Raw genomic sequence first — 50,903 nt, forward strand, 5'->3', positions numbered from 1 at the left:
CGGTGTTCCACCCACGCAGCACCGATCCCGTCCGGCGGACCGAGTTACGAAGTCCGGGGCCGGGGAGGGGGGTCCACCGCCCGTATGGTCGGGCAGAGGTGCCAGCTCGGGGAAGTGGCGGCATCGGATGTGGCGCGACCCGGTCAGATCGCCGAACTGGGGTTGATCAGGAGAACGGCCGCAAGGCCCGGGCCACCGTACGGGCACGCGGGCCCGGGGAGACCCGAACAGGGCCGGACCGGGGGTGGCCGGCCGCGCCCGAACCGGCGGAAACGTCAGGCGGCGGGCCAGTCCTGGGAGGCCAGACGCGGCGAGACCGCCCCGGGTGGGGCGGCCTCAAGCCAGGAGAGGAAGCCGGTGACCGTGGACCGCGCCATGGCGATCTCGACCGGAGCGTGGTGACTGGTACAGCGCAGGATCACCCAGTCGGTCGGCATCGAAAGGCGCTCCTGCCCCTCCGGGAGCCGGCGCCGCTCCACCGCCAGCCCCTTGCGGGAGAGCACCCGCTTGGGGCGAAGCGCGAAGCTGAACATGCGGTACCACCGGAGTTCGTCGCCGACGAAGCGGCCGAAACCGGGCGACCAGCCGCGACCGTCGAGGATCGTGGAGACGCGGACGCTCAGCCGGATGATGCCGCCACTCCGGGTGACCAGGGCCCGCCGGATGAAGAGGATCAGAAGTCCGACGACGACGACCGCGAAGCCGATTCCGATCCCTTCCACGATCTCCATCGGCGGGTCGGTCAGCGGGCCGGGGTGGCCGGGGTGGCGCTCTCGGCCAGGACTGTCACGCCCTCACCGGTGACCGACAGGAAGCCGCCGGCGACGTCGTACGCGACCTGCTGGCCACCGGCCTGCTTGATGCGCACCTGGCTGGGCTCCGCGAGCTGGCCGAGCAGCGGCGCGTGCCCCGGCAGCACACCGAGTTCGCCCTCGGTCGTGCGGGCGACGACCATCTCGGCCTCGCCGGTCCAGACCTTCTCCTCGACGGCTACGAGCTCGACGTGAAGCTGCTGTGCCACGCTGTCTCCTTGCTGCGGCGGCGGATTTCCGAAAGTCTAGTCGCGCCCCCGGGGCCCGCCCAACGCGGGTGGTGAGAGCCGAACCACGACGGCCCCCGCACCCGCTCAGGCTACTAGCTCTTCTGCTTGAAGTCGGGGTGCTCCAGCAGGAACGCGTCCACCTGCTCGGTGCGCAGGGCCGCGAAGAAGTCGTCGGCCGGGGCGAGCAGTTCCTCACCCCGGTAGGCGCTGCCGCTCCCGATCGGCCCACCCGGGAGCTTGATCGTCTCGATCGCGTCGGCGCGGATGCCCTTCAGGGCGAGCCCGAAGTCGACCACGCTGTTGCCCCGACCGTTGAAGATCAGCGACTGCCCGGCCGCGCGCAGCACCCGGTCCAGCTTGACCGGGTTGGCCACCACGTCGGCGCTGAACGCCTGGCTCACCATGGCCTTGACGAACTGCTGCTGGTGCCGCTGCCGGCCGTAGTCCGCGTCCGGCACGCCGTTGCGCGGGTAGCGCTGCCGCACGTAGTCCAGCGCCTGCCAGCCGTTGAGGTGGGCGTCGCCCTTCTCGTACCGTGCCTGGGGCCCGAGGTAGCCCCCGCCGCCGGGCCTGAGCTGGCGCGGCGACCCGTCCGGCTGGAGGTGCTCGGACTTCACGTCCCGCTCGATGTGCATGTCGACGCCGCCCATGGCGTCGACGATCTTCTTGAACCCGCTGAAGTTGATGATCGCGCCGGCGTCGAAGCGCTTGATGCCGGTGAGCTGCTGCACGGTCTTCGCGAGCAACTCGAAGCCCTGCGCGGCGCTCGGGTCCTTGCCCGGCACGTTGCTGCCGTGCGACATGGCCGCGTTGATCCGGTCGGTGCCGCCGCCGTAGTCGGCCTTCGGGAACGCCGGGATGTCCACCCGCAGGTCACGGGGGAGCGAGAAGAGGTAGCCCCGGTCCATGCTGGCCGGCACGTGCAGGATCAGGATCGAGTCGGAGAGCGGCCGGGTCCTCGGATTGCGCGGGTCGATGCCCACCAGCAGGATGTTGAGCGGCCCCTTGATGTCGCTCTTCTTCTCGGTGGCGCCGGCGGCCTGGTCGCCGAAGAGGTCGCCCTTGCCGACCGCACCCTCGTAGCGGGCGACCAGCGTCTGGTAGCCCACCAGCACGGAACCGCTGAGCACCACCATGACGATGCCGAAGATGGTGCAGACCCGGGCCCACCGGGGCACGTCACGCCACCGGGAGCGCCGGCCGCGCTCCGTGCCGCCCTTACCCACGAGCATCTCCAATCGTCGCGCCCACGAAGAGGAGACGGGCGCAGGAGTCCGTTTCGTTGCAGAGATCAACGGCTGTGATGCGAAGTCGTGTCACGAACGGTACCGCGCGCCCCGACGAACCGCTGACCGGCGAATCGGGCATCCGGCGGGCAGCGACCACGAACTGGCGAAGGCCGCCCCGACGAACGTCGGGACGGCCTTCGTGGGTGTGAGCGGGCTCTCAGCCCTCCTGACCCATCAGCTCCTCGGCCTTGGCCTTGAGGTCGTCCAGGCCACCGCACATGAAGAACGCCTGCTCCGGGAAGTGGTCGAACTCCCCCTCGCTGATCCGGCGGAAGGCGTCGATGGTCTCCGCGATCGGGACCGTCGAGCCCGGCACGCCGGTGAACTGCTCGGCGGCGTACGTGTTCTGCGAGAGGAAACGCTCGATCCGGCGGGCGCGGCCGACGGTGAGCTTGTCCTCCTCGGAGAGCTCCTCGATGCCGAGGATGGCGATGATGTCCTGCAGGTCCTTGTAGCGCTGCAGGATCCGCTTCACCTCGGTGGCGACGGCGAAGTGCTCCTCGCCGACGAACTCCGGGGCGAGGATCCGGGACGAGGACGCCAGCGGGTCCACGGCCGGGTAGATGCCCTTGTCGGAGATCGACCGCTCCAGGTTGGTGGTCGCGTCGAGGTGGGCGAACGTGGTGGCCGGCGCCGGGTCGGTGTAGTCGTCGGCGGGCACGTAGATCGCCTGCATCGAGGTGATGGCCTGGCCCCGGACGGAGGTGATCCGCTCCTGGAGCTCGCCCATCTCGTCGGCCAGCGTCGGCTGGTAACCCACGGCGCTCGGCATGCGGCCGAGCAGCGTGGAGACCTCGGAACCGGCCTGGGTGAAGCGGAAGATGTTGTCGATGAAGAGCAGCACCTCCTGCTTCTTCACGTCGCGGAAGTACTCCGCCATGGTGAGCGCGGAGAGCGCGACCCGCAGCCGGGTGCCCGGCGGCTCGTCCATCTGGCCGTAGACCAGCGCGGTCTTGTCGATGACGCCCGACTCGGTCATCTCGGCGATGAGGTCGTTGCCCTCGCGGGTGCGCTCACCCACGCCGGCGAAGACCGAGGTGCCACCGAAGTTCCGGGCCACCCGGGTGATCATCTCCTGGATGAGCACCGTCTTGCCCACGCCAGCGCCGCCGAACAGGCCGATCTTGCCGCCCTTGACGTACGGGGCGAGCAGGTCGATGACCTTGATGCCGGTCTCCAGCATCTCGGTCTTCGGCTCCAGGTCCGCGAAGGCCGGGGCCTTGCGGTGGATGCCCCACCGGTCGTCGGCCTGGATGGTCTCGCCCTCGGTGAGGTTGAGGCACTCGCCGATCGCGTTGAACACGTGGCCCTTGACCGCGTCGCCCACCGGCACGCTGATCGGCGCGCCGGTGTCGCGGACGTCGGCGCCGCGGACCAGGCCGTCGGTCGGCTGCATCGAGATGGCGCGGATCAGGTTGTCACCCAGGTGCTGGGCGACCTCCAGGGTCAGCGTCTTCTCGCCGCCGGAGAGCGTCACGTCGACGTGCAGGGCGTTGAACAGCTCCGGCATGGCGTCGCGCGGAAACTCGGCGTCGACGACCGGGCCGATGACCCGGACCACGCGACCCGTGGCCGTCTTGGTCTCCACTGCGGATACAGTCATCACACTTCACTTCCCGACGCGGCCAGCGCGTTCGCGCCGCCGACGATCTCACTGATCTCCTGGGTGATGCCGGCCTGGCGGGCCGAGTTCATCTCACGCGTGTACTTCTCGATCATCTCTTCGGCGTTGTCGGTGGCGCTCTTCATCGCCCGCCGACGGGCGGCCGACTCGCTCGCCGCCGACTCCAGCAACGCCGCGAAGATCCGCGTGTTGATGTACTTCGGCAGCAGCGCGTCGAGCAGCGACTCCGGCTCCGGCTCGAACTCGTACGCCGGCAACACCCCGCCCGGGGCCTCCGACCGCGGCCGGTCCTGGACCTGCATCGGACCGATGATCCGCGACACCGGGTTCTGCGTCATCAGGGACTTGAACTCGGTGTAGACGATGTGCAGCTCGTCCACCCCGAGGATCCCGTCCGCACCGGCGTGGCCGTCCGTGTCGTCCGCGCCGGCGGTGAACGCCTTGATCAGCGTGTCACCGACCTCGCGGGCGTCGTCGAACGTCGGCTGCTCGGAGAAGCCGGTCCAGCTGCCGGCGATCTCCCGGTCGCGGAACCGGTAGTACGCCACGCCCTTGCGGCCGATGACGTAGAGCACCGGCTCCTTGCCGTCGGCGCGCAGCCGGGCGATCAGCGACTCGGCGGTCCGGATCGCGTTCGAGCTGTACCCACCGGCCAGACCCCGGTCGGCCGTGACCAGCAGGACGCCCGCCCGCCGCACCCGCTCGCGCGGGGTGAGCAGCGGGTGGTCGATCCGCGCGTTCGAGGCCAGCGCCGTCAGCACGCCGGTGATCGCCTCGGCGTACGGCAGCGACGCCGCCACCTTGGCCTGGGCCTTGGCGATGCGGCTCGTCGCGACGAGCTCCATCGCCTTGGTGATCTTCTTCATCCCCTTGGCGGACCGGATCCGCTGCCGGAGAACGCGTACCTGGGCGGCCATCGGATCAGCTCTCGGCCGGGCGGTCGGTGGTGCCGTCGCGGAAGCGGGTCACCGTCTCGCGGGTCTGCTCGCCCTCCAGCGGCTTGGCCGGCGCGTCGTTGACCCGGACCTCGTCCTCCTTGCCCAGGAAGACCTGCTTGAACTCGCTGATGGCCGAGTCCAGCGAGGAGATGAGGTCGTCGCCCCACTTGTTGTCCGCGATCGCGGCCAGCACGCCCTCGTGCTTGTGCCGGAGGTACTGGAGGAACTCCGACTCGAAGCGACGCACCTCACCGACCGGGACGTCGTCGAGCTTGCCCTCGGTGCCGGCCCAGACGGAGACGACCTGCTCGTGCACCGGGTACGGCGAGTAGTTCGGCTGCTTCAGCAGCTCGACCAGCCGGGCACCCCGGTTGAGCTGGTTCTGCGAGGCCCGGTCCAGGTCCGAGGCGAAGGCGGCGAACGCCTCCAGCTCGCGGAACTGGGCCAGGTTCAGCCGCAGCGAGCCGGCGACCTTCTTCATCGGCTTCACCTGCGCCGCGCCACCGACCCGGGAGACCGAGGTGCCGACGTTGATGGCCGGCCGGACGCCCTGGTTGAACAGGTCGGTCTCGAGGAAGATCTGGCCGTCGGTGATCGAGATGACGTTGGTCGGGATGAACGCCGAGATGTCGTTCGCCTTGGTCTCGATGATCGGCAGGCCGGTCATCGAGCCGCCGCCCAGCTCGTCGGAGAGCTTGGCGCAGCGCTCCAGCAGGCGGGAGTGCAGGTAGAAGACGTCACCCGGGTACGCCTCGCGGCCCGGCGGGCGACGCAGCAGCAGCGACACAGCCCGGTACGCCTCGGCCTGCTTGCTCAGGTCGTCGAAGACGATCAGGACGTGCTTGCCGCCGTACATCCAGTGCTGCCCGATGGACGAGCCGGTGTAGGGGGCGAGGTACTTGAAGCCGGCCGGGTCGGAGGCCGGGGAGGCGACGATGGTGGTGTATTCCATCGCGCCCGCCTCCTCCAGCGTCCCCTTGATGGAGGCGATGGTGGAGGCCTTCTGGCCGATCGCGACGTAGATGCAGCGGACCTGCTTCGTCGGGTCGCCGGAGCGCCAGTTCTCCCGCTGGTTCAGGATGGCGTCCAGCGCGACCGTGGTCTTGCCGGTCTTCCGGTCGCCGATGATCAGCTGGCGCTGGCCACGGCCGATCGGGGTCATCGCGTCGATGGCCTTGATGCCGGTCTGCAGCGGCTCGGAGACGGACTGCCGGGCCATCACGTTCGGGGCCTGGAGCTCCAGCTCGCGGTAGCCCTCGTTGGCGATGTCGCCGAGGGCGTCGATCGGGTCGCCGAGCGCGTTGACCACGCGACCGAGGAACGCGTCACCGACCGGTACGGAGAGCACCCGGCCGGTGCGCTTGACGCGCTGGCCCTCTTCGATCCCGCCGAAGTCGCCGAGGACGACGACACCGATCTCCCGGACGTCGAGGTTCAACGCCACGCCGAGCGTGCCGTCCTCGAACTCCAGGAGCTCGTTGGTCATGGTCGAGGGGAGACCCTCGACGTGGGCGATGCCGTCGCCGGCGTCGGCGACGGTGCCGACCTCCTCACGGGAGACGTCGGCCGTGTAGGAGGAGACGTAGCGCTCCAGGGCGCCGCGGATCTCCTCCGTCGAGATGGTCAGCTCGGCCATCCTCTGCTTCCTTAAGTATCTCAGGGCCCGGGATACCTAGTACCGGCCGGTCCGATGGCGGCGAATCAGGGCTGCTCAGACGCTGGTCAGCGCTTCGCGAGCGCGTTGCGGGTCTCGTTGAGGCGGCGCAGGACGGTGCCGTCGTAGAGGTCGGAGCCGACCCGTACGCGCACTCCCCCGAGCACGTCGGGGTCGACCGTCTGCTTGACGGACACCTCCCGACCGTACATCGCGGAGAGGCGGGCACCCAGGCGTCGCTCCTCCTCGTCGGTCAGCGGGGCCGCCACGGTCACGTACGCGACCTGCCGGTCCCGCCGGTCGGCGGCCAGCTCGACCAGCCGGGTGAGCGCACCGCCGAAGGAGCGTCCACCGAAGCCCGCGAGCGCGGCCTCGACCAGGCGGACGGTGACCGGCCGGGCCTTACCGGCGAGCAGCTGCTGGGCCAGCTCGGCCCGCCGCTGCACCGGCGCCATCGGGTCGGAGAGCGCGTTGGACAGCTCGGCGGAGCCGGAGACGACCTGCCCGAAACGGAACAGCTCGTCCTCCACCTCACCCAGCTCGCCGGCCGTGTCGGCGCTGGCCAGGAGCGCCTCCACGCCGAGGCGCTCGACGCCGTCGAGCAGCTCGGACGGGGCCGACCAGCGGCCTGCGACCAGCGAGGCGAGCAGGTCGAGCGCGTCCGCGCCGATCCGGTCGCGCAGCATGTCGCCGAGCAGGCCGGAGCGGTCCGCGCCGGTGCGCGCCGGGTCGGAGAGCGCCCGGCGCAGTCGCGGCTCGCGCCGCAGCAGGGCGGCGACGGAGAGGATGTCGTCGGCGGTGGAGGCCACCGCCGACGGCTCCGCGCCGCGGACGTACGCGTCGAGGCGGTCCACCCCGGCGGAGTACGACTCCCGGCTGGCGGCCTGCATCAGCGGGCCCCCGTGCTCTCGAGACCGCTCAGGAACCGGTCGACGGTGCCCTTGCGACGTGCCTCGTCGGCCAGCGACTCGCCGACGATCTTGCTGGCCAGGTCGACCGCGATGGTGCCGACCTCGGTACGCAGCTCGCGCACGATGGTGGCGCGCTCGGCGGCGAGCTGCTCCTTGCCGGCGGCGATGATCCGGTCGGACTCCTCGCGCGCCTTGGCGAGGATGTCCTGGCGGATGCCCTCGGCGTCGGCCCGGGCGTCGTCGCGGATCTTGGCGGCGTCGGTACGCGCCTCCGCGAGCTGGGCACGGTACTGCTCGAGCAGCTGGTTCGCCTCGGCCTGCGCGGCCTCGGCGCGCTTGATGCCACCCTCGATCGCGTCGACCCGGGCCTGGAACGTCTGCTCCATGCGCGGGAAGACGAACTTCATCAGGACGACGCAGAGCAGGATGAACGCGATCCCGCCGACCACGATCTCCTGCCAGGCGGGGATGATCGGGTTGTGCTCCGATCCTCCGCCCTCAGCGGCGAGGAAGTACATGGAAACCTCCCGGTCTCAGGGCCGAATTAGAGGTTGCCCTGCCAGATGAAGCCGAAGGCGATACCCAGCAGCGCGAGGGCCTCGATGACGGCGAAGCCGATCCAGACGTACGGGAGGGTCAGCCGGGACGACTCCGGCTGGCGGGCGGTCGACTGGATGTAGGCCGAGAAGACCAGGCCCACGCCGATGCCCGGGCCGATGGCCGCGAGACCGTAGCCGATGGCGGCGGTGCTGCCCTCTACCGCGGCGTAGATGTCCATTGGTTGGTTCCTCCTGGTTATCACGCGTGACTCTCACGCGGGACGACAACGGTTGGTGCGAAAGATCGGATCAGTGCTCGTCGGCGAGGGCGCCCTGCACGTAGCTGGCGGTCAGCACCGTGAAGACGTACGCCTGAAGGACGATCACCAGGAACTCGAGGAAGGTCAGCGCGATCGTCATCACCCAGGACAGCACCGAGACCGGCGCCAGCCAGACGTTGGCGCTGAGCATGGCGAACCCGCCGAGCGTGAAGACCAGCAGGAGCATGTGGCCGGCGAACATGTTCGCGAAGAGACGGACGGCCAGCGAGAACGGCCGGACCAGGAAGGTCGAGAAGAACTCGATCGGGATCAGCAGCGGCAGGATGTACCACGGCGCCGGCGGGATCAGGGAGTTCTTGACGTACTTCGCGAAGCCGTGGTGCCGGATGCCGATGTAGTTGAACAACACGTAGCTGATCACGGCGAGGAAGGCCGGGAAGGCGATGTGCGAGTTCGGCGAGATCTGGAAGAACGGCAGGATCGCGAAGAAGTTCGTCAGCAGGATGAAGCAGAAGAGCGTGGTGAAGTAGGGAGCGAACCGCACCCCCGTGTGCCCGATCATGTCCACCGCGATGTTGTTGCGCACGAAGCCGTAGATCGACTCGGCGTACCACTGGCGCTTGGTGGGCACCAGCTGCGGCTTCCGGTAGCTGACCAGGAAGAAGATGATCAAGATGCCGACGGCGATCCACACCATCGCCGTGATCTTGGTGAACCAGTACGAGTTCTCCGCACCCCAGGGCAGGATGCTGGGCAGGTAGAAGTCCCCCACGCTCGGTGGGAATTCCGCCTGGCCCTGAGCCAGGACGTTCGCCTGTCCGAACACCGCGTCCCTTCCTAAGTAGGCGTGCCCAGCCGGCGGACGACCAGGATGATGCCCCCGGCCATGCCGAGCACGACCCCGATGCCGGTGGCGATGCCGCCGGTATCGAGCCAACGGTCGACCAGCCAGCCGATGAAACCCCAGACGAGCATGCCCCCGATGAGGTATGAGAGCGCGGTCCAACCCTGACCGGCACCGGACGGAACGTCGCCCGAGCCGCCAGCGTTGGGGGGTTTCTGGTCACCGGCCATGACGGGGCGAACGATATCAGTCGAGCAGAAGAGGTTGTGCCTCACCCCCCGCACAACCTGGTTGTGTGGGACACGGGCGGGCGAAGTCGTCTGGAGGCACGGTACTCCTCCCCCGCCACTGAGAGAATGACCGATCCCGGACTCGCCGGCGCGGCGTGTCGAAAATCGGGACGCTCAGCCCGCCGACCGTCGCGCGTGGACCGTGGTCAGCCACCAGACGTGCACCCCGGTCCAGACCACCACGCCCGCGGCGATGCCGAGGCAGAACGGGACCAGCCCCGGCCAGCCGGTCGAGGCGACCAGCACCATCACCCCGCCGAGCGCGGTGATCTTGGCGACGTAGAGCCCCAGCCCGAACGGCAGCACGAGCTGCGGATCCCGGGCGTCGGCCCAGGCCAGCACCACCGTGGTGAGCGTGTAGCTGGCCGCCGTGACGGCCACCCCGGCCGCCGCGCCGAGCGCGCCGTCCGCGCCCCGGGTCACCCCGCCGAGCACCGCCGCCAGCGCGGCCAGCACCGCCACCGCGCCCAGCAGCACCGGCAGGTGGCGCAGTCGCCAGCCGCGGTCCGCGGTCGCCTCCGCCGCGCGCGGCCCGGACTCAGCCACGGGGGTACGCCGGGAGCGCGATGATCATTTGCAGTTCCCTCGCGTTCTCCACAGCGAAGGAGTCTACGGAGCCGCACACTGGAGACCGTGAGATGCCTCGTCACCGGTGCCACCGGCTACATCGGCGGGCGCCTCGCGCCCCGGCTGCTGGCCGAGGGGCACGCGGTGCGTTGCCTGGCCCGCACGGCGGGACGCCTGCGCGACGTGCCCTGGGCCGCCCGGGCCGAGATCGTCGAAGGCGACCTGCGCCGCCCGGAGACGCTGCCGGCCGCGTTCGAGGGCGTGGACGTCGCGTACTACCTGGTCCACTCGCTGGGCCAGCGCGGCTTCGAGGCGGCCGACCGGGAGGCGGCGACGAACTTCGCCGACGCCGCCCGCGCCGCGGGCGTACACCGGATCGTCTACCTCGGCGGGCCGGAGCCGGCGGATCGGGAGGCGCTGCCCTCGGCGCACCTGCGGTCCCGGGCGGAGGTCGGCCACATCCTGCTGGACAGCGGCGTGCCGACCGCGGTGCTGCGGGCCGCGGTGATCATCGGGTCCGGCTCGGCGTCGTTCGAGATGCTGCGCCACCTGACCGAGCGGCTGCCGGCGATGGTCACCCCACGCTGGGTACGCAACCGGATCCAGCCGATCGCGGTCCGCGACGTGCTGCGCTACCTGGTCGGCTGCGCGCACCTGCCGGCCGAGGTGAACCGTGGCTTCGACATCGGCGGCCCGGACGTGCTGACCTTCCAGCAGATGATGCAGCGCTACGCCCGGGTGGCCGGGCTGCGGCGGCGGGTCATCCTGCCGGTGCGCCCACTCACCCCGTCGCTCTCCTCGCACTGGGTCGGCCTGATCACCCCGGTGCCCAACGCGATCGCCCGGCCGCTGGTGGAGAGCCTGGTCCACGAGGCGGTGGCGCACGAGCACGACATCGCCCGGTACGTGCCCGACCCGCCGGACGGGCTGACCGGGTTCGACCAGGCGGTCACGCTGGCGCTGGCAAAGGTACGCGACGCGCAGGTGGAGACCCGCTGGTCGAACGCGAGCGGGCCGGACGCGCCGGCCGAGCCGCTGCCGTCGGACCCGCACTGGTCCGGCGGTACGGCGTACACCGATCTGCGGGAGCGGGCCGTGGACGCGCCGCCGGCCGCGCTGTGGCGGGTCATCGAGGGGGTCGGCGGCGAGCACGGCTGGTACTCGTTCCCGCTGGCCTGGACCGTGCGCGGCTGGCTGGACCGGCTGGTCGGCGGCGTGGGGCTGCGCCGGGGCCGGCGCGACCCGCACCGGCTGCTCGTCGGCGAGGCGTTGGACTTCTGGCGGGTCGAGGAGATCGTCCCGGGTGAGCTGCTGCGGCTGCGCGCCGAGATGCGGGTGCCCGGCCGGGCCTGGCTGGAGATGCGCGCCGAACCGGTCGAGGGCGGTCGCAGCCGGTACGTCCAGCGCGCCGTGTTCCTCCCACGCGGCCTGCCCGGGCATCTCTACTGGGCATCGGTCACCCCGTTCCACACCGTCGTCTTCGGCGGCATGGCGCGCAACATCGCCCGCGGCGCCGAACAGGCCGACGGTTAGGCGGGGCCTGACCCGTCAGTCGCCGGTGCGCGGGCCGGTGTGCTGGAAGGCGACCGCCTCGCCGGGTGGGACGAAGTCCTCGACCGGCTGGTCACGCAGCGCCCAGGCGAGGATGCGGCCCACGGCGGCGATCTGCCGCTTCTGCACCCCGCCGCCGACCGCGTCGCGGGGGTCGTCCGGGTTCGCGGCGATGGTCGCCACCGCGAGCTGCGGGGTGAACGCGACCACGGTCTCCGTGGCGTTCCGCTCCGAGCTGCCGGTCTTGCCGGCCAGCGGCCGACGCAGCCCCGGCGCGAGTTCCTCGGCCGTGCCACCGGCGCAGCGTCGGTACATCGACTGGTCGCCCACCGGGCAGCGGCTGGCGTCGACCGCCGCGCGGGCCACCTCGGTGTCGAGTACCTGCCGGCAGTCGACGTCACCGGCGGTGACCTTCCGGCCGGTCGGGTCGGCGATCGAGGTGACCGGCGTGGGCCGGCACCAGGTGCCCTCGGCGGCCACCGTGGCGTACGCGTTGGCCAGGTCGAGCGGGGTGGTGGCGGAGACCCCGAGCGTGAACGGGCCCCAGTTCCGCGCCCCGTCGCGGGCCAGCTTCGCGTCCTGCGGCGCGCGGAACACGATGCCCAGCCGCTCGGCCATCTCGACCACCCGGTCCGCGCCGACCCGCTCGGTCAGCCAGGCGAAGTAGGTGTTCACCGAGCGGCCGAACGCGTCCCACATGTCCCGGTCGCCGTTCATCCAGGCGGCGTTGGCGTTCGCCGGGCACCACCGGCCGGCGCAGCTGGCCGGGCCGCCGTCGATCGGGTACCTCGTGACGTAGACGCGGGGGGCGTCGAACCGGGTGTCCAGCGGCAGCCCGGACTCCAGCGCGGCCAGCAGCGCGAACAGCTTGAACGTCGAGCCGGCCTGGTAGCCGACGATGCCGCCGCCTCCGGCCACGAGCGCGTTGACCGTGTTCGGGTAGTTCTGTTGCCCGTCCGGGTTCGCGCCCGTCCCGTAGCCGCGGTTCACCGCCATCGCCAGCACCCGCCCGGTGCCCGGCTGCACCACCGCGGTCGGCGCGGCCCGCGCGATCGTCTCCGGGTAGATCGTCCGCACCTGCTCGCTCGCCTTGGCCTGCACGTCCGGGTCGAGCGACGACACGATCGACCAGCCGCCGCGGCGCAGCGTGCGCTGCCGCTCGTCGACGGTCTCGCCGAACGCCGGCTGGGCGTTCCACCACTGCGTGAACCAGTCGCAGAAGAAGCCCCAGTCGTTGTGGGCGGCGGGCACCGCGGCGCAGTCGTTCGGGGTGGCGCTGGGCCGCAGGGCCAGCGGCGTGTCCCTGGCCGCCGCCGCGTCCGCCGCGCCGACCCGGCCGGTCTCCACCATCCGGTCCAGCACGTACGCGCGGCGGGCCAGCGCCGAGTCCGCGTCGCCGTTGATCGGGTCGTCGTGGGCCGGCGACCGGAGCAGCCCGGCGAGCAGGGCGGCCTGGGCCAGCGTGAGCCGCTCCGGCGGGACGGAGAAGTAGCGCTTGCTGGCCGCGGCGACGCCGTACGCGCCGGCGCCGAAGTAGGCGATGTTCAGGTAACGCCCGAGGATCTCGTCCTTGCCGATCTGCCGTTCCAGCGTCAGCGCGTACCGCATCTCGCGGATCTTGCGGCCGGCGGTGATCTCGGTCGCCCGGGAACGCTGCGCCTCGGTCAGCCGGGGGTCCCCGGCCAGCGCGTTGCGCACGTACTGCATGGTCAGCGTGGAGGCGCCCTGCCGGGTGCCCTCCTTGCGGTTGGCCGTCAGGGCCCGCGCCACGCCGCGCACGTCGACGCCGTGGTGCTCGTAGAAGCGCACGTCCTCGGCGGCCACGACGGCGTCCCGCATCACCGGCGCCACGTCGTCGACCGGCACGTCCACCCGGTCCTCGACGTAGAACGAGGTGATCAGCGTGCGGCCGTCGTTGGCGTAGAGGTTGGAGCGCTGCGCCGGCTGCGGCGTCCGCAGCGCCTCCGGCAGCTCGGTGTACGGCATGAGGTTCCGCACGCCCAGCCCGAAGACCAACGCGGCCGGCAGCGCGGCGGCGGCCAGGGCCAGTCCGGCGAGCACGCCGGCGAGCAGGACGGTGAACAGCTTGTCGAGATGGGCCCGGTTCATCAGCTCTCCCCGCAGGAGCCGGCCGTACGGACCCGTTCAGAATGACCGGAATGGGCGCTTCAGCCGCCGTCTTCGGCGAAATGCGCAGAAGGTTCGCGAGGAAGGATGAACCTCAGGGCAACAGCGCGGCGGCCAACGGCTGGACGGTCTCCTCGATCTCGTCGGCCACCCGGCTGAAGCACTGGTCGCCCCGACCCCAGGGGTCGTCGAGATCGTCGACGGACAACGCGGCGGCGCCCTTCCGGGCCGCGTCGACGGCCGCCACCAGCGCGACCCCCCGGGCGTGGACCGCGTCCGGGGTGGGCTCCGCGGGCGGCAGGGCGGACCGGTCCAGCCCGCCGAGCAGCCGACCGAACTCGCCCAGCACGAACGTGCGCCCGGCGGCGTCCGGCCGCAACGCCACCACGTACTCCTGCTGGTCGGCGGTGGCGGTGAGGACCAGGTCCGCGCCGTCGATCAGGTCGGAGCGGAGCCGGCGTGCGGCGAACCCGGCGACGTCACCGCCGCGGGCGGTCACCTGCCGCGCGGCCGGCGGGTTCATCTCCTCACCGGCGTGCCAGCCGCCGGTGCCGGCGCTGTGGCTGTGCACCAGCGCGTCCGAGCCGGCCGGGTCGACGTCGAGCCGGGCCAGCCGCTCCCGGACGGCGAGCAGCAACAGCCGCTCGGCCATCGGCGACCGGCAGATGTTGCCCATGCAGACGTGCAGGACGGTGAAGGGAGGCACTCACACCCCCCGCTCGTCGAGGATGTCCGGCACCACGTCGCGCAGCTTCGCCAGCGTCACCGCGCCCTGCCGCAGCACCCGCGGCACCTCGCCGGTCAGGTCGACGATCGTGCTCGGCACCGGGTCCACCGCCGGCCCGGCCTCCAGGTAGGCCCGGACGCCGTAGCCGAGCTGGTCACGGGCCTCCTCGGCGGTGCGCGCGGCGGGCTGGCCGACCTTGTTGGCCGAGGCGACCGCCATCGGCCCGGTCTCCCGCAGCACCTCCAGCGCGACCGGGTGCAACGGCATCCGCACCGCGACCGTGCCGCTGGTGTCGCCGAGGTCCCAGGCCAGGCTCGGCGAGTGCTCCACCACGATCGTCAACGCGCCCGGCCAGAACGCCTCGACCAGCTCACGCGCCGCGCGGGGCAGCGAGAAGACCAGGCCGTCGAGCGTGTGCCGGGAGCCGATGAGCACCGGGGGCGCCTGCCTGGTGCCACCCTTGGTGTCCGCCAGGGCCTTGACCGCGTACGGGGTGAACGCGTCCGCCCCGATGCCGTAGACCGTGTCGGTCGGCAGGACGACCAGTTCGCCGTTCTTGACCGCCTCGACGGCAGCGGCGATGCCGCGGTCCCGGTCGGCGAGCGACCGACAGTCGTAGAGCATCACGAGGAAGCAGTCTGCCACGTCGGGGCGGGGTCGGCGTGGGGGCGGTCCGCCCGCCGGGACGCCGTCGCCCAGCGGGGGCGCCCGGCGAGGTCCCGGTGCTCCTCGACACGCTCGTACCGGCCGTCGCCGGCGAGCAGGGCCGGCACCTCAGCCGCGTGCGTGTCGTCGTGCTCGACACCGATCACGCCGCCCGGACGCAGCAGCGCGGCCGCCCGGTCCACCACCGGGCGGATCACGTCCAGCCCGTCCGCGCCGCCGAACACCGCCTCGTCCGGGTCGTGGCCGGCCACCTCCGGCGGCACCACCACCGACCTCGGCACGTACGGCGGGTTGCAGAGCAGCACGTCGACCCGGTCGACCAGATCGGCCAGCAGCTCCGGGTCGGTCACGTCCGCGGCCACCACCTCGACCGGCCGGTCCCCCGCGGCGGCCCGCGCGGCGGCGTTGCGGCGCAGCCAGGCCAGCGCGGCCGGGGACCGCTCCACCGCCACCACCCGGGCCGACGGCACCTCCTGGGCGACCGCGAGGGCGATCGCCCCGGAACCGCTGCACAGGTCGACCACGAGCGGCGCGGTGAGCCGGCCGGCCCACGCGATCCCCCAGCCGGCGAGCAGCTCGGTCTCCGGGCGGGGCACGAACACCCCCGGGCCGACCGCCAGCTCCAGGTGCCGGAAGCCGGCCGCGCCGACCAGGTGCTGCAACGGCTCCCGGGCCACCCGCCGCCGCACCAGCGCGTCCAGCCGGTCACGCTGGGTCGGGTCGAGGCCGTCGGCCAGCGCCAGCCGGCCCCGCGGGACCGCCAGCACGTACGCGGCCAACTGCTCGGCCTCGGCGCGGGGCGACGCCACGCCGGCCGCCGCGAGCGCGCGGGCCACCCGGGCCACCATCAGCGAGACGCGTTCGCGTTCTGTCCCTTCGGACGGGTGTTGCGGGAGTGTGCTCACGCAATAATCATGAAGCGTCGCGGGTCACCTCACGAGCTGGTGCGTCCGGGCGCACACCGCAGGGAGGTCCCGAGTGGGTTGGCTCGACCAGGTCGAGGACCAGGTTGACGCCCTCCGACGTGCCCGGGCGCTGCAGGAGGTCAGCCGTTCCGCCGAGGCGTGCGTCCTGCTCGACCACGTGATCCGCACCACCGACGACCCGTACGCGCGAGCCGACGCGCTGGTGCAGCGCATATCCGCACTGATCAATCTCGGTCGGACGGCGGAGTTCACCCGGGCCATCGAGGACGCCTCCGCCGCCGTACGCGACCTGGCCGAGCCCTACCTGCACGGGCACCTCAACGCGCTCGCCGCGCTGGCCGCCCACCACCAGGGGGCGCTCGACCGGTGTGTGATGCACCTGGTCCGGGCCGCCCGGGCACTCGGCGCCGACGACACGCCCGACCGGGACACCGCATGGGGCTGGCACGACCTGGCGATGGCGTACTCGTACCTCAGCTTCCACGGCCACGCGCTCGGCGCGATCGAGCGGGCGCGCGAGGTCGGGCTGAGCGCGGGCATCCCGGAGGAGACGTTCGCCGCGCCCGGGATCCGGCTGCGCAACGCGGTGGCTCTGGACCACAACGGCGACGGCGACGGCTGTCTGCGGGTGCTGCGCGACGTGGCCGGCGACCTGGCCCGCTTCCTGCGCGGCGGGCGGGCCGCCAACCTGCGCCCCAGCAGCCTCGCCGCGTACGGGTACGCCGCCGCCCGGCGGGCCGCGCTCGGCGACCGGGTGGAGTCCGCCGGGGACGCCGACCCGACCCGGCTGCTCGGTCACGGCGGGGACAGCGCCCGCGCCCGCGACCTGCGCCAGCTCGGCCAGGTCTGCCTGGCCGTCGCCGCCGGCCGCCCGATCGAGGCGGTCACCCGGCTGGACGCGATCCGGGTCTCCGACGAGACGCTGGGCGCGGCCGAGGCACCCCGGCTGCGCAGCATCGCGCTGGGCCGGGCCGGCGACCACGCCGGCGCGCACCGGGCGGACCGGCACGCGTTCCGGCTGGCCGCGCGGCGCAGCGACCGCCTGCGGGACGTCTACATCGACGGCATCGCCGCCCGGATCGACCACGAGGAGATGCGCCGCGAGGCCGCCCGGTACGAGGGCGAGGCGCTCACCGATCCGCTCACCGGCCTGCCCAACCGACGTCGGCTGGAGCGCTACCTCGGCGCGGTGGTGTCCCGGGGCGAGCGGGTGGTGATCGGCGTCTGCGACCTCGACGGGTTCAAGGCGGTGAACACCCGGCACGGTCACCACTCGGGCGACCTGGTGCTGCAACGGGTGGCCGGCGTGATCAACCGGGTGATGCGGCGGGGCGACTTCGTGGCCCGCTACGGCGGCGACGAGTTCGTCGTCGTCCTGCCGGACACCGGCATGTCGGAGGCGGTCGAGGTGGCCCGCCGGATCGAGGCGGCGGTCCGCACCGAGGACTGGGGGTCCCTGGTCCCCGGCACCCCGGTCGGCGTGACGATCGGTTTCGCCGAGGTCGACGGCAGCACCACGGTCAGCGTCCGGGAGGCGCTCGGCACGGCGTTCGAGCTGGCCGACCGCGAAATGCTGCGCCTGAAGGCGCGACCCCCGGTCAACGCCTCCGGTAGAGAAGGTGCCCCCGCCTGACACCGGGCCTCAGCGGCCGGGGCGTGGCTCAGCGGCGCGTCAGCTCGGTCCCGCCGGCCAGCCGGGCCGCGCGGTCCGCCTCGGCCAGCGCGTCGAGCACCCCGTCCAGCTCGCCGGCCAGCGCCAGGTCGAGGTTGTACGCGGTGTAGCCGATCCGGTGATCGGTGATCCGGTTCTGCGGGAAGTTGTAGGTGCGGATCCGCTCCGAGCGGTCCACAGTGCGGACCTGCGCCTTGCGGGCGTCCGAGGCGGCCGCGTCGGCCTGCTCCTGCGCCGCCGCGAGCAGTCGGGCCCGCAGGATACGCATGGCCTGCTCCCGGTTCTGGAGCTGCGACTTCTCGTTCTGGCAGGACACCACGATCCCGGTCGGCACATGGGTGATCCGGACCGCCGAGTCGGTGGTGTTGACCGACTGGCCACCGGGCCCGGACGAACGGAACACGTCGATCCGCAGCTCGTTCGGGTCGATGGTGACGTCGACGTCCTCCGCCTCGGGCAGCACCAGCACGCCCGCCGCGCTGGTGTGGATCCGGCCCTGCGACTCGGTCACCGGGACGCGCTGCACCCGGTGCACGCCGCCCTCCCACTTGAGCCGGGACCAGACGCCGTTGCCGCCCTCCGGCACGCCCTTGGTCTTGATCGCCAGCGAGACGTCCTTCACGCCGCCGAGGTCGGAGTCCTGGGCGTCGATCACCTCGGTGACCCAGCCGCGCCGCTCGGCGTACCGGGTGTACATCCGCAGCAGGTCGCCGGCGAACAGCGCGGACTCCTCGCCGCCCTCGCCGGCCTTGATCTCGACGATCACGTCCTTGGCGTCGTGCGGATCGCGCGGGATGAGCAGCTCGGCGAGCCGTTCCTCCAACGCCGGCAGCGACGCCGCGATGGACTCCGCCTCGCCGGCGAACGCCGGGTCCTCGGCGGCCAGCTCCCGGGCCGCGCTCAGATCGGCGCGGGCCTGCTCCAGCTCACCGGCCGCCTTGTGCAGCGGGACCAGCTCGGCGTACCGCCGGCCGACCCGCCGGGCGACGCCCTGGTCGGTGTGCAGGGCCGGGTCGGCCAGCCGCTTCTCCAGCTCGGCATACTCGTCGAGGAGGGCGGCCAGGCGCTCACTGCTCATGCTGCGGATGCTCCTTCGGACGACACGACGAAAACCGACGCGAACGGACGAACGCCCGTGTCCGGCACGGGCCGGACACGGGCGTCGTCGACGGAGCTACTTGGCCTTCTTGGCCTGAACCTTGGCGTACTTCTGCTGGAACTTCGCGACCCGACCGGCGGTGTCCAGCACGCGCTGCTTACCGGTGTAGAACGGGTGGCAGGCGCTGCAGGTCTCGACGCTGATGGCGCCGCCCTTGGCGGTGCTGCGGGTCGTGAACGTGTTGCCGCAGGAGCAGCGGACCTCGGTGGTCACGTACTCCGGGTGGATGTTGGGCTTCATGTCGCCTCGGTCCTTTCGTGGGTGGTCGCCGGGTCGCCGTCGGGTCTGCCCCGTCGTGGTGACGGGCTCGGGCGTGAACCGGAACCGGTGGCCGATTGACCAGTGTGCCATGGGCTTCGGCCGGCCGGCACAGCAGGTCCGCCCGCCACAACGCCCGGCCACCCTCCCGCATTCCCCCGACCGGGGGACCTACGCGGCGGGGCGCGCCTGCGTCGCCGCGGTGGTGGCCACCGCCGCCTCGGCGCGTACGCCGTTGACGGTGACCGTGAGCAGGATCCGTGCGCCGGCCCGCAGCGCGGTGAGCTGCCCGGTCGACGGGTCGAACCGGGCTACGTGCCACGGGCGTACCCCGGCCGCGCCGCCGATGTGCAGATTGGGCGAGCCGGCCCAGTCGGCGCTCACCGGCGGCCCCACCGGCACCTTCCGGCCGCCGGGCTGGGTGAGCGTGGCCGGCACCGTGACCGGGGTTCCGAGGCGCACCTGGGCCGGCGCGTCCAGCGCGAGCCGGTCGACGTGGGCGTGCGTCTCGGCGACCACCCACTCCGGTCCCTCCGCGAGTGGGTCACGGCGGGCCCGCTCCGCCTCCCGCGCCGTGACCGGGTCCACCCCGAACTCGGTCCAGCCGGTGAAGCCGCCGAGCCCGGCCGGGGTGGACGGGTCCTTGCCCGCGTTCCCGTTGATCACGTACGGAACGCCGTCCACCCGGTCGGCGTGGAACGTGCCGACGTGCCCGTTGACCATCAACGCGCCCTTGCCGGTGCGGTGCTGGAAGTCGGCCAGCCACTGCTCGACGAGCGCGGCCTCCTTCCGGTCGCCGAGCTGGCTGGCCTTGGCGGGGCTCGGGTCGCGCGGCGGGTGGTGGAACAGCACCGCCACCGAGCCGACGGCGCGGTCGGCAGCCGCCTCGTCCAGCGTCCGGCGCAGTAGCTCCACCTGGTCGAAGCCGCCCCCGCGCAGCGAGCCGGTGGCCGTGCTCAGGGTGAGGAACCGGGTGCCCCGGTGGTCGAAGACGCGCTTGGTGTCCCCGAACACGCTGCGGAAGTTGTCGATCGGGGCGCCCATGATCTCGTGGTTGCCCGGCACGTAGTGGTAGGGCACCTCGCCGCCCAGCTCCTCGTCCAGGATCCGCTTGGCCAGCGCGAAGTCCGCCGGGTACGCGGTGTCCACGAAGTCGCCGTCGATGATCAGGAAGTCCGGCCGGGCGGCGCGGACCTCGCGCAGCGTACGGCGGGCCTGGGCGACCAGCTCGCTGTCCGGGTCGGCGGCGACGAACTGGGCGTCGGAGAGCACCGCGAAGCGCCAGGGCGCGCCGTCGACGGTGCCGTCACGCAGCACCACCCGGTCGGTGCGGTTCGGTTCCGGCGGGGCCTGCACGTCCGGCGGCACCCGGGCCACCAGGTCGTCGATGACCACCTCGCTGCGGTACTGCTTCGCCGGGTCGGTCTCGGCCACGTAGAACCGGCGCACCCGCACCGGGTACTGCACGCCGGGCGGCACCGCGAACTCGACGTACTTCCAACCGGTCCAGTCCAGGTACGGGCCGCGCAGCACGAACTGGGTGTCCTGCGCGTCGTGTAGGTGCAGGCTCGGCCACTCGCCGGTGCCGTTCGCCTTGATCCACATGCCGAACGCCTGCGGCTGGCCGGGCACGTCGATCCAGGCCGGCGGGTCGGCGTACGCGGCCCGGGTGCCGGTGGACTGGCTGAAGTCGTACGACATCTTCAGGCCGGCGCCGGTGTGCCCGTCCGCCGGGGCGACCGCGCCGGACGCGCGGGCCTGGCTGAACCGCCAGGACGCGGCGTCGTCGAAGCCGGCCACCGGCACGTCGGTCAGCCCGACCGTCACCGGCAGCACCGTGGTACGCGACCCGACCCGGGCGGTGACCAGCGCGGAGCCGGTCCCGCCGCGCGCCTCGACGGCCAGGTTGCCGTCCGCCGTGGGGGTGACGGCGAGCAGGTCGTGGTCGTACTCCAGCTTCAGGTCGGCCGGCTCGATCGGCGCGGTGTTGCCCTCGGCGTCGTAGCCGACCACGCCGAACAGGCCGGTGTCGCCGGCCCGGTCGAGGCCGACCCGGTCGACGGTGGCGTCGATCCGCGCCAGCGGGCCGAGCACGGTCAGGTCGAGCGTGCCCCGGGCCGGCCCGCGCGCGGCGGTGACGGTGCTCCGGCCGGGGCTGCCGGCCCGGAACACGCCGTCGCCGTCCACCCGGCCGTGGGTGGCGCGCCAGCGCGGCTCGCCGACCGCCGGCCCGTACGTCTCGTCGTGGCCGGCGGCGGTGAGCCGGCGGGTGAGGCCCGGGAAGACCCGGTCCGGCCGGCCGCCCCGGACCGGGGCGACGCCCGGCGCGGCGGTCGGGTCGCTCGCGGTCTCCAGCCAGTACCCGGTGAGTCGGCCGCTGCCCTTCGGCGCGTAGACGGCCAGCCCGTTCGGCACCGGCCGCTCACTGCCGTCGGAGGGGCTGTTCTCCACCTGGACCGCCGCCGCGCCGGGCTCCCGGGCCAGCAGTGTGGAGGAGCCGCCGCCGTCGAGGTTGAGCGCGTTCGCGGCCCCCAGCTCGACCATCATCCGGCCCATCTCGGTCTGGGTGACGCCGCGACTGTCGACCTGCCGGCCGTCCACCGTCAGCATGATCATCCGGCGTCCGTCGGCGGAGAAGCCGACCGACGTACGCGGAGCCAGCGACTGGTCGGCGATGCTCTGCACCACACCGTCCCGGACCAGCACGTTCCCGCCGCCCACGGCGGCGCGCAGGTCGCCGCCGTCGGAGGCGCGCGGACGCCAGGACAGGTCCACCGCGTCGCCGGGACGCAACGCGGCGAGCGCGTCCGCCCCGGCCTCCCGGCCGAGCAGCACCGTGCTGCCGGCCGGGATCGGCCCCTCCCCCGCCGTGGTGGCGACCGCGGCGACCCGCCCGCCGGTCACCGTCACCTCGACCACCCGCGCCGCGCCGTCGACCGCACGCTGCCGGGGGTACGCGCCCCAGAGCGGCGTGAACACGCCCACGCCGTCGCGCTGCACCATGTTGTTGAACTGGGTCAGCGGCACCGGGCCGGCGGGCAGCGCGGCGCTGCCCTCGAAGCCGACCTCGACCACCCGGCCGATACCGCCGGCGCCGATCCCGACCGCGTTGGGGTGCCCGGCGACCGGCGACTGCACCAGCTCACCGGCACGGATGCCGACACCCTGGGCGGCGCCGGAGTTGTTGATGTCGAAGAAGTCCCCGTTGACGGCCGCCACGGCGCGGGACCGGTCCACCGCCGCCCGCAGCGGTTCGTCCCGGGTGACCGCGCCGGAGTTGACGTAGTCCACGGTCAACCCGCCGGACAGGTCGGCGGTGAGCGCGTCGGCGCGCAGCCAGCCGGCGGCGTCGTACCGGTCGAAGGAGGTCAGGTCGAGTCCGGGCGCGACCGGCCGGGTGGTCTTCGCGGTCTCCAGGCCGCCGGCGGGTTCCACCGCGGCCAGCGCGACCGCCGACTCGGGCCGGGAGGAGGCCGCCGGCGCGTCCTCGGCCGCCGTGGCCGTGGCCGCCGTGGTCAGCGGGGTGGCCGCCGGGGCCGGCGACACCGGAGCGGTGAGGGTGAGCAGCGGCGTCAGCAGCAGGACGCCGGCGGAACGGAGGGATCGACTGCGCAATCGCATGGCCGACAGTCAACCCGACCGTGAATAGAAGTTTCAATACCTCCCGACTTAACCGTAGAAAAACTTCACGCTCGGGGAGCCGGTACGCGAACGAGGGGCACGGCCGTCGGCCGTGCCCCTCGTCGTCGGTCGGTCAGCTCACTCCCCCGGAGTGGACTTCGCGATCTGCATCAGGAACTCGATGTTGGTGCGGGACTGCTTGAGCCGGTCCAGCAGGAGATCGAGCGCCGCCTGCGAGTCCAGCGAGTGCAGCACCTTGCGGAGCTTGTGGATGATCGCCAACTCCTCCGGCGCGAGCAGGACCTCTTCCTTCCGCGTGCCGGTGGGGTTGATGTCGATCGCCGGGAAGACGCGCTTGTCGGCGATCTTCCGGTCCAGCTTCAGCTCGGCGTTGCCGGTGCCCTTGAACTCCTCGAAGATGACCGTGTCCGCCATCGAACCGGTCTCCACCAGCGCCGTGGCGATGATGGTCAGCGAGCCGCCGTTCTCGATGTTGCGCGCGGCGCCGAGGAAGCGCTTCGGCGGGTACAGCGCGGTGGAGTCGATACCACCCGACATGATCCGGCCGCTGGCCGGCGCCGCCAGGTTGTACGACCGGCCCAGCCGGGTCACCGAGTCGAGGAGCACGACCACGTCGTGCCCCAGCTCGACCAGCCGCTTCGCCCGCTCGATCGCCAGCTCGGCCACCGTGGTGTGGTCCTGCGGCGGCCGGTCGAACGTGGCCGCGATGACCTCGCCCTTGATCGACCGCTGCATGTCGGTGACCTCTTCGGGCCGCTCGTCCACCAGCACCACCATCAGGTGGCACTCCGGGTTGTTACGGGTGATCGCGTTCGCGATCGCCTGCAACACCATCGTCTTGCCCGCCTTGGGCGGCGACTGGATGAGCGCACGCTGACCCTTGCCGATCGGCATCACCAGGTCGATGACCCGGGTGGTCAGGATGTGCGGCTCGGTCTCCAGGCGCAGCCGCTCCTGCGGGTAGAGCGGAGTGAGCTTGTAGAACTCCGGCCGGCGCTTCGCCTCGTCCGGCTCCATCCCGTTGATGGTGTCCAGCCGGACCAGCGGGTTGTACTTGTCGCGCCGCTGCTCGCCGTCGCGCGCGGCACGCACCGCGCCGGTGATGGCGTCACCGCGTCGCAGGCCGTACTTCTTGATCTGCGACATCGAGACGTACACGTCGTTCGGGCCGGCCAGGTAGCCGGTGGTCCGGACGAAGGCGTAGTTGTCGAGCACGTCGATGATGCCGGCCACCGGCACGAGCACGTCGTCCTCGCCGACCTGCGGCTCGCGGCCACCGCCGGCGCTGCCTTCGCTCTCGCCCCGCTCGCCGCGGCCACGCCGACGGTCACGGAACCGGCTGCGCCGGCCCCGCCGGCCGCCGTTCTCGTCGTCGTCGCCGTCGTTGTCCCGCTCGGCGCGCTGACCCCGGTCGTTACGGTCACCGCGGTCGTTGCGGTCACCCCGGTCGTTGCGGTCACCCCGGTCGTTACGGTCGCTCCGCTCGGCACGCTCGCCCCGGTCGTTGCGCTCGCCCCGCTCGGCACGGTCGGTGCGCTCGTCACGGTCGCCCCGCTCGGCACGCTCGCCGCGGTCGGCACGCTCGCCCCGCTCGGCGCGATTGCCCCGGTCGGCACGCTCGTTACGGTCGGCCCGCTCGCGGCCCCGGCCGTCGTTGCGCTCAGCACGCTCGGCCCGCTCACCGCCCTGGTCACCCCGGTCGCCGGCCTGCTCCGCCCGGTCAGCGCCGCGCTCCGCACGGTCGCTACCGCGCTCGGCACGGTCGCCACCGCGCTCGGCCCGGTCGCTCCCGCGCTCGGCCCGGTCGCCGGTCTCGGCGGGAGCCTCCTCGGCGCGCGTCTCGGCCGGCCGCGCCTCGGCGGTCACGGCGGAAGACCGGCTGCGGCGACCCCGGGTACGACCCTCGGTCACCTCGGCGGCCGGCGCCTGCTCGGCGGGGCGACGCTCGGCCTCGGCCCGCTCCTCGCGAACCTCGGCGTGCACCTCCTCGCGGGCGGGAGCGGCCGCGGCCGCGACCTCGGCCCGCGGTCGAGGGGTTCCGGCGGCGGCGCCGCCCTGCTGCCGCTCGGTGATCGCACTGATCAGCTCGCCCTTGCGCATGCGAGCCGTACCAGAGATGCCGAGCGACGCGGCCAGGCTCTGGAGCTCCGGCAGCAGCATCGCCGACAGGCCGGTACCGCTACGCCGACGACGGGTGGGGGCGGCGGTGGTGGCATCGCCAGCGACGTTGGAAACATCCGACGTCACGTCGGTGGTGTCGCTCAATGGATTCCTTCCCTCGATAGGCCGGGGCTGCCCGGAGTCGTGGAACCAGGTGGCCGGGCGGCCTCGGTGCACCCGCCTCGCATGGACGCGTCGCGGGAGTCTGTGACACAGCAGCCGGTCGGTCTCCCGACTCACCACCATCGGTGAGCAGGTCTCGCCGTCTGCGGCGACCTGTGGAAACTGCGGTGCGGCGTGGGCCTTGGGCAGGGGTGACGGGCTTACCGCCGAGAGCTTCGGGGGTGCGCCGAACCGCAGGAAGATCGCATGCTTCGCGGCTGTGCTGGTCTAGAGCGTAATCAACTCTTCCGACCTGCGGCAACAGGGTCCCGCTCGGCGTGTCAAAGTCTACCCCGGGAAACCCGGGCCCCGCTGACATCTATCGGCAACTCCCAGCAGCGCCAATCTGTTCCCGCGTCGAATCCCGCCGGCACCTCGGAGAGCGCCAGCACGGTCGGGCCGGCCCCACTGACCACAGCCGCCACACCCGCCGCACGCAACGCGCCGACCAGCGCCGCCGTGGCCGGCATGCCCGGGGCGCGCTGCTCCTGGTGGAGGCGGTCGACGGTGGCCGGCAGCAGCAGCGTCGGGTCGGTGGTCAGCGCGTGCACCAGCAGCGCCGCCCGGCCCGCGTTCAAGGCCGCGTCCGCGTGCGGCACGGTGGCCGGCAGGGCGGCCCGGGCCTCCGCCGTCAGACCCCGCTCGGCGGGCACGAAGACGGTCGGGCGGACGGCCGGCGCCGTCGGCAGCGAGACCGCCCGGGCGCCGGTCGGTTCCGTCCAGGCGATCGTGAAGCCGCCGAGCAGGCACGGCGCGACATTGTCCGGATGGCCCTCCAGCTCCGCCGCCAGCCGCAGCACGGCGTCGTCGTCCAGCCGCTGCCCGCCGTCGGCGACCAGCGCGCGGGCCGCCAGCACGCCGGCCACGATGGCCGCCGAGGACGAGCCGAGACCGCGGGCCTGCGGGATCCGGTTGACGCAGGCCAGCGCCAGGCCGGCGGGCTGCGCGCCGAGCACGTCGAAGGCGGCCCGCATCGCCGTGACGACCAGGTGCCGCTCGTCCGCCGGGAGGTCGCCGGCGCCCTCACCGGTGACGGTCACCCGCACGCCGCCGTCGGTCACCTCGGCCGTGACCTCGTCGTGCCGGCCGAGGGCCAGCCCGAGCGCGTCGAAACCGGGCCCGAGGTTGGCGCTGGTCGCGGGCACCCGGACCCGGACCGGAGCGGGGGTGAAAGTCGTCGGCACGGGCTCATGCTAGGACGTGGCCCCGACAACCCGCCGGGCCGCCCGGCGCGTGGGCACCCCTCAACCGGCCCGCACCGGCGCCTGCACCGGGTCGGTGAGGGAGAGACGCCGGGTGGCGAACCGCCAGCCGATCGCGTAGACGACGGTGACCAGACCGCAGCCGGCCAGCACCGAACGCTCGTCCACCCGGTCCACCACCAGCGCCACCACGAGCTGGCTGATCGCGATGGCGAGCGTCGCCAGCATCATGTCGGTCGCGAAGACCCGGCCGCGCAGCCGGTCCGGCACCTCGCCCTGGAGCGCGTAGTTGGACAGCACCCAGTTGCTGCCGCCACCCAGGTGCGCCAGGAAGACCAGGACCAGCACCAGCGGGAACCAGGACACCGCCGAGGCACCGAGGTAGGCCAGGCCGTACATCGACATGGACAGCGCCAGGCCGGTCAGCAGCCAGGCCCGGTTGGCGAGCACCCGCCGCATCAGGATCGGACCGACCAGCGCCCCGGCGCCCCGGGCGGCGAAGAGCAGGCCGGCGCCGGCCGGACCGACGCCGTACACGGCGGCGAGCAGCGGGAAGACGGTCAGCACCCCGTTGCCCAGGCCGACCGCCGACTTGACCGTGACCAGGGCGAGCACGCGCGGCCGGTGGGCGATGTAGGCGAGCGCCTCGCGGATCGCCGCCCAGGTGCGCGGCACGGTCGCGGCCGGATCCCGGGGCGCCTGCAGGGGCCGGCGGATCATCGCGGCCAGTCCCACCGCCCCGGCCAGGCCCGCCGCGGCCACCCAGAAGCTGGCGTACGGGCCGGCGGCGGCGCTCAGGATGCCGCCGAGCGACGCGCCGACCACCGTCATCGTGCCCCAGGCCGAGCCGGCGACCGCGTTCGCCGCCGCCAGGTCCGCCGGGTCGACCACGTTGGGCAGCGCGGCCTGCGCGGCGGGTGAGTAGAACGCCTTCGCCACCGCGACGATCGCGATCGCCGCCAGCGCCAGCCACGCCGTCCCGGCGCTGCGCACGCCGAGCAGCAGCAGGATGCCGGCGAGCGCGGCCACGTTCGCCGCCATCATGACCTTGCGGCGGTCGAGCCGGTCGGCGACGGTGCCGGCGTACGGGAGCAGCAACGCGGTGGTGCCGGTGTCCACGGCCAGCACCAGCGCGCCCCAGACCCCGCTGCCGGTCAGTTCCGGCAGGAGCACCAGCAGCGGCACCATGACGAACCAGTCGGCGCCGAAGACCACCAGCTCGGCGAGGAAGAGGTTGCGGAAGTCGCGGTTGCGGACGAGGACCGAGAGGGTGGGTGACACGCCGGCACCCTATCGGGCCGCACCCGGGCCGGCAGCACGGCTCAGCAGGTCGGATACGGTCACGAAGGTGTAGCCCCGGGCCCGCAAGCCGGTGATCATGTCGGGCAGGCCCGCAAGCGCGACCAGACGCCGCTCGTCGCCGACGTCGTGGCCGAGCACGATGGTGCCGGGCCGGACGTCGCCGACGATCCGCCGGGCGTGCCCGGCCGGGTCGTGCGGGAACTCGCGCTCGACCATCTGCAACGACCAGAGCACCAGGCGGTAGTCCAGCCGGGCCGCCGCGTGCAGCACCGCGCCACCGAGGTGGCCCCAGGGCGGGCGGAGCAACCGGGGAGCGAGCCCGGTGGCCGACGTGATGGCGTCGTGGCTGCGGCGCAGGTCGTCGTGGACCGCGGCGGGGTCCATCCGGGCGAGGTCGTGGTGCGCCCAACTGTGGTTGCCCACCTCGTGTCCGTCCAGCCGGCCCCGCACGAGGGCGGCGTGCCGGCGGGCCCGCTCGCCGACCAGGAAGAACGTCGCCGGGACCCGGTGCTCGGCCAGGATGTCGAGCACCATCGGGGTCCACTGTGGCCGGGGGCCGTCGTCGAAGGTCAGCGCCACCAGCGGCGTGCCGACGGGGACGTCCCAGACCACCCGCACGTCACCGGCGCCGACGTCCTGTCGACGGTTGCCCGCGGTGGTGCTGGCCGGACCGTCGCCCAGCCGGGATCGCCGATCGGTCACCCGGGCGGCCTCCAGCGTGGCGGCGGACCCGAACGCGGCGCCACCGAGGAGCAGCGCGGAGCGGCTCAACAACGCCCGCCGGCGCCAACGGCCCGCCCCGTCCGCCATCGCACCTCGCACCTTCGGTAGGCACCAGTTCACCGAGGGTACCCGGAGCATGCCCCGGCGTCGATGGGTCGGTGGGGCTCCCGCCGGGCGGGAGCCCCACCTGCCTCACTCCTCCGGCGGGAGGGGGGAACGCTGGCTCTTCGGCAGGCGCAACACCTCGAACTGGTCCGTACCGTCGACCAGCGCGCCCGACGGCCGGGCCGGTGGCGCGGCGACCGGGCCCGCCGACTCCGCCGGCGCCGCACCGGCGCCGACGGTCACCGGAGCCGGGGTGTCGGGACCCTCGGCCGGCTCGGCCGGCTCCGGGGCACGCCGACGGCGGGCCCGGAACGAACCCTTGGTGTGCTCCACCATCGTGTAGAGCGTCGGTACCAGGACCAGCGTCAACAGCGTCGAGCTGAGCAGACCGCCGATCACCACGATCGCCAGCGGCTTGGAGATGAACCCGCCCTCACCGGTGAGCCCGAACGCCATCGGCAGCAGCGCGAACACGGTGGCGACCGCGGTCATCAGGATCGGCCGCAACCGGCGCCGGCCGCCCTCGACCACCGCCTCGGTCACGCCCATGCCCTGCGCCCGGTACTGGTTGATCAGGTCGAGCAGCACGATCGCGTTGGTCACCACGATGCCGACCAGCATGAGCACGCCGATCAGCGCCGGCACGCCCAACGGCGTCCCGGTGGCCAGCAGCAGCGCGATCGCCCCGGTCGCCGCGAACGGCACCGAGATCAGCAGGATCAACGCCTGGGTCAGGCTACGGAACGTGCCCACCATGATCAGGAACACGATCGCGATGGCCGCCAGCACGGCCAGGCCGAGGTCCGCGAACGCGTCCGCCTGGTCGGCGCTCACCCCGCCGATGACGTACGTGGCACCCGGCACGTCGAGCGCGTCCAGCTTCTTCTGCAACTCCTGCGTGGTGGCACCGAGGTTCGAGCCGGTGGCCGTGCCGGTGACCGAGACGCTCCGCTCACCGTCGATCCGGGTCACCTGCTGCGGCCCGTCCACCTGGTTGACGTCGGCGATCGCGTCCAACGTCACCGGGCCCACCCGCAACGCCCGCAGCTCGGCCACGCTCACCGGCGGTCGGGCCCCGGTGCTGAGCACCACGTTCTGCGCCGTGCCGTCCAGCGTGACCTGCCCCAGCGGCGCCCCCCGGTACGTCTGCGCGACGAGCTGCCCGACGGCCGCCTCGGTCAGACCCGCGCGGGCCGCGGCGACCCGGTCCACGGTCACCTCGACCCGGGGCACCCGGGTGGCCAGGCCGGTGGTGACGTCCTCCACCCCGGCGGTGCCGGCCATCGCGGCCCGGACCTCCTCCGCCGCCCGGGTCAACGCCTCCTGGTCGGTGGCCTGCACCACCACCTCGACCTGGTTGGCCGAGGCGTTCTGCCCCCCGCCGAACGTCAACTCGCCGACCTCCGGGCCGAGCGCGTCGAACTCCTTGCGCAGCACCTCCCGCACCGCCTTGGCGTCGGTGTCGTCGGAGAGCGCCAGCGACCAGGAGGCCTGGTCACTGCCACCGCCGGCCCACGGGTTGTCCCCACCGCCGGCGCTGACCTGGTAGGTCTCCACCCCCGGCGTACGCTTCAGCACCTCCTCGACCCGGGCCGCGGCCCGGTCGGTGCCGGCGAGCCCGGTGCCGGCCGGCATCTCCTGCCGGATGGCCAGGGTGTCCTGACCGGAGTCGTCCAGGAAGTTCGTGTCCAGCTTCTGCGCCAGGCCGAACGTGCCCAGCAGCACCAGCAGCCCGGCCGCCACCGTGGCCCACCGGGTCTTCCGGGAACGGGTGGCGAAGCCGATCACCGGCAGGTACGCCCGCTGCAACGGGTTACGCAGCTCCTTCTCCTCGGCGGCCCGCCGGGCGGCGGCGTCATCGGCCCGGCCGCGCGGCCGGAGGAACCAGTACGCCAGCACCGGGATCACGGTCAGCGACACCAGCAGCGAGGCGAGCAGAGCCACCGTCACGGTGATCGCGAACGGCGCGAAGAGCTGCCCGACGAAGCCGCCGACCAGGGCGATCGGCGCGAACACGGCGACCGTGGTGAGCGTGGAGGCGGTCACCGCACCGGCCACCTCACGGACCGCGGCCAGGATGGCGTCCCGCTTCTCCTCGCCGTACTCCAGATGCCGTTTGATGTTCTCCAACACCACGATGGAGTCGTCGACCACCCGCCCCACGGCGATGGTCAGCGCGCCGAGGGTCAGCAGGTTCAGCGAGTAGTCGCCGGACCAGAGCACGATCAGCGCGACCAGCACCGACAGCGGGATGGAGACCGCGGTGACCAGCGTGGAGCGGATCGAGAGCAGGAAGACCAGGATCACCACCACCGCCATCACCAGGCCGAGCAGGCCCTCGGTGGTGAGGCTCTCGATGGACCGCTCGACGAACGGGGCCTGGTCGAAGACCACGGTCAGCTCGGCGCCGGAGGCGGCCTTCAGGTCGTCCAGCCGGTCGCGGATGTCGTGCGAGATGCCGACCGCGTTGCCGTCCGGGCTGGCGGTGACCGCGATGCCGAGGCTCGGCTTGCCGTTGGTGCGGGTGAACGACGTCGCCGGCGCGAGCTGCTGCTCCACCCGGGCCACGTCGCCGAGGCGTACCGGAGCGGCGGGGGCGGTGGTGAGCACGATGCCGCGCAGCTCGTCCAGGGCCCGGATCGGCGTGCCGACCTGCACCGGCAGCGACCGGTCGCCGTCGGCCAGCGCGCCGGCCGGCACCGCCACCCCGTTGGTCTTCAACGCCTGCGCCACGGCCGTCGGCGCCACCTTGGCGGCGGCCAGCTTCGCCGGGTCGGGCGTGATCGTGACCACCTGGTCCCGGGCGCCGGTGATGTCCACCGTGCGGACCCCGTCCAGCCCTTCCAGCTCCGGGACGACGGCCGTACGCAGCTTCTCGGCCAGCGCCCGCTCGTCGCCGTCACCGGTCGCGGCGACCACCACGGCGGGCAGGTCGTCCGTGCTGCCGGCGATCACCTGCGGGTCGACGCCCTCCGGGAGCTGGGCGCGGTTGATCGCGGTCTCCATCTTGTTGACCACGTCGTCCAGGTCGGTGCCGAACTCGTACTCAACCTGGACGGTGACCGCGCCTTCCCGGGAGGTCGAGGTGACCTTGTCCAGCCCCGGAATGCCCTGGAGGCTGTTTTCGATCGGCTCGGCGACCTGGGACTCGACGATCTCCGGCGCCGCGCCCGGGTACGTCGCCACGATGAACGCGGCGGGAAACTCCAGCGACGGCAGTAGCTGCTGTTTCAGCGACGGCACGGCGAACGCCCCGAACGCCGTGGTCACCAACGCGATCAAGGCGATCAGGCCCCGGTTGGCGAGACTGAATCTGGCGAGCAGCGACATGGGCGTTACTCACTCCTGAGGGAAGGTGGAGGGGTTGCCCTGAGTCTGCCGCACCCGACCACGCTCCCCGCACCCGCCCCGGGCCCCATCCCGTTGCCTGGCCGGGCCGCCTCGGGTCGGCCGGGTCAGGCCAGGTCGAGGGAGCGGGCGGCGGCGAGGGCGTCGTTGGCGATGGTCACCGGCGACGGGGCCGTCGAGATGGCCCACTCCGGGTCCTTCAGGCCGTGGCCGGTGACCGTGCACACCACCCGCGACCCGGCCGGCACCCGGCCGGCGGCGGCCTGTTGCAGCAGGCCGGCGACGCTGGCCGCGCTGCCCAGCTCGACGAAGACCCCCACCTCGCGGGCCAGCAGCCGGTACGCCGCCAGGATCTCCCGGTCGGTGACCGCCGAGATCAGCCCGCCGGAGGCGTCCCGCGCGTCGATGGCCTTGGTCCAGCTCGCCGGGTTGCCGATGCGGATGGCGGTGGCGATGGTGGATGGTTCCGGCACCATCTGGCCGGTGACGATCGGGGCCGCGCCGGCCGCCTGGAAGCCGTACATCGTGGGGGTCTTCGTGGCGTTGCCGTCGCGCAGGTCCTCGGAGTAGCCCATCCAGTAGGCGGAGATGTTGCCGGCGTTGCCGACCGGCAGGCAGTGGATGTCAGGCGCGTCGCCGAGCGCCTCGACGATCTCGAAGGCGGCCGTCTTCTGCCCGTGCAGCCGGTCGATGTTGACCGAGTTGACCAACGCGACCGGGAAGTCCTGGGCGAGCTTGCCGGCCAGCCCGAGGCAGTCGTCGAAGTTGCCCTGCACCTGGAGCAGCTTCGCGCCGTGCACCAACGCCTGGGCCAGCTTGCCCAACGCGATCTTGCCCTGCGGCACCAGCACCGCGCAGGTGATCCCGGCGCGGGCCGCGTACGCGGCGGCGGAGGCGCTGGTGTTGCCGGTGGAGGCGCAGATGATCGCCTTGTCGCCGGCCTCGACGGCCTTGGAGACGGCGACCGTCATGCCCCGGTCCTTGAACGAGCCGGTCGGGTTCGCCCCCTCGACCTTGAGCCACACGTCCGCGCCGACCCGGGCGGAGAGCACCGGCGCCGGCAGCAGCGGCGTGTTCCCCTCGTGCAGGGTGACGACGGGAGTGGCATCGGTGACCGGCAGCCGGTCCCGGTACGCCTCGATCAGCCCTCGCCACATGTCGCGCTCCTCGCCTCTCCCCGCCCCCGGTCGCACGGGGCCCACCAACAGCGTGGACCAGCCTGCCGGACCGGCCACCGGCACACCCGGCCCTAACCATCAGGCGGGACGCCGACGTTACGCGCCGCCCTCGACCCGCAGCACGCTTCTGACCGAGCGGACGGTGTCCAGCCCGCGCAGCTCGTGCACGGTGGCCGCGAGCGCGGCGTCCGGCGCGACGTGGGTGACGATCACCAACTCGGCGTCGCCGCCGGTCGGCCCCTGGCGGACGGTGGCGATGGAGACCTCGTGCCGGGCGAACACGCCGGCCACCGCCGCCAGCACACCCGGCCGGTCGGCCACGTCGAGGCTGATGTGGTAGCGGGTGAGCGCCTCGCCCATCGGCCGCACCGACAGGTCCGCGTACGCCGACTCGCTGGCCGAGTGCACCCCGGCGAGGCGGTTGCGGGCCACCGCGACCACGTCGCCGAGGACGGCGCTGGCGGTGGGCGCGCCGCCCGCGCCCCGCCCGTAGAACATGAGCTGGCCGGCCGCGTCGGCCTCGACGAAGACCGCGTTGAACGCGTCACCGACGCTGGCGAGCGGGTGGGTGAGCGGAATCATCGCCGGGTGGACCCGGACGTTCACCGTCTCCCGTCCGGCCTCGTCGACGCCCCGCGCGGCGATGCAGAGCAGCTTGATCGTGCAGCCCATGGCCTTGGCGCTGGCCACGTCCGCGGCGGTCACCTCGGTGATGCCCTCACGGTGCACGTCGGCGGCGGTGACCCGGGTGTGGAACGCCAACGAGGCGAGGATGGCGGCCTTGGCGGCGGCGTCGAAGCCCTCCACGTCGGCGGTCGGGTCGGCCTCCGCGTACCCCAGCTCGGTGGCCTCCTCCAGCGCCTCGGCGAAGCCGGCGCCGGTGGCGTCCATGGCGGAGAGGATGAAGTTGGTGGTGCCGTTCACGATGCCGGTGACCCGGGTGATCCGGTCGCCGTGCAGCGACTCGCGCAGCGGGCGCAGCAGCGGGATCGCCCCGGCGACGCTGGCCTCGTAGTAGAGGTCGGCGCCGCCCTCGGCGGNACGCTCTTGCCCGCGCGCAGCGCCTCGACCAGCCAGCCCCGGGCCGGCTCGATGCCGCCGACGACCTCGACCACCACGTCCACGTCGTCCCGCTTGATCAGCCCGAGCGGGTCGGTGGTGAACAGCGCCGGGTCGACCGGCAGGTCGCCCCGGTCACGGCCGAGCCGGCGGACGGCGATGCCGGCGATCTCCAGTGGGGCGCCGATCCGGGCGGCGAGGTCGGCCGACTGCTCGTGCAGCAGCCGGACCACGTCGCTGCCGACCGTGCCGCAGCCGAGCAGTGCCAAGCGAACCGGTGAGGTCATCCCACATCCAATGCGAGCAGGTCGTCTTCCGTCTCCCGGCGAACGATCAGCCGGGCCCGGCCGTCACGCACGGCGACCACCGGGGGGCGCGGCACATGGTTGTAGTTGCTGGCCATGCTGCGGCAGTAGGCGCCGGTGCCGGGCACCGCCACAAGATCTCCGGGCTGCACGTCGGCGGGCAGGAATTCATCCTTCACCACGATGTCCCCGGACTCACAGTGCTTTCCCACCACGCGGGCGAGCATCGGCTCCGCCGTCGACGCGCGGTTCGCCACGGTCGCCGAGTACGACGCGTCGTAGAGCGCGGTCCGGATGTTGTCGCTCATCCCCCCGTCCACGCTCACGTAAGCACGACCATCCGCTGCGCCACCGCCAGTGCCCAGCGGCACGGACTTGACGGTCCCGACCTCGTAGAGCGTGAACACGGCCGGCCCGACGATCGCCCGGCCCGGCTCGACGGACAGGTGCGGCACGGCCAGGTTCTCCGCCGCGCACTCCCCGTCGACGATCTTGCGGAGTCGCTTGGCCAGGTCGTGCGGCGACGCCGGGTCGTCCTGGGTGGTGTACGCGATGCCGAAGCCTCCGCCCAGGTCCAGCTCGGGCAGCTCCACCCCGCGGGCGTCGCGGATCTGCGCCTGGAGGGCGAGCACCCGGCGGGCGGAGACCTCGAAGCCGCTGGCGTCGAAGATCTGCGAGCCGATGTGCGAGTGCAGCCCGCGCAGCTCCAGCACGTCCTCGTCGAGGATCTTGAAGGCGGCCGCGGCGGCTGCCCCGCCCGCGAGGGAGAAGCCGAACTTCTGGTCCTCGTGCGCGGTGGCGATGAACTCGTGGGTGTGCGCCTCCACGCCGACGGTGACGCGGACCAGCACCCGGGGGCGCACGCCGCGCTCGCGGGCGAGCGCGGTGAGCCGGTCGATCTCGGTGAACGAGTCGACGATGATCCGGCCCACGCCGGCGTCCACCGCCCGGGTCAGCTCCGACACCGACTTGTTGTTGCCGTGGAAGCCGATCCGCTCCGGTGGCATCCCGGCCGACAACGCGGTCGCCAGCTCACCGCCGGTGCAGACGTCGAGGAACAACCCCTCCTCGGCGATCATGCGGACCACCGCGCGGCAGAGGAACGCCTTGCCGGCGTAGTAGACGTCCGCGTCGCCGAAGGCGGCGCGGAACTCGCGGCAGCGCCCGCGCAGGTCGTCCTCGTCGAGCACGTACGCCGGGGTGCCGACCTCGGCGGCCAGGTCGCGGACGTCCAGGCCCGCGACGGTCAGCGCGCCGGCCGGGCCGCGCGCGACGTGGCGCGGCCAGAGCTGCGGCACCAGGGCGTTGACGTCGACCGGGGTACGCAGCCAGGCGGGCTCCCGGTTGCCGATGTCGCCGTGCAGGGCACCGGCCTCGTGTGCACGCATGACCGAACTACATCCTCTCCGGAGCGGCGACACCGAGCAGGTGCAGGCCGTTGGCGATGACCACCCGGGTCGCGTCGTTGAGCCAGAGCCGGGCCCGGTGCAGGTCGGTGACCTTCTCGTCGCCGCGCGGCAGGATCCGGCAGTTGTCGTAGAACCGGTGGTAGGCCCCGGCAAGCCGCTCCAGGTAGCGGGCGACCAGGTGCGGCCCGCGCAGCTCGGCCGCCGAGGACACCACGGCGGGGAACTCGGCCAGCGCCTTGAGCAGCTCGTTCTCCTTCTCGTGGTCGAGCAGTTCGGCGCGGAAGTCGGCGGCGTCGCCCCGGGTCAGCCCCACCTCGGCGGCGTTACGGCCGACGCTGGCGGTACGGGCGGCGACATATTGCACGTAGTAGACCGGGTTGTCGCGGGTGGCCCGCGTCCACAGCTCCACGTCGATGTCGATCGGCGAGTCGCTGGAGTAGCGGGCCAACGCGTACCGGGAGGCGTCCACGCCGATCGCGTCGACCAGGTCCTCCAGCGTGACCACCGTGCCGGCCCGCTTGCTCATCCGCACCGGGGCGCCGTCGCGGACCAGGTTGACCAGCTGCCCGATGAGGATCTCCAGGTTGCGGTCGGGGTCGTCGCCGAAGCAGGCGGACATCGCCTTCATCCGGCCGATGTAGCCGTGGTGGTCCGCGCCGAGCATGATCACGACCCGCTCGAAGCCGCGTTCCCGCTTGTCCAGGTAGTAGGCGCAGTCGGCGGCGAAGTAGGTCCACTCGCCGTTGGACTTGCGCAGCACCCGGTCCTTGTCGTCGCCGAAGTCGGTGGTGCGCAGCCAGGTCGCGCCCTCGGACTCGAAGACGTGGCCCTGCTCCCGCAGCCGGGTCAGCGCCGCCTCCAGCTCGCCCCGGTCGTGCAGGTCCTTCTCGTTGAAGTAGGTGTCGAACTCCACCCCGAAGTCGCGCAGCGAGGACCTGATCTCGGCGAACATGAGCTGCACGCCCTCGACCCGGAACACCTCCTGGGCGGCGGCCTCGTCGAGGTCGAGCACCTCCGGCCGACGCTTGACCACCTCGGCGGCGATCTCCGCGATGTACGCGCCGCCGTAGCCGTCCTCCGGCGCGGGCTCGCCCGTGGCGGCGGCCAGCAGCGACCGGGCGAACCGGTCGATCTGGGAGCCGGCGTCGTTGAAGTAGTATTCCGTGCCCACGTCGGCGCCGGTGGCGCGCAGCAGACGGCTGAGCGCGTCGCCGACGGCCGCCCAACGGACCCCGCCGATGTGCACCGGGCCGGTCGGGTTCGCCGAGACGAACTCCAGGTTGATCCGCTGCCCGGCGAGGGTGTCGCTGTGCCCGTACGCCGGACCGGCCTCGACGATGACCTTGGCGAGCTGGCCGGCGGCGGCCGCGTCGAGCCGGACGTTGAGGAAGCCCGGGCCGGCGATCTCCACCGACTTGACCCCCGGCGCCTTGGCCAGCTGGTCGGCCAGGGCGGCGGCCAGCTCCCGCGGCGGCACGCCCACCTTCTTGCTGAGCTGGAGGGCCAGCGTCGAGGCGTAGTCGCCGTGATCGGGATTACGGGGTCGCTCGACGGTGGTCTGCGCCGGCAGGGCGGCGGGGTCCAGGCCCCGCTCGTCGAAGACGGCGTGGGCTGCGGCGAGAACGACCTCGGCGAGTTCTGCGGGAGTCACTGATCCATGTTATCGGGGGTAGACTCGGGCACCGCGGCGGCGACCCAGCATGTGAACCGGCCCCGCCCTCCCCCTGACCGACCGACCTGACGAGGCACGATGAGCATCAGCACCCCGGGCGGCCCGGAACGCCGTCCCACCGTGGTCAGCACCGGCAAGAAGCCGGCCGCCGGCCGGCCCGCGGCTGCCGACAAGCCCGCCGCGAAGGCCGGCGCGGGCAAGACCGGCACGGGTAAGACGGGGGGCGGCAAGGGCACCCGGCCGGGTGCCGGGGGCAAGGGCCGCAAGCCGGTCACCCCGGTGAAGGTGAGCCAGGGCCGCTCGTGGGGCCCGATCGCGCTCTTCGTCGCGGTCGGCGTGCTGGCCGTCGGCATCATCGGCATCGGCGCCTGGGCGGTCTACCAGGGCGCCCAGCCGTGGCAGAAGCGGGCCGACGCGATCAACGGCATGGTCGACTACCGCAAGAAGGACAAAGACCTGGTCAAGGGCGGCAACCACCAGCCGGGCACGCTCAAGTACGACGTGCTCCCGCCGGTCGGCGGCCCGCACAACCAGGCTTGGCAGAACTGCATGGGCGACGTCTACGACGCCCCGATCGCCAACGAGCACGCGGTGCACAGCCTGGAGCACGGCACGGTGTGGATCACCTACCGCCCGGACCTGCCCGCCGACCAGGTGGAGAAGCTCAAGAGCAAGGTGCAGGGCAAGGAGAAGCTGATGCTCAGCCCGTACGAGGGGCTGGACAAGCCGATCTCGCTCCAGGCGTGGGGCTTCCAGCTCAAGGTCGACAACGCCGACGACGGCCGGATCGACGACTTCATCAAGACGCTGCGGGTGAACGCCTCGATCGAGGGCCCGAACGCGCTCTGCGACCAGGGCGTCACCGCCACCGGCACCACCCCGCGCGACAACCTCCAGCAGAACGCGCCCGAGCAGCCCACCCAGTGAGGACGCGATGACCGCTCCGGTGACCACCGACAGCGAACGCGACGACGCCCCGGCCGTCGAGGACGAGGACGGCCGGCCACCGGTGCGCCGCTACGGCCTGCTGGCCGTGGCCGCCGCCGTCGTGGTCGGGCTCCTGCTCGGGTACGCCGGCGGTCTGCTCACCCCGATGCTCACCCGCCCGGGTGACAACTCGGCGGAGGCCGGTTTCNCCAGCGGGGCCAGGACCCGGAGGTCCGTCAGGTCGGCGTGGACATCGCCACCGGGCAGCAGGGCGAGATCGGCACCATGCAGACGTGGCTGCGCTCCTGGAAGCTCGACCCGACCGGTGAGCAGCCCCCGATGGCGTGGATGCCGGACGGCGCCGGGCTGGTGCGCAACGGCCTGATGCCGGGCATGGCGACGCCGGAGGAGATGGCGAAGCTGCGCACGGCGAGCGGGCGGGAGTTCGACCTGCTCTTCCTGAACATGATGATCCGGCACCACATCGGCGGCGTGCACATGATCGACGGCATCCTCGACCAGGGGCACGACGACGACGTGCTGGCGGTCGCCCAGGTCATGAAGAACACCCAGCAGAACGACCTGGCCAACCTCAACGCGGCGCTGAAGCGCCTCGGCGGCACCACGTAACCGCGCCCACACCCTGCCTGGCACCGGAGGCCGGCACCCCTGCCCGGGGCGCCGGCCTCCGTCATGTGGCCACCCGCCCACCGGCCCGAGTGAGGTTTAGGGCGTTTTGAACCATTGCGCTGTTCTGAGAGGTTTCTGCCTACATATCGTGACCAGTTGGGATTCGGGCTCGTTGCGCAGGACGTGGGGGTTGCACTCAGAGACGCAGGGCGGTCGGTGACCAGCTGGTGCCGACGCCACACCATCGGCGGTGACGGAACGGTGGCAGCCGTCCGTCGCGGACTGCGGCAGGGCGAGCCGGGAACGCTCAGCCGCGAACAGGAACTCGAACTCATCGACGTACTCCGGGGCGTCCACCCCGACGAGTTCGGCCTCGACGAGGAGCTGTGGACACGGCAGAGCCTGACCACCCTCATCGAACGCCGGTTCGCGCTGCGGATGGACGCCGGCACCGTCGGGGCGTACCTGCGGGCCTGGGGTCTGGGGCCGCGCGAGCCGCGCGAGCGGGCCTGCGGGCTCTGCGTCAGCGCGGTCGAGCGCTGGGTACGCGGCGAGTACCCGGCGATCACGCGGGCCGCGCAGGAGCACGCGGCGGAGGTCTACTGGATCGGCCGGGTCCGCCTGCGCGGCACGATGCCGGCCGCCGACGTGGTCTCTGCGGTCTCCTCCCGGGGACGGGTGCGGTTCATGGTCACCACGCCCTCGGTGGACCCGCCGCTGCCCCGGGACTTCGTCCTGCGGCTCAGCGGCGCCGAGGAGCGCACCGTACACCTGATCGTGGACGGCTCCTGGCCGCGCAACGAGTGGCCCCGACGGCTGCCCCGCCGCATCGTGCTGCACCCGCTGCCGAGCTGCGGTCGCGCGGTCCTGGCCGCCTGAGCTGACGAGATCAACTCGCGGGTGATACCGATTCGGTGATCCGAGACGGGGTTTGCTACTCTTCTCGGGTCGCTGAGCCCCCGTAGCTCAGGGGATAGAGCACCGCCCTCCGGAGGCGGGGGCGCAGGTTCGAATCCTGCCGGGGGCACCAGACATACGTCGAAGCCCGGGCCGCTTACGCCCGGGCTTTCGCATTCTCAGCCGGCCTCGCGGCGGGCCTTGGCGCGGCGTTTGCCCTCGTGCATCGCCTGGACCCGGGCCACCGGGATGGTCCGCCCCTGCTCGACCAGCTCGGCCGGCAGCCGCTGCGGCGCGGGCAGCGCCTCCGCCCACGGGTCGCGCTCACCGAGCAGCGCCGGCACGCTGCGCACGGTGAAGTCGGCCGGGGTCGCCGACTCCAGATCGGCCCAACCGATCGGGTACGACACCGGCGTGCCGGGCCGGATCCGGGGGCTGTAGGCAGCCACCACGGTCGCCCCGTACGCGCGGGTGGAGTCGACGAAGACGCGGCCGCCGCGGTCGGCGACGATGAACGCGGTGGTGGCCAGCGCCGGGTCGAGCCGTTCGGTACGGGCGGCGAGCGCCCGGGTCGCGGCGGCGGCCTCCTCTGCCGTGGTGGCCGGGTCGACCGGCACGATCACGTGCAGCCCCTTCGCCCCGCTGGTCTTGACCGCGCCGGCCAACCCGGCGTCGGCGAGCGCCTGCCGGACCAGCAGCGCGACCCGCACCACCGCCGTGAACGAGTCTCCCTCCGGCGGGTCCAGGTCGAGCACCAGGTGGGTCGGGTGCTCGGGCTGCCCGGCCCGGCCCAGCGTGGGGTGGTACTCCACCGCCCGCTGGTTGGCGAACCAGAGCAGCGTCCGGCGGTCGTCGCAGAGGCCGTACGAGATGCGCCGGTGCGAGGCCTCCGCCCACACGTCGGTGCGGCGTACCCAGTCCGGCGTGTACTTCGGGAGGTTCTTCTGCATGAACGGCTCCTGGCCGGGCCGCACCCGCAGCACCGACAGCGGCCGGTCCCGCAGCTCGGGCAGGATCCGTCCGTGCACCGCGTCGAGGTAGTCGACCAGGTCGCGCTTGGTCGCGCCGGCGGAGTCGAACAGCGGCTGGTCCAGGTTGGTCAGCGGAACCCCGTCGCGGGTCTCGTCAGCGGCGCTCATTCGCCCACCTTCCCGGGCCAGGCCCGGCCCGGCAACCCCGACAGGCCGCACGCCGGCTGATCCATCCATGCCATCAAGTTCGTAGGCGGAAGAGCCTCGGGTCTTCCCCGGACCCGACACGCGGCTGCCGCGCACGCCCGGCGGTCGGCTGCCACCCGTGACGCATGATGGTCACCCGGGGCCCACCGGCGGGTTCCAGGGGAAGGGAGGCTGGGGTGCCAGCCCAGGACAACCGGTGCGAGTCCGACCCAGTCGACCCGGCCCGGGCCTGCACGGTCCGGGAGGCGCTGGACCGGGTGGGCGGCAAGTGGAGCATCGGCATCCTGATCGCCGCCTCGACCGGTCCGGTCCGCTTCACCGAGCTGGAGCGGCGGGTGGAGGGGATCAGCCGGCGGATGCTCACGCTGACCCTGCGCAATCTGGAACGGGACGGGCTGCTGGTCCGGCGCGTCCATCCCACGGTGCCGCCGAGGGTGGAATACACCGCCACCCCGATGGCCCGCGAGCTGTACGAGTCGCTGGTCGCGATCCACCGATGGGCGGAACGGCACCGGGAGGCGATCAGCGCGGCCCGGGTCGCGTACGACCGCGAGCACGCTGTGGTGAAGACCACGCCGCCAGTCTGACCGATCGGTCAGGTGCTGACCGATCGGTCAGGCATGCTGGAGGGCATGGCACGCGCTACCCCGGCCACCCACGACGAGCTGCTCGACGCGGCGGCGCGTCGGTTCGCCGTCACCGGCTACAAGGGCACCTCGTTGCAGGACATCGCCCGCGAGGTGGGCTGCTCCAAGGCCACCGTGCTCTACCACTTCGCCAGCAAGGACGCGCTGCTCTGCGAACTGATGGCCCCGGCCATCACGGTGCTGGAGGAACTCGACGCCCGGCTCGCCGACCACACCGGCGCGGCGGCCCAGCGGATCGCCGCCGAAGGCTTCGTCGACCTGGCCGTCCGCTTCCGCCGGGAGATCGCACTGCTCCGGGGGGAGTTCCCCGACCTGCTCCAGCAGCCGGCGTTCGCGCACATCCAACAGATCTCCGAGCGGCTGATCGCCGCGTTCGCCGGTTTCTCCGACCGGCCGGCGGCCCGCGTCGCCGCGCTCGTCGTCCTCGCCGGCATCGCCGAGACCTGCGGCGAGTTCCTCGACATCCCCGACGAGGAGCTGCGACCCGCGCTGCTCGCCGTCGCGCACCGCGCGCTCGAACCCACCACCTGATCCCACTGTCGACCCACCAGGACGAAGGAAGGTCCATGGCGACCCTGCTGTACCGGCTCGGCCGGGCATCCCTGCGCCGGCGGCGACTCGTCGCCGTCGTCTGGCTCGTCGTACTCGTCGGTCTCGGGCTGGCCGCGGCCACGCTGCGGGGCCCGACGGCGAGCAACTTCACCATGCCGGGCACCGAGTCGCAGAAGGCGCTCGACCTGCTCGCCGACCGGTTCCCGGCGGCCAGCGGCGCGACCGGCACCATCGCCGTGAAGGCACCGCAGGACGGCGCGCTCACCACACCGGCCGGTCAGGCGGTGGTCAAGCAGGTCACCCAGGAGGCGGCCACGCTGCCCGGCGTGGTCGGCGCGATCGACCCCTACCAGTCGCAGGCGCTCTCCCCGGACGGCCGGTACGCGCTGATCCAGGTACAGTTCGCCGGTCGCGCGGACGACGTCACCACCGAGCAGCGCGACGCGTACGAGAAGGTGGGCGCGCAGGCCGAGGCGCAGGGCTGGCAGATCGCCCCCGGCGGTGAGGCGCTCAACTCCGAGCCGGAGGTCGGTTCGACCGAGGCGATCGGCGTCCTGGTCGCGGCGATCGTCCTGGTCCTCACGTTCGGCTCGCTGGTGGCGGCCGGGATGACGATGCTGAACGCGCTGATCGGCGTGGGCGTCGGCATGGCTGGCCTGTTCGCGCTCAGCGGCGCGATCGAGCTGACCAGCACCGCCCCGATCCTGGCGCTGATGCTCGGCCTCGCGGTCGGCATCGACTACTCGCTCTTCATCACCTCCCGGCACCGGCAGAACCTGCTCGACGGGCTCTCCCCCGAGGAGGCGGTCGGCCGGGCGGTCGGCACGGCCGGCTCGGCCGTGGTGTTCGCCGGCGCGACCGTGGTGGTGGCGCTCGCCGGCCTGGCCGTGGTGGGCATCCCGTTCCTCACCGTGATGGGCCTGGCCGCCGCCGGCACCGTCACCGTGGCCGTGCTGGTGGCGATCACCCTGGCCCCGGCGCTGCTCGGCTTCGCCGGCCGCCGGGTGCTGCCGCGCAAGCTGCGCAACCGGGAGGCCGTCGCGGACCCGGGCACCGGCTCGGAGGACCGCTCCGGCTTCGGGTTCCGCTGGGCGCACTGGGTGACCCGCTTCCGCATCCCGGTGATCCTGATCGGGCTGCTCGGCCTCGGCCTGCTGGCGATCCCGGCCCAGGACATGCGCCTCGCGCTGCCGGACGCCTCCACCGCCGCCGAGGGCAGCCCGGCCCGGGTCAGCAACGAGGTGATCCGGGAGGGCTTCGGCCCCGGCTTCACCGGCCGGCTCGCGGTCGTGGTCACCGCCGACTCCCCGCAGGACACCCAGGCCGCCGTGCCGCAGGTCGCCTCGCTGATCCAGAAGACCGACGGCGTGCTGGCGGTGGCACCGCCGCAGCTCGACCCGTCCGGGCGGACCGCGCTGCTCGGCGTGATCCCGAAGACCGGGCCGACCGACGAGGCGACCGAGACGGTCGTGCACGACATCCGCCGGCAGGTGAGCGGCATCCAGAACGCGGAGGTGATGCTCACCGGCGCCACCGCCATCGGCATCGACGTGTCGGAGAAGCTCTCCGACGCCCTGCCGGTCTACCTGCTGCTGGTGGTGGGCCTGTCGGTGCTGCTGCTGATGCTGGTGTTCCGGTCGATCCTGGTGCCGGTGAAGGCGGCGCTCGGCTTCCTGCTCACCGTGGCGGCCACGTTCGGCATCACGGTCGCGGTGTTCCAGCAGGGCCATCTGGCCGGCCTGCTCGGGGTGGACACCCCGGCCCCGCTGGTGAGTTTCCTGCCGATCCTGCTCATCGGCATCCTGTTCGGCCTGGCCATGGACTACGAGGTCTTCCTGGTCTCCCGGATGCGGGAGGACTTCGTGCACGGCGACACCGCCCGCCAGGCCACCATCAACGGGATGGGGCACGGCGCCCGGGTGGTCACCGCCGCGGCGCTGATCATGATCTCGGTGTTCGGTGGCTTCGTCTTCCTGGACGACCCGATCATCAAGTCGATGGGCTTCGCGCTCGCCATCGGCGTCGCCATCGACGCGTTCGTGGTGCGGATGACCATCGTTCCGGCGGTGATGTCGCTGCTGAACAACGCCGCCTGGTGGCTGCCCCGCTGGCTGAACAAGCTCCTGCCCAACGTCGACGTGGAGGGCGAGGGCCTCCGCGCCCACCTGGCCACCCGCGACCCCGCCCAGGTGAAGTGAAAGGCGGGGCCCCCGCTTAACGCCTTCTGCATAGGCGGGGGCCCCGCTTAACACCCGCCGGCTCACACGCCNGGCGCCGCCAGCACTGGCAGGGGATGCAGCGCGGTCGTCTCGTCGCACCAGACGAACGCGTCGTACCGCTCGGCCAGCCGGGTCGGCACGTAGTTGCCCCAGGACTCGAAACTCGGGTCGTACACCACCCCGATGGCCCGGTGGTCCACTTCGTCGGTCACCCAGTCCGGTTGGTCCGGGCCGCCGAAGACCAGCACCGCCCGCTCCGGCAGCAGTTCGTGCATCCGGTGCTCCACCGACCCGTCCCGCGCCGGCGGCACCACCATCGTCTCCGCCGGCGAGCCCCAGCGCGGGGCGGCGATCACGGTGCCCCGATGGCTGCCGAAGCCGATCAACGCCACCGCGTCCCGCCCGTGCCGCTCCCGGCCGAGCTGCCCGATGTTGACCATGCCGTCCGCCGTCATCTCGGTGGCCCGGGCGTCGCCGACGTGCGTGTTGTGCGCCCACACGACGCCCCGCGCGTCCGGCCCGTAGCGGTCCAGCAGCCGGTCCAGCGTGTCGGCCATGTGGATGTCGCGCACGTTCCACGATTCCGGGCCGCCGCCGACCATGGCCCGGTAGTACCGCTCCGCGCCGGCCACCACCTCCGCGTTCTGCCAGGCCGAGAAGCGGTCCGGGCCGTCCGCGGCGGCCTGTTCCCGGGTACGCGCCAGCAGCCGCACGACCTCCTCCTCGCACCGGGCGGAGACGAACCGGCTGGCCATCCCGTACTCCTCGACCTGCTTGCCATACGGTTCGAAGCAGCGGTAGGCCTCCTGGGCCGCCTCCAGCGCGCCCGGGTCCTCCTCGCCCAGGTAGTCGAAGATGGCCTGCATCGACTCCCAGAGGGAGTAGACGTCCAGGCCGTGGAAGCCGGCGCGCTCCCCCTCCGGGCGCTCCAGGTTCCAGGCCCGCAGCCAGCGGCAGAAGCGGGCCACCTCGGCGTTGGCCCACATCCAGGTCGGCCAGCGTTCGAACCGCTCCAGCGCGACGAGCGGGTCGGCCAGCCCGCCCGGTGCACCCACCACCGACCGGTGCACCCGGTCGCAGTCCGGCCAGTCCCCCTCCACCGCCACGAAGTCGAAGCCATGCTCGGCGATGAGCCGCCGGGTCAACTGCTCCCGCAGCCGGTAGTAGTCGTAGCTGCCGTGCGTCGCCTCACCGATCATCACGATGCAGGCGTCCCGGACGCGTTCCAGCAGCGGGTCGAAGTCGCTCGGCGCGCCGAGCCGCTGTACCAGCATGTGCGCGGCTACCCGGGGACCCGTCGGGGCAAACCGCAGCCGTGCGGCATGCTCGGGGGCGCAGCGGGTAGGCGCGCGACATGACCGTCACCGGCGCGCAGTTGCAGGAGTTCCTGGCCGGCCTCGACTACCCGGTCTCCCGGGAGGACCTGGTCCGCTGGGGCCAGGAGAACGGTGTCAGCACCGAGACGCTCCAGGCGCTCCGCACGTTGCCGGCCGAGGAGTTCGACACCCCGGCCGAGCTGAGCGAGGCCCTGATCACCCTGAGCGGTTGAGCAGCCAGGTGTTAAGCGGGGCCCCCTCCTCTACCGGAGGCGTTAAGAGGGTCCCCTTCCTTTCACCGTGGCGGTGATGGTGTGGTGACCGGTGGCGCCGTCGGGGAACGGGGGGCGGCGCTCCTCGGGTTGCACCGCGCCGGTGCCGTCCGTGGCGCGTACCCGCAGGCTGTGCGGGCCGGGCGTGGCGGCCCAGGCGTACCGCCACTGGACCCAGGTGTCGGTGGAGGCGGTGGGCAGCAGCTCGGCGGCCCGCCACGGGCCACCGTCCACCGCGACCTCCACCGCCGAGATGCCCCGGTGCTGCGCCCAGGCAACCCCGGCCACGGTGACCTGTCCGGCGGGGAGCCGGGCGAACGGAGCGGGGCGGTCGATCCGGGACGCGGTCTTCACCGGCGCCTCCCGCGCCCAGCCCCGCCGCACCCAGTACGCGTCGAAGGCGTCGAACGTGGTCACCTCAAGCTCGGTGACCCACTTGCACGCACCCGCGTACCCGTACAGGCCGGGGGTGAGCATCCGGACCGGAAAGCCGTGCGTGAACGGCAGCGGCGCGCCGTTCATGCCGACCGCGAGCATGGCGTCCCGTCCGTCGAGGAGCGTGGCGATCGGTGTGCCGATGGTCATGCCCTCGTCGGATCGGGCCACCAACTGGTCGGCGCCGGCCCGGATGCCGGCGTCGCGCAGCAGCGGGGCGAGCGGTGCACCCAGCCACCGGGCGGTCCCCACGTACGGGCCGCCGACCTCGCTGGACACGCAGCTCAGCGTGACGTCCCGCTCGATCAGCCCGCGGTCGAGCAGGTCGGCGAAGCTCAGCTCGACCGGCCGCGCGACCATCCCGTGCAGTCGCAGCCGCCAGGCGTCCACGTCGAGCCGGGGCACGGTGAGCGCGGTGTCGACCCGGTAGAAGTCCGCGGTCGGGGTGCGGAATCCGGGCGCCAGCCCGGCCGGCGTCGGCCGGGCCGGCGAGGCCGGTGCGGGTAGCCGGACGGCCTCCCGGGACCGGGCCGCGTCGGCCAGGTCGAGCCGGCGCAGCGCCACCGCGCCGGCCCCGGCCAGCGCCGTGCCGGCGGCCACCAGCGCCGCGTTGCGTACCACCGCCCGCCGTGTCGTCCCGTCCGCCGGCCCTGGGTCGGCCCCACCGCCCGAGCCAGCGGGACCGCCCGGATCAGCGGCACCTGCCGCGCCGGCCCCGGATGCCGCCCGGCCCACCCCCACCGGGTCGGGGGCGGCATCCGGAGGGTTCGGGGCGGCCGGCAGGCCGGGCAGGGGCAGCCAGCGCAGAAGGGCGGCGGCCACGGCGGCACCGGCCAGGGACGGCAGGGCGTCGGCCGGGCGGGCGTCGGGGCGGGTCAGCGCGGCGGCGACGCCGGCGGCCCCGAGCACCGCCGGGCCGAGCAGGCCCAACGCCGGGCGGCGGCGGGCGGCGGCCCCGGTCAGCGCGGCCAGCAGCACCAGCGCCAGCGTGATGCCGCCCAGCAGCAACGGCTTGTCGTACGTGCCGAACGTGCGCACCGCCCATTCCTTGACCGGGGTGGGCGCGCCGTCCACGACGGTGCCGCCGACCGCGACCAGCGGTGCCGCCTGCGGGCGGACGACGGTGGCGAGCAGCTGGGCGACCGCCACCCCGGCGGCCGCCGCGAGCAGGCCCGTCCCGGCGGCCGCCNGGTCATCGGTTCCTCCCTTCACCGACCGGGTCGAGGCGTCAGGACTTCGGCGTCAGGACCGAGTCGACGATGTAGACGGTCGCGTTGGCGGTCTGCACGTTGCCGCAGACGACCATGGAGTTGCCGTTGACGGTGAATTCGGTGCCGCTGCCGGCGACCGTCACCTCGCCGCCCTGGAGCGTCTTGTGTGCGCCGGCGAGCTGGTCCGGACCGAGCCGGCCCTCCACCACGTGGTAGGTCAGCACGTCGGTCAGCACCTTCTTGTCGGCGAGGATCTTGTCCAGGTCGGCCTTGGGCACCTTGCCGAACGCGTCGTTGCTGGGCGCGAAGACGGTGAGCCCCTGGGCGCTGTTCAGCGAGTCGACGAGCCCGGCCTGCTTGACGCCGGTGACAAGCGTGCTCAGCAGCGGGTTGCCGGACGCGGCGGTGGCCACCGGCACCTTCGCCATGGCGGCGAAGCTGCCGGGGTTCGACGCGTCGGTCGGCACCGAGGCGCAGCCGGAACCGAACTCGCCGTCGGCCATCGCGGGGGCGCTGCTGGCCGGCCCGGAACTCATCGGGGCGCTGCTGGCCGGCGCGGCGGCGTCGCCGTCGTCGTCACCGCCGCAGGCGGCGAGCCCGAGGCTGAGCGTGGCGGCGAGGGCGACGGCGGTGAGCTTCATGGGGCGCATCGGATGAATCCCTTCAAGTAGCGAACTGTCGGTCTGAAGGGGATTCGGTGCTCACCGCCGTCCGGATGGGCCGGCCGTCGAAAAAGATCAGGTGAGCGCGAGCGCCACCAGCGGCGTCATGGTCGGTCGCGCCGAGCCGCCGGCCGGCTCCTCGGTCACACCGAACAGCCCCTTGCCGCGGACGCCCGAGAGCAGCTTCGTGCCGCCGCCCTGACCGGCCGGCAGCAGCCCCGCCGAGGTGGCCGTGGCGCCCTCGATCAGCCAGAGCTGGTAGGCCCGGCCCGGCGCGGGCGCGGCCAGCCCGTCCACCACGGCCACCCCCTCGTCCCGGCTCGCCGACGCCACCACGGTGACCCGGCCGCCGGCCGTCACGGCGCCGGTGCGCACCACCGAGTCCGGGGCGGCCAGCACCGCCCGGATCCGGCCCGCCTCCTCCCGGGCCGCGCCGGCCTCGGTGCGCGCATCGCGTACCCGCTGCTCCTGGGTCACCCAGGTGGCCGCACCCGCCCCGCCGGCCAGCAGCACGGCGGCGGCCGCGACCGCCAGCCGGCGCCGCCCGACCCCGACGTGGCCCGGCCCGGACCGGGCCGCCCGACCCGGTCGTTCCTGCGGGGTACGCGCGATCTCGGCCAGTACCGCCTCCCGCAACGCGGGCGGGGGCACGGACCAGGTCGAGTCGGCCAGCCGGGCGGTCGTCTCGCGCAGCTCGGCCAACTCCAGGGCGCAGGTCTCGCAGCCGTCCAGGTGCCGGGCGAACGCGGCCCGCTCGACGTCGTCCACCGCGTCGAGCACGTACGCCCCGGCGAGCGCGTGGATGTCGGTCATCGGCTCAACTCCACTCCCAGGCAGTCACGCAGACGGAGCAAGCCGTCCCGCATGCGGCTCTTGACGGTCGGCAGCGCGGTGTCCAGCAGGCCGGCCACCTCGCGGTAGCTGTGCCCGCCGTAGTAGGCCAGCGTGATCGCTTCGCGCTGCACCTCGGTCAGCGCGTCCAGGCAGTGGCGCACCTGCTGCCGTTCCAGCCGGACCGCCGCCTCCTCGGCCACCTCGTCGTACGGCGTCTCGGCCGATCCGGCGGCGACCCGGCGGGTGCGTTCGGCGCCGGCCTGCTCCGACCGGACCCGGTCCACCGCACGGCGATGGGCGATGGTGAAGACCCAGGCGGTGGCCGAGCCCTTCGCGGGGTCGAACCGGGCGGCGGTGCGCCACACCTCGACCAGCACCTCCTGGGCGACCTCCTCGGCCTGGGCCGGGTCGCGCAGGACCCGCCGTACCAGCCCGTAGACGCGCGGCGAGACGAGGCCGTAGAGCCGCTCGAACGCCGCCTCGTCGCCGCGCGCCACCGCCCGCAGCAGGTCGTCGGTCTCCGCACGCTGGTCCGGGGCGGTCGAGGGCACGGCGTACAACCTCGACCGCCCCGGCACGTCACCGGCGCTGTCGCCGTGGGTCATCCGGTCCCGCCTTCCGCCCGCTTCCTCTGCCCGCACGGTAGGCGTTCGGAGCCGGCGCCGGCCCGGATGGCCGCGACTTTCCGGCCCGTCCGGGATCCCCCGCGTGCAGCAGCCGGAACAGCACCAGCCACTGCTCGGGCCAGACCAGCCCGACCGGGGTGTCCGGCGCGATCCGGGCGGCTCGCAACGCGCCGTCGACCCGCCGGCCCGGATGGGCCGTGCGCAGCGAGGCCGCGAGCGAGCCGCCGACGCCGCCGAAGCCCAGCTCCACCATCCTCCGGTACGCCGGCAGCACGGCCGCCGCCAGCAGCGGCGCGCTCCGGCGCTCCACGCGCAGGATGCCCCCGTCCACGGCCGGCACCGGCCGGAACGCGCTCCGGGGCACCCGGCCGGCCAGCCGCCAGTGGTGTTCCGGCCAGGTGAGCACCGTCAGCCGGCTCCACCGGCCGTGGTCGCCGGTACGCTTGCGGGCGTAGTCGAGCTGGGTGAGCAGCGTCGCCGCACGCAGTCCGGGCGCGGCCAGGCACCACCGGACCACCGCCGACGTCAGCGACCAGGGGATGTTGCCGGCCACTGAGAACGGCTCGCCGGGCGGAGTCGCGGTCAGGAAGTCGGCCGCCCGCACCTCGACGGCCGGCAGCGCCGCGCAGACGGCGGTCAGCTCCGGCAGCACCGCCGGGTCGACCTCGTACGCGACCAGCCGGCCGCACCGCGCGGCGAGCGGCCGGGTCAGCTGACCGCGCCCGGCGCCCACCTCCAGGATCAGGTCGTCCGGCCCGGGTTGAGTGGCAGCGACCATCCGGGCGACGGCGGCCGGGTCGGTGAGGAAATTCTGGGACAGTACGCGACGGGACCGGTCGCGTGCGGTGGGTCGAAGTCGGCGGGGCGCCACGGGTTCGTCCTGTCTGTCGCCGGACGGCGACGGGTACGGACCGCTGCGCGGGTGTTCCACGCTGGCGCCGGCCGTGGCGAGGCCCCCGGCGGGGCGCCGCCGGCTCGACGGGCTCGACGGGCTCGACGGGCCAGCATGGATCGATGGGCGGGCGGTCCGAGCGGATCGGGACTCGGACGACCCTGGAGTTCGGTCGGAACGCGCATCCGGCGGACCGCGCGCCACCTCGGCGAAGTGGCGTGGTCCGCGACTGCCGGATGCCGCCACTTCGGTGAAACGGCATCGGCAGCACAG

General features: G+C 73.1%; 41 protein-coding genes, 1 tRNA gene and 3 pseudogenes. 10 read left to right on the forward strand and 35 right to left on the reverse strand.

Features of this window, described 5'->3' with window-relative positions:
* Positions 1-275: 275 nt before the first annotated feature.
* The 12 genes from B1205_RS07670 to B1205_RS07725 form a co-directional block, all read right to left on the reverse strand.
* Complete coding sequence (locus B1205_RS07670) at positions 276-731, reverse strand: DUF2550 domain-containing protein (RefSeq protein WP_089154988.1); 456 nt, start codon at positions 729-731, stop codon at positions 276-278.
* A gap of 11 nt (positions 732-742) precedes the next feature.
* Complete coding sequence (locus B1205_RS07675; protein ID WP_047893558.1) at positions 743-1,021, reverse strand: F0F1 ATP synthase subunit epsilon; 279 nt, start codon at positions 1,019-1,021, stop codon at positions 743-745.
* Between the two features lie 113 nt (positions 1,022-1,134).
* Positions 1,135-2,274, reverse strand: coding sequence for an LCP family protein (locus B1205_RS07680; RefSeq protein ID WP_089154989.1), 1,140 nt, complete (start codon positions 2,272-2,274; stop codon positions 1,135-1,137).
* A gap of 214 nt (positions 2,275-2,488) precedes the next feature.
* Positions 2,489-3,934 carry a F0F1 ATP synthase subunit beta gene (gene atpD / locus B1205_RS07685; protein ID WP_089154990.1) on the reverse strand — a complete coding sequence of 482 codons (1,446 nt, stop codon included), beginning with the start codon at positions 3,932-3,934 and terminating at the stop codon, positions 2,489-2,491.
* On the reverse strand, positions 3,934-4,872 hold the full coding sequence (locus tag B1205_RS07690; protein WP_089154991.1) for a F0F1 ATP synthase subunit gamma: 939 nt from the start codon (positions 4,870-4,872) through the stop codon (positions 3,934-3,936). Before B1205_RS07690 ends, atpD begins: the two co-directional genes overlap by 1 nt.
* Before the next feature lie 4 nt (positions 4,873-4,876).
* Positions 4,877-6,529 carry a F0F1 ATP synthase subunit alpha gene (gene atpA / locus B1205_RS07695; protein ID WP_089154992.1) on the reverse strand — a complete coding sequence of 551 codons (1,653 nt, stop codon included), beginning with the start codon at positions 6,527-6,529 and terminating at the stop codon, positions 4,877-4,879.
* Positions 6,530-6,615: 86 nt separating this feature from the next.
* Positions 6,616-7,437 (reverse strand): F0F1 ATP synthase subunit delta, encoded by an 822-nt coding sequence (locus B1205_RS07700; RefSeq protein WP_089154993.1) that lies wholly within the window; start codon positions 7,435-7,437, stop codon positions 6,616-6,618.
* Positions 7,437-7,976, reverse strand: coding sequence for a F0F1 ATP synthase subunit B (locus B1205_RS07705; protein ID WP_089154994.1), 540 nt, complete (start codon positions 7,974-7,976; stop codon positions 7,437-7,439). The genes B1205_RS07700 and B1205_RS07705 overlap by 1 nt, the downstream gene beginning before the upstream one ends.
* A 26-nt stretch (positions 7,977-8,002) precedes the next feature.
* Complete coding sequence (locus B1205_RS07710; RefSeq protein WP_089154995.1) at positions 8,003-8,236, reverse strand: ATP synthase F0 subunit C; 234 nt, start codon at positions 8,234-8,236, stop codon at positions 8,003-8,005.
* 70 nt (positions 8,237-8,306) lie between these two features.
* Positions 8,307-9,104, reverse strand: coding sequence for a F0F1 ATP synthase subunit A (atpB, locus tag B1205_RS07715; protein ID WP_089154996.1), 798 nt, complete (start codon positions 9,102-9,104; stop codon positions 8,307-8,309).
* Positions 9,105-9,115: 11 nt separating this feature from the next.
* Positions 9,116-9,352, reverse strand: coding sequence for an AtpZ/AtpI family protein (locus B1205_RS07720; RefSeq protein ID WP_089154997.1), 237 nt, complete (start codon positions 9,350-9,352; stop codon positions 9,116-9,118).
* A 174-nt stretch (positions 9,353-9,526) separates the two neighbouring features.
* Complete coding sequence (locus B1205_RS07725) at positions 9,527-9,958, reverse strand: hypothetical protein (protein WP_089154998.1); 432 nt, start codon at positions 9,956-9,958, stop codon at positions 9,527-9,529.
* Positions 9,959-10,045: 87 nt separating this feature from the next.
* Here B1205_RS07725 and B1205_RS07730 point away from each other — a divergent pair, with 87 nt between their 5' ends.
* Positions 10,046-11,512 (forward strand): SDR family oxidoreductase, encoded by a 1,467-nt coding sequence (locus B1205_RS07730; RefSeq protein ID WP_089154999.1) that lies wholly within the window; start codon positions 10,046-10,048, stop codon positions 11,510-11,512.
* A gap of 15 nt (positions 11,513-11,527) precedes the next feature.
* Here the strand turns inward: B1205_RS07730 and B1205_RS07735 are convergent, their stop codons facing one another.
* The 4 genes from B1205_RS07735 to prmC all read right to left on the reverse strand — a co-directional run bounded on the left by B1205_RS07735 (position 11,528) and on the right by prmC (position 15,955).
* On the reverse strand, positions 11,528-13,639 hold the full coding sequence (locus B1205_RS07735) for a transglycosylase domain-containing protein (protein WP_089155000.1): 2,112 nt from the start codon (positions 13,637-13,639) through the stop codon (positions 11,528-11,530).
* Positions 13,640-13,751: 112 nt separating this feature from the next.
* Positions 13,752-14,363: an arsenate reductase/protein-tyrosine-phosphatase family protein gene (locus B1205_RS07740; protein WP_089155001.1), complete on the reverse strand. Its 612-nt coding sequence runs from the start codon at positions 14,361-14,363 to the stop codon at positions 13,752-13,754.
* Complete coding sequence (locus tag B1205_RS07745; RefSeq protein WP_089155365.1) at positions 14,364-15,008, reverse strand: L-threonylcarbamoyladenylate synthase; 645 nt, start codon at positions 15,006-15,008, stop codon at positions 14,364-14,366. It abuts the gene before it with no gap.
* A complete protein-coding gene (gene prmC / locus B1205_RS07750) occupies positions 15,008-15,955 on the reverse strand; it encodes a peptide chain release factor N(5)-glutamine methyltransferase (protein ID WP_254909791.1) in 948 nt (315 codons plus the stop codon). Before prmC ends, B1205_RS07745 begins: the two co-directional genes overlap by 1 nt.
* 73 nt (positions 15,956-16,028) lie before the next feature.
* Here prmC and B1205_RS07755 point away from each other — a divergent pair, with 73 nt between their 5' ends.
* The gene (locus B1205_RS07755) at positions 16,029-17,609 is read left to right on the forward strand and encodes a GGDEF domain-containing protein (RefSeq protein ID WP_089155003.1); all 1,581 of its coding nucleotides are present in this window, start codon (positions 16,029-16,031) and stop codon (positions 17,607-17,609) included.
* A 28-nt stretch (positions 17,610-17,637) separates the two neighbouring features.
* Here B1205_RS07755 and prfA read toward each other — a convergent pair whose 3' ends face one another.
* The 12 genes and pseudogenes from prfA to argS all read right to left on the reverse strand — a co-directional run bounded on the left by prfA (position 17,638) and on the right by argS (position 37,311).
* Complete coding sequence (gene prfA, locus B1205_RS07760; RefSeq protein WP_089155004.1) at positions 17,638-18,726, reverse strand: peptide chain release factor 1; 1,089 nt, start codon at positions 18,724-18,726, stop codon at positions 17,638-17,640.
* Between the two features lie 96 nt (positions 18,727-18,822).
* Entirely contained in the window at positions 18,823-19,047 is a 225-nt protein-coding gene (gene rpmE, locus B1205_RS07765) for a 50S ribosomal protein L31 (RefSeq protein WP_013288272.1), read from the reverse strand.
* Between the two features lie 189 nt (positions 19,048-19,236).
* Positions 19,237-22,686 carry a phosphodiester glycosidase family protein gene (locus B1205_RS07770; protein ID WP_089155005.1) on the reverse strand — a complete coding sequence of 1,150 codons (3,450 nt, stop codon included), beginning with the start codon at positions 22,684-22,686 and terminating at the stop codon, positions 19,237-19,239.
* A 138-nt stretch (positions 22,687-22,824) separates the two neighbouring features.
* Complete coding sequence (gene rho / locus B1205_RS07775) at positions 22,825-24,972, reverse strand: transcription termination factor Rho (RefSeq protein WP_089155006.1); 2,148 nt, start codon at positions 24,970-24,972, stop codon at positions 22,825-22,827.
* 338 nt (positions 24,973-25,310) lie between these two features.
* Entirely contained in the window at positions 25,311-26,213 is a 903-nt protein-coding gene (thrB, locus tag B1205_RS07780) for a homoserine kinase (RefSeq protein WP_089155007.1), read from the reverse strand.
* A gap of 60 nt (positions 26,214-26,273) precedes the next feature.
* Positions 26,274-27,512 (reverse strand): MFS transporter, encoded by a 1,239-nt coding sequence (locus B1205_RS07785; protein WP_089155008.1) that lies wholly within the window; start codon positions 27,510-27,512, stop codon positions 26,274-26,276.
* A gap of 9 nt (positions 27,513-27,521) precedes the next feature.
* Positions 27,522-28,343, reverse strand: coding sequence for a polysaccharide deacetylase family protein (locus B1205_RS07790; RefSeq protein WP_089155009.1), 822 nt, complete (start codon positions 28,341-28,343; stop codon positions 27,522-27,524).
* Between the two features lie 105 nt (positions 28,344-28,448).
* A complete protein-coding gene (locus B1205_RS07795; RefSeq protein ID WP_089155010.1) occupies positions 28,449-31,691 on the reverse strand; it encodes an efflux RND transporter permease subunit in 3,243 nt (1,080 codons plus the stop codon).
* Between the two features lie 125 nt (positions 31,692-31,816).
* Positions 31,817-32,866, reverse strand: coding sequence for a threonine synthase (gene thrC, locus B1205_RS07800; protein ID WP_089155011.1), 1,050 nt, complete (start codon positions 32,864-32,866; stop codon positions 31,817-31,819).
* Positions 32,867-32,983: 117 nt separating this feature from the next.
* Positions 32,984-34,233 (reverse strand): annotated as a pseudogene (locus tag B1205_RS07805) (homoserine dehydrogenase).
* Positions 34,230-35,639: a diaminopimelate decarboxylase gene (gene lysA, locus B1205_RS07810; RefSeq protein WP_089155012.1), complete on the reverse strand. Its 1,410-nt coding sequence runs from the start codon at positions 35,637-35,639 to the stop codon at positions 34,230-34,232. Before lysA ends, B1205_RS07805 begins: the two are co-directional and overlap by 4 nt.
* A 7-nt stretch (positions 35,640-35,646) precedes the next feature.
* Positions 35,647-37,311 carry an arginine--tRNA ligase gene (gene argS / locus B1205_RS07815; RefSeq protein ID WP_089155013.1) on the reverse strand — a complete coding sequence of 555 codons (1,665 nt, stop codon included), beginning with the start codon at positions 37,309-37,311 and terminating at the stop codon, positions 35,647-35,649.
* A gap of 99 nt (positions 37,312-37,410) precedes the next feature.
* On the opposite strand from argS, the gene B1205_RS07825 reads away from it, so the two are divergent.
* The 4 genes and pseudogenes from B1205_RS07825 to B1205_RS07840 all read left to right on the forward strand — a co-directional run bounded on the left by B1205_RS07825 (position 37,411) and on the right by B1205_RS07840 (position 39,919).
* Positions 37,411-38,259, forward strand: coding sequence for a DUF3105 domain-containing protein (locus B1205_RS07825; protein WP_089155014.1), 849 nt, complete (start codon positions 37,411-37,413; stop codon positions 38,257-38,259).
* A gap of 7 nt (positions 38,260-38,266) precedes the next feature.
* Positions 38,267-38,889: pseudogene (locus tag B1205_RS07830) on the forward strand (DUF305 domain-containing protein).
* Between the two features lie 183 nt (positions 38,890-39,072).
* Positions 39,073-39,768: a winged helix-turn-helix domain-containing protein gene (locus B1205_RS07835; RefSeq protein ID WP_089155015.1), complete on the forward strand. Its 696-nt coding sequence runs from the start codon at positions 39,073-39,075 to the stop codon at positions 39,766-39,768.
* 76 nt (positions 39,769-39,844) lie between these two features.
* Positions 39,845-39,919, forward strand: a tRNA-Arg gene (locus B1205_RS07840).
* A 46-nt stretch (positions 39,920-39,965) separates the two neighbouring features.
* On the opposite strand, the gene ligD is transcribed toward B1205_RS07840, so the two are convergent.
* Entirely contained in the window at positions 39,966-40,925 is a 960-nt protein-coding gene (ligD, locus tag B1205_RS07845) for a non-homologous end-joining DNA ligase (protein ID WP_089155016.1), read from the reverse strand.
* A 215-nt stretch (positions 40,926-41,140) separates the two neighbouring features.
* Here ligD and B1205_RS07850 point away from each other — a divergent pair, with 215 nt between their 5' ends.
* Genes B1205_RS07850 through B1205_RS07860 form a run of 3 tightly spaced genes read left to right on the forward strand, consistent with a single transcriptional unit; the run spans position 41,141 to position 44,361 of the window.
* Complete coding sequence (locus tag B1205_RS07850) at positions 41,141-41,551, forward strand: winged helix-turn-helix transcriptional regulator (protein ID WP_089155017.1); 411 nt, start codon at positions 41,141-41,143, stop codon at positions 41,549-41,551.
* Positions 41,552-41,596: 45 nt separating this feature from the next.
* The gene (locus B1205_RS07855) at positions 41,597-42,142 is read left to right on the forward strand and encodes a TetR/AcrR family transcriptional regulator (protein ID WP_089155366.1); all 546 of its coding nucleotides are present in this window, start codon (positions 41,597-41,599) and stop codon (positions 42,140-42,142) included.
* A 35-nt stretch (positions 42,143-42,177) separates the two neighbouring features.
* Positions 42,178-44,361, forward strand: a complete 2,184-nt coding sequence (locus tag B1205_RS07860; RefSeq protein ID WP_089155018.1) for an MMPL family transporter — start codon at positions 42,178-42,180, stop codon at positions 44,359-44,361.
* A gap of 62 nt (positions 44,362-44,423) precedes the next feature.
* Here the strand turns inward: B1205_RS07860 and B1205_RS07865 are convergent, their stop codons facing one another.
* Entirely contained in the window at positions 44,424-45,656 is a 1,233-nt protein-coding gene (locus tag B1205_RS07865) for an erythromycin esterase family protein (RefSeq protein WP_089155019.1), read from the reverse strand.
* A gap of 80 nt (positions 45,657-45,736) precedes the next feature.
* Between B1205_RS07865 and B1205_RS07870 the strand changes: the two genes are divergently transcribed.
* Complete coding sequence (locus tag B1205_RS07870; RefSeq protein ID WP_089155020.1) at positions 45,737-45,931, forward strand: DUF2795 domain-containing protein; 195 nt, start codon at positions 45,737-45,739, stop codon at positions 45,929-45,931.
* A gap of 42 nt (positions 45,932-45,973) precedes the next feature.
* Here B1205_RS07870 and B1205_RS07875 read toward each other — a convergent pair whose 3' ends face one another.
* The 5 genes and pseudogenes from B1205_RS07875 to erm all read right to left on the reverse strand — a co-directional run.
* On the reverse strand, positions 45,974-47,617 hold the full coding sequence (locus B1205_RS07875; protein ID WP_217809765.1) for a molybdopterin-dependent oxidoreductase: 1,644 nt from the start codon (positions 47,615-47,617) through the stop codon (positions 45,974-45,976).
* Positions 47,618-47,633: 16 nt separating this feature from the next.
* Positions 47,634-48,266: a fasciclin domain-containing protein gene (locus tag B1205_RS07880; protein WP_089155021.1), complete on the reverse strand. Its 633-nt coding sequence runs from the start codon at positions 48,264-48,266 to the stop codon at positions 47,634-47,636.
* 87 nt (positions 48,267-48,353) lie between these two features.
* A complete protein-coding gene (locus B1205_RS07885; RefSeq protein ID WP_089155022.1) occupies positions 48,354-49,091 on the reverse strand; it encodes an anti-sigma factor in 738 nt (245 codons plus the stop codon).
* A complete protein-coding gene (sigK, locus tag B1205_RS07890; protein ID WP_089155023.1) occupies positions 49,088-49,717 on the reverse strand; it encodes an ECF RNA polymerase sigma factor SigK in 630 nt (209 codons plus the stop codon). The genes B1205_RS07885 and sigK overlap by 4 nt, the downstream gene beginning before the upstream one ends.
* 100 nt (positions 49,718-49,817) lie before the next feature.
* Positions 49,818-50,609: pseudogene (gene erm, locus B1205_RS07895) on the reverse strand (ErmE/ErmH/ErmO/ErmR family 23S rRNA (adenine(2058)-N(6))-methyltransferase); the annotation flags it as partial.
* Positions 50,610-50,903 lie beyond the last annotated feature (294 nt).

The organism is Micromonospora sp. NBS 11-29, from assembly GCF_002140155.1.
Classification (GTDB): domain Bacteria; phylum Actinomycetota; class Actinomycetes; order Mycobacteriales; family Micromonosporaceae; genus Micromonospora.

Excerpts from the sequence above, each read along its gene's own strand:
- B1205_RS07680 (WP_089154989.1), bottom strand. The coding sequence starts at position 2,274 with ATGCTCGTGGGTAAGGGCGGCACGGAGCGCGGCCGGCGCTCCCGGTGG.
- B1205_RS07825 (WP_089155014.1), top strand. The coding sequence starts at position 37,411 with ATGAGCATCAGCACCCCGGGCGGCCCGGAACGCCGTCCCACCGTGGTC.
- B1205_RS07710 (WP_089154995.1), bottom strand. The coding sequence starts at position 8,236 with ATGGACATCTACGCCGCGGTAGAGGGCAGCACCGCCGCCATCGGCTAC.
- B1205_RS07670 (WP_089154988.1), bottom strand. The coding sequence starts at position 731 with ATGGAGATCGTGGAAGGGATCGGAATCGGCTTCGCGGTCGTCGTCGTC.
- B1205_RS07860 (WP_089155018.1), top strand. The coding sequence starts at position 42,178 with ATGGCGACCCTGCTGTACCGGCTCGGCCGGGCATCCCTGCGCCGGCGG.
- B1205_RS07735 (WP_089155000.1), bottom strand. The coding sequence starts at position 13,639 with ATGAACCGGGCCCATCTCGACAAGCTGTTCACCGTCCTGCTCGCCGGC.
- B1205_RS07885 (WP_089155022.1), bottom strand. The coding sequence starts at position 49,091 with ATGACCGACATCCACGCGCTCGCCGGGGCGTACGTGCTCGACGCGGTG.
- B1205_RS07700 (WP_089154993.1), bottom strand. The coding sequence starts at position 7,437 with ATGCAGGCCGCCAGCCGGGAGTCGTACTCCGCCGGGGTGGACCGCCTC.
- B1205_RS07770 (WP_089155005.1), bottom strand. The coding sequence starts at position 22,686 with ATGCGATTGCGCAGTCGATCCCTCCGTTCCGCCGGCGTCCTGCTGCTG.
- B1205_RS07745 (WP_089155365.1), bottom strand. The coding sequence starts at position 15,008 with ATGCTCTACGACTGTCGGTCGCTCGCCGACCGGGACCGCGGCATCGCC.
- B1205_RS07795 (WP_089155010.1), bottom strand. The coding sequence starts at position 31,691 with ATGTCGCTGCTCGCCAGATTCAGTCTCGCCAACCGGGGCCTGATCGCC.
- rpmE (WP_013288272.1), bottom strand. The coding sequence starts at position 19,047 with ATGAAGCCCAACATCCACCCGGAGTACGTGACCACCGAGGTCCGCTGC.
- lysA (WP_089155012.1), bottom strand. The coding sequence starts at position 35,639 with ATGCGTGCACACGAGGCCGGTGCCCTGCACGGCGACATCGGCAACCGG.
- B1205_RS07720 (WP_089154997.1), bottom strand. The coding sequence starts at position 9,352 with ATGGCCGGTGACCAGAAACCCCCCAACGCTGGCGGCTCGGGCGACGTT.
- sigK (WP_089155023.1), bottom strand. The coding sequence starts at position 49,717 with ATGACCCACGGCGACAGCGCCGGTGACGTGCCGGGGCGGTCGAGGTTG.
- B1205_RS07790 (WP_089155009.1), bottom strand. The coding sequence starts at position 28,343 with ATGGCGGACGGGGCGGGCCGTTGGCGCCGGCGGGCGTTGTTGAGCCGC.
- B1205_RS07880 (WP_089155021.1), bottom strand. The coding sequence starts at position 48,266 with ATGCGCCCCATGAAGCTCACCGCCGTCGCCCTCGCCGCCACGCTCAGC.
- B1205_RS07855 (WP_089155366.1), top strand. The coding sequence starts at position 41,597 with ATGGCACGCGCTACCCCGGCCACCCACGACGAGCTGCTCGACGCGGCG.
- B1205_RS07690 (WP_089154991.1), bottom strand. The coding sequence starts at position 4,872 with ATGGCCGCCCAGGTACGCGTTCTCCGGCAGCGGATCCGGTCCGCCAAG.
- atpA (WP_089154992.1), bottom strand. The coding sequence starts at position 6,529 with ATGGCCGAGCTGACCATCTCGACGGAGGAGATCCGCGGCGCCCTGGAG.
- prfA (WP_089155004.1), bottom strand. The coding sequence starts at position 18,726 with ATGAGCAGTGAGCGCCTGGCCGCCCTCCTCGACGAGTATGCCGAGCTG.
- ligD (WP_089155016.1), bottom strand. The coding sequence starts at position 40,925 with ATGAGCGCCGCTGACGAGACCCGCGACGGGGTTCCGCTGACCAACCTG.
- thrC (WP_089155011.1), bottom strand. The coding sequence starts at position 32,866 with ATGTGGCGAGGGCTGATCGAGGCGTACCGGGACCGGCTGCCGGTCACC.
- B1205_RS07705 (WP_089154994.1), bottom strand. The coding sequence starts at position 7,976 with ATGTACTTCCTCGCCGCTGAGGGCGGAGGATCGGAGCACAACCCGATC.
- atpD (WP_089154990.1), bottom strand. The coding sequence starts at position 3,934 with ATGACTGTATCCGCAGTGGAGACCAAGACGGCCACGGGTCGCGTGGTC.
- B1205_RS07870 (WP_089155020.1), top strand. The coding sequence starts at position 45,737 with ATGACCGTCACCGGCGCGCAGTTGCAGGAGTTCCTGGCCGGCCTCGAC.